Source organism: Amycolatopsis sp. NPDC031561, assembly GCF_055580625.1.
Genome location: NZ_JBVILA010000021.1, coordinates 37,498 through 95,168, shown reverse-complemented (window position 1 = coordinate 95,168; position 57,671 = coordinate 37,498). Strand labels below are relative to the sequence as shown.

The 57,671-nt window shown below is 68.6% G+C and carries 47 protein-coding genes (1 of these 47 running past the window's edge); 30 read left to right on the top strand and 17 right to left on the bottom strand.

From position 1 onward, the window contains the following. A protein-coding gene (locus ACZ5IK_RS32655; RefSeq protein ID WP_465491220.1) for an alkaline phosphatase D family protein crosses the window boundary here: on the top strand, positions 1 to 295 show its 3' portion. Its footprint begins 1,292 nt before the window's first position; 295 of the gene's 1,587 nt are visible here — the last part of the coding sequence; its start codon lies off the left edge, out of view; the stop codon is at positions 293 to 295. Positions 296 to 324: 29 nt separating this feature from the next. Further along, positions 325 to 2,187: a molecular chaperone HtpG gene (gene htpG / locus ACZ5IK_RS32650; RefSeq protein ID WP_465491219.1), complete on the top strand. Its 1,863-nt coding sequence runs from the start codon at positions 325 to 327 to the stop codon at positions 2,185 to 2,187. Between the two features lie 60 nt (positions 2,188 to 2,247). Here htpG and ACZ5IK_RS32645 read toward each other — a convergent pair whose 3' ends face one another. From ACZ5IK_RS32645 to ACZ5IK_RS32635, 3 genes are read right to left on the bottom strand one after another with little or no spacing between them, the layout of a single operon-like run. Next, positions 2,248 to 4,287: an iron ABC transporter permease gene (locus ACZ5IK_RS32645; RefSeq protein ID WP_465491218.1), complete on the bottom strand. Its 2,040-nt coding sequence runs from the start codon at positions 4,285 to 4,287 to the stop codon at positions 2,248 to 2,250. Next, complete coding sequence (locus ACZ5IK_RS32640; RefSeq protein WP_465491217.1) at positions 4,287 to 5,264, bottom strand: ABC transporter substrate-binding protein; 978 nt, start codon at positions 5,262 to 5,264, stop codon at positions 4,287 to 4,289. The genes ACZ5IK_RS32645 and ACZ5IK_RS32640 overlap by 1 nt, the downstream gene beginning before the upstream one ends. 17 nt (positions 5,265 to 5,281) lie before the next feature. Further along, positions 5,282 to 6,097, bottom strand: coding sequence for an ABC transporter ATP-binding protein (locus ACZ5IK_RS32635; protein ID WP_465491216.1), 816 nt, complete (start codon positions 6,095 to 6,097; stop codon positions 5,282 to 5,284). Between the two features lie 146 nt (positions 6,098 to 6,243). Between ACZ5IK_RS32635 and ACZ5IK_RS32630 the strand changes: the two genes are divergently transcribed. Further along, positions 6,244 to 7,410, top strand: coding sequence for a PucR family transcriptional regulator (locus tag ACZ5IK_RS32630; RefSeq protein WP_465491215.1), 1,167 nt, complete (start codon positions 6,244 to 6,246; stop codon positions 7,408 to 7,410). 4 nt (positions 7,411 to 7,414) lie between these two features. On the opposite strand, the gene ACZ5IK_RS32625 is transcribed toward ACZ5IK_RS32630, so the two are convergent. From ACZ5IK_RS32625 to ACZ5IK_RS32605, 5 genes are all read right to left on the bottom strand, one after another. Then, the gene (locus ACZ5IK_RS32625; RefSeq protein WP_465491214.1) at positions 7,415 to 8,284 is read right to left on the bottom strand and encodes a metal ABC transporter permease; all 870 of its coding nucleotides are present in this window, start codon (positions 8,282 to 8,284) and stop codon (positions 7,415 to 7,417) included. 73 nt (positions 8,285 to 8,357) lie between these two features. Then, a complete protein-coding gene (locus tag ACZ5IK_RS32620; RefSeq protein ID WP_410665896.1) occupies positions 8,358 to 9,101 on the bottom strand; it encodes a metal ABC transporter ATP-binding protein in 744 nt (247 codons plus the stop codon). Then, the gene (locus ACZ5IK_RS32615; RefSeq protein ID WP_465491213.1) at positions 9,098 to 10,012 is read right to left on the bottom strand and encodes a metal ABC transporter substrate-binding protein; all 915 of its coding nucleotides are present in this window, start codon (positions 10,010 to 10,012) and stop codon (positions 9,098 to 9,100) included. Before ACZ5IK_RS32615 ends, ACZ5IK_RS32620 begins: the two co-directional genes overlap by 4 nt. 48 nt (positions 10,013 to 10,060) lie before the next feature. After that, complete coding sequence (locus tag ACZ5IK_RS32610; RefSeq protein WP_465491212.1) at positions 10,061 to 12,160, bottom strand: (Fe-S)-binding protein; 2,100 nt, start codon at positions 12,158 to 12,160, stop codon at positions 10,061 to 10,063. 23 nt (positions 12,161 to 12,183) lie between these two features. Then, a complete protein-coding gene (locus ACZ5IK_RS32605; protein ID WP_101612738.1) occupies positions 12,184 to 12,621 on the bottom strand; it encodes a hypothetical protein in 438 nt (145 codons plus the stop codon). A 301-nt stretch (positions 12,622 to 12,922) separates the two neighbouring features. On the opposite strand from ACZ5IK_RS32605, the gene ACZ5IK_RS32600 reads away from it, so the two are divergent. The 4 genes from ACZ5IK_RS32600 to ACZ5IK_RS32585 all read left to right on the top strand — a co-directional run bounded on the left by ACZ5IK_RS32600 (position 12,923) and on the right by ACZ5IK_RS32585 (position 21,843). Further along, entirely contained in the window at positions 12,923 to 13,516 is a 594-nt protein-coding gene (locus ACZ5IK_RS32600) for a hypothetical protein (RefSeq protein WP_465491307.1), read from the top strand. An 80-nt stretch (positions 13,517 to 13,596) separates the two neighbouring features. Further along, positions 13,597 to 15,543 (top strand): flotillin family protein, encoded by a 1,947-nt coding sequence (locus ACZ5IK_RS32595; RefSeq protein ID WP_465491211.1) that lies wholly within the window; start codon positions 13,597 to 13,599, stop codon positions 15,541 to 15,543. Beyond that, complete coding sequence (locus ACZ5IK_RS32590; RefSeq protein ID WP_465491210.1) at positions 15,540 to 20,423, top strand: DNA repair ATPase; 4,884 nt, start codon at positions 15,540 to 15,542, stop codon at positions 20,421 to 20,423. Before ACZ5IK_RS32595 ends, ACZ5IK_RS32590 begins: the two co-directional genes overlap by 4 nt. Positions 20,424 to 20,619: 196 nt before the next feature. Continuing rightward, positions 20,620 to 21,843: an HNH endonuclease signature motif containing protein gene (locus ACZ5IK_RS32585; protein WP_465491306.1), complete on the top strand. Its 1,224-nt coding sequence runs from the start codon at positions 20,620 to 20,622 to the stop codon at positions 21,841 to 21,843. Positions 21,844 to 22,128: 285 nt separating this feature from the next. Here the strand turns inward: ACZ5IK_RS32585 and ACZ5IK_RS32580 are convergent, their stop codons facing one another. Beyond that, positions 22,129 to 23,049, bottom strand: coding sequence for a helix-turn-helix domain-containing protein (locus tag ACZ5IK_RS32580; protein ID WP_465491209.1), 921 nt, complete (start codon positions 23,047 to 23,049; stop codon positions 22,129 to 22,131). A gap of 184 nt (positions 23,050 to 23,233) precedes the next feature. On the opposite strand from ACZ5IK_RS32580, the gene ACZ5IK_RS32575 reads away from it, so the two are divergent. Then, positions 23,234 to 24,433, top strand: coding sequence for a cytochrome P450 (locus ACZ5IK_RS32575; RefSeq protein WP_465491208.1), 1,200 nt, complete (start codon positions 23,234 to 23,236; stop codon positions 24,431 to 24,433). Positions 24,434 to 24,438: 5 nt separating this feature from the next. After that, positions 24,439 to 24,618: a ferredoxin gene (locus tag ACZ5IK_RS32570; protein WP_465491305.1), complete on the top strand. Its 180-nt coding sequence runs from the start codon at positions 24,439 to 24,441 to the stop codon at positions 24,616 to 24,618. A 50-nt stretch (positions 24,619 to 24,668) separates the two neighbouring features. Here the strand turns inward: ACZ5IK_RS32570 and ACZ5IK_RS32565 are convergent, their stop codons facing one another. After that, on the bottom strand, positions 24,669 to 25,220 hold the full coding sequence (locus ACZ5IK_RS32565; RefSeq protein ID WP_465491207.1) for a snapalysin family zinc-dependent metalloprotease: 552 nt from the start codon (positions 25,218 to 25,220) through the stop codon (positions 24,669 to 24,671). 193 nt (positions 25,221 to 25,413) lie between these two features. Between ACZ5IK_RS32565 and ACZ5IK_RS32560 the strand changes: the two genes are divergently transcribed. From ACZ5IK_RS32560 to ACZ5IK_RS32535, 6 genes are all read left to right on the top strand, one after another. Beyond that, on the top strand, positions 25,414 to 28,059 hold the full coding sequence (locus ACZ5IK_RS32560; protein WP_465491206.1) for a P-loop NTPase fold protein: 2,646 nt from the start codon (positions 25,414 to 25,416) through the stop codon (positions 28,057 to 28,059). Between the two features lie 36 nt (positions 28,060 to 28,095). Then, positions 28,096 to 29,856, top strand: coding sequence for a substrate-binding and vWA domain-containing protein (locus ACZ5IK_RS32555; protein WP_465491205.1), 1,761 nt, complete (start codon positions 28,096 to 28,098; stop codon positions 29,854 to 29,856). Position 29,857: 1 nt separating this feature from the next. Continuing rightward, positions 29,858 to 30,370: a hypothetical protein gene (locus ACZ5IK_RS32550; protein ID WP_465491204.1), complete on the top strand. Its 513-nt coding sequence runs from the start codon at positions 29,858 to 29,860 to the stop codon at positions 30,368 to 30,370. 50 nt (positions 30,371 to 30,420) lie between these two features. Then, positions 30,421 to 30,786: a hypothetical protein gene (locus ACZ5IK_RS32545; RefSeq protein ID WP_101612748.1), complete on the top strand. Its 366-nt coding sequence runs from the start codon at positions 30,421 to 30,423 to the stop codon at positions 30,784 to 30,786. A 29-nt stretch (positions 30,787 to 30,815) separates the two neighbouring features. Further along, positions 30,816 to 31,517: a Crp/Fnr family transcriptional regulator gene (locus ACZ5IK_RS32540; RefSeq protein ID WP_037307965.1), complete on the top strand. Its 702-nt coding sequence runs from the start codon at positions 30,816 to 30,818 to the stop codon at positions 31,515 to 31,517. A gap of 121 nt (positions 31,518 to 31,638) precedes the next feature. Further along, positions 31,639 to 32,328, top strand: a complete 690-nt coding sequence (locus ACZ5IK_RS32535; RefSeq protein WP_101612749.1) for a hypothetical protein — start codon at positions 31,639 to 31,641, stop codon at positions 32,326 to 32,328. 202 nt (positions 32,329 to 32,530) lie between these two features. On the opposite strand, the gene ACZ5IK_RS32530 is transcribed toward ACZ5IK_RS32535, so the two are convergent. From ACZ5IK_RS32530 to ACZ5IK_RS32510, 5 genes are all read right to left on the bottom strand, one after another. Then, on the bottom strand, positions 32,531 to 33,967 hold the full coding sequence (locus tag ACZ5IK_RS32530; RefSeq protein ID WP_465491203.1) for a DUF1996 domain-containing protein: 1,437 nt from the start codon (positions 33,965 to 33,967) through the stop codon (positions 32,531 to 32,533). Between the two features lie 178 nt (positions 33,968 to 34,145). Beyond that, entirely contained in the window at positions 34,146 to 34,688 is a 543-nt protein-coding gene (locus ACZ5IK_RS32525) for a hypothetical protein (RefSeq protein ID WP_465491202.1), read from the bottom strand. A gap of 120 nt (positions 34,689 to 34,808) precedes the next feature. Next, a complete protein-coding gene (locus tag ACZ5IK_RS32520; protein ID WP_101612751.1) occupies positions 34,809 to 36,326 on the bottom strand; it encodes a tripartite tricarboxylate transporter permease in 1,518 nt (505 codons plus the stop codon). Further along, positions 36,326 to 36,823, bottom strand: a complete 498-nt coding sequence (locus ACZ5IK_RS32515; protein WP_465491201.1) for a tripartite tricarboxylate transporter TctB family protein — start codon at positions 36,821 to 36,823, stop codon at positions 36,326 to 36,328. The genes ACZ5IK_RS32520 and ACZ5IK_RS32515 overlap by 1 nt, the downstream gene beginning before the upstream one ends. Then, entirely contained in the window at positions 36,820 to 37,788 is a 969-nt protein-coding gene (locus tag ACZ5IK_RS32510) for a Bug family tripartite tricarboxylate transporter substrate binding protein (RefSeq protein WP_101612753.1), read from the bottom strand. The genes ACZ5IK_RS32515 and ACZ5IK_RS32510 overlap by 4 nt, the downstream gene beginning before the upstream one ends. Positions 37,789 to 37,920: 132 nt before the next feature. Between ACZ5IK_RS32510 and ACZ5IK_RS32505 the strand changes: the two genes are divergently transcribed. After that, positions 37,921 to 39,468 (top strand): sensor histidine kinase, encoded by a 1,548-nt coding sequence (locus tag ACZ5IK_RS32505; protein ID WP_465491200.1) that lies wholly within the window; start codon positions 37,921 to 37,923, stop codon positions 39,466 to 39,468. Further along, positions 39,465 to 40,127 (top strand): response regulator, encoded by a 663-nt coding sequence (locus tag ACZ5IK_RS32500; protein ID WP_465491199.1) that lies wholly within the window; start codon positions 39,465 to 39,467, stop codon positions 40,125 to 40,127. Before ACZ5IK_RS32505 ends, ACZ5IK_RS32500 begins: the two co-directional genes overlap by 4 nt. A gap of 13 nt (positions 40,128 to 40,140) precedes the next feature. Here ACZ5IK_RS32500 and ACZ5IK_RS32495 read toward each other — a convergent pair whose 3' ends face one another. Beyond that, positions 40,141 to 40,926: an isocitrate lyase/PEP mutase family protein gene (locus ACZ5IK_RS32495; protein WP_465491198.1), complete on the bottom strand. Its 786-nt coding sequence runs from the start codon at positions 40,924 to 40,926 to the stop codon at positions 40,141 to 40,143. Between the two features lie 16 nt (positions 40,927 to 40,942). After that, entirely contained in the window at positions 40,943 to 41,521 is a 579-nt protein-coding gene (locus ACZ5IK_RS32490; RefSeq protein WP_465491197.1) for a TetR/AcrR family transcriptional regulator C-terminal domain-containing protein, read from the bottom strand. A 140-nt stretch (positions 41,522 to 41,661) separates the two neighbouring features. On the opposite strand from ACZ5IK_RS32490, the gene ACZ5IK_RS32485 reads away from it, so the two are divergent. From ACZ5IK_RS32485 to ACZ5IK_RS32425, 13 genes are all read left to right on the top strand, one after another. Further along, entirely contained in the window at positions 41,662 to 42,981 is a 1,320-nt protein-coding gene (locus tag ACZ5IK_RS32485; RefSeq protein WP_465491196.1) for a DHA2 family efflux MFS transporter permease subunit, read from the top strand. 115 nt (positions 42,982 to 43,096) lie between these two features. Then, positions 43,097 to 44,299, top strand: coding sequence for an ROK family transcriptional regulator (locus ACZ5IK_RS32480; protein ID WP_465491195.1), 1,203 nt, complete (start codon positions 43,097 to 43,099; stop codon positions 44,297 to 44,299). Positions 44,300 to 44,555: 256 nt separating this feature from the next. Next, positions 44,556 to 45,755, top strand: coding sequence for an ROK family transcriptional regulator (locus ACZ5IK_RS32475; RefSeq protein ID WP_465491194.1), 1,200 nt, complete (start codon positions 44,556 to 44,558; stop codon positions 45,753 to 45,755). Beyond that, complete coding sequence (locus tag ACZ5IK_RS32470; RefSeq protein WP_465491193.1) at positions 45,752 to 47,254, top strand: sugar ABC transporter ATP-binding protein; 1,503 nt, start codon at positions 45,752 to 45,754, stop codon at positions 47,252 to 47,254. The genes ACZ5IK_RS32475 and ACZ5IK_RS32470 overlap by 4 nt, the downstream gene beginning before the upstream one ends. Continuing rightward, entirely contained in the window at positions 47,251 to 48,285 is a 1,035-nt protein-coding gene (locus tag ACZ5IK_RS32465; protein WP_465491192.1) for an ABC transporter permease, read from the top strand. Before ACZ5IK_RS32470 ends, ACZ5IK_RS32465 begins: the two co-directional genes overlap by 4 nt. Before the next feature lie 22 nt (positions 48,286 to 48,307). Further along, on the top strand, positions 48,308 to 49,360 hold the full coding sequence (locus tag ACZ5IK_RS32460; RefSeq protein WP_101612763.1) for a substrate-binding domain-containing protein: 1,053 nt from the start codon (positions 48,308 to 48,310) through the stop codon (positions 49,358 to 49,360). A 41-nt stretch (positions 49,361 to 49,401) separates the two neighbouring features. Beyond that, positions 49,402 to 50,571, top strand: a complete 1,170-nt coding sequence (locus ACZ5IK_RS32455; protein ID WP_465491191.1) for a Gfo/Idh/MocA family protein — start codon at positions 49,402 to 49,404, stop codon at positions 50,569 to 50,571. Positions 50,572 to 50,730: 159 nt separating this feature from the next. After that, positions 50,731 to 51,888, top strand: a complete 1,158-nt coding sequence (locus ACZ5IK_RS32450) for an inositol-3-phosphate synthase (RefSeq protein ID WP_465491190.1) — start codon at positions 50,731 to 50,733, stop codon at positions 51,886 to 51,888. After that, a complete protein-coding gene (locus ACZ5IK_RS32445) occupies positions 51,885 to 52,733 on the top strand; it encodes an SCO3242 family prenyltransferase (RefSeq protein WP_465491189.1) in 849 nt (282 codons plus the stop codon). Before ACZ5IK_RS32450 ends, ACZ5IK_RS32445 begins: the two co-directional genes overlap by 4 nt. Beyond that, complete coding sequence (locus tag ACZ5IK_RS32440) at positions 52,730 to 54,145, top strand: EboA domain-containing protein (protein ID WP_465491188.1); 1,416 nt, start codon at positions 52,730 to 52,732, stop codon at positions 54,143 to 54,145. The genes ACZ5IK_RS32445 and ACZ5IK_RS32440 overlap by 4 nt, the downstream gene beginning before the upstream one ends. A gap of 2 nt (positions 54,146 to 54,147) precedes the next feature. After that, positions 54,148 to 55,011, top strand: coding sequence for a TatD family hydrolase (locus ACZ5IK_RS32435; protein WP_101612768.1), 864 nt, complete (start codon positions 54,148 to 54,150; stop codon positions 55,009 to 55,011). Continuing rightward, a complete protein-coding gene (eboE, locus tag ACZ5IK_RS32430) occupies positions 55,008 to 56,090 on the top strand; it encodes a metabolite traffic protein EboE (protein ID WP_465491187.1) in 1,083 nt (360 codons plus the stop codon). The genes ACZ5IK_RS32435 and eboE overlap by 4 nt, the downstream gene beginning before the upstream one ends. Continuing rightward, entirely contained in the window at positions 56,087 to 57,460 is a 1,374-nt protein-coding gene (locus ACZ5IK_RS32425; RefSeq protein WP_465491186.1) for an alkaline phosphatase family protein, read from the top strand. Before eboE ends, ACZ5IK_RS32425 begins: the two co-directional genes overlap by 4 nt. The last annotated feature ends 211 nt before the right edge of the window (positions 57,461 to 57,671 follow it).

Here is a 57,671-nt window from a genome sequence, read left to right as displayed (position 1 = left end):
ACCGGTGACTTCGACCGTTTACCAGCTCACCTGCTCCCCGGTGCACAACGCGATGCCGCGGCCGCTCCGGCTGGCCTTCGCCGCCACCTGGTCGAGGCGGGTGGCGGCGATCGCGCGCGGCTGGGCACGCCGGGGCGGTGTCGGACCAGATCCGCTGACCTGGGACAAGGTGTCCGGTCCGCATTTCGGCAACGTGATCGCCACGGTCGACGCCGACGGCCGCTCCGCCGTCACGACGATCGAACAGGCCACCGGTGACGGTCTGGTGAAGGTGGGCGGGCAGAGGCTGGCTTGAGCCGATTCCGCGCTCGGTAATATCGCCCCGTGACCACCTCTGCCGAAACACTCGAGTTCCAGTCGGAGGCACGTCAGCTGCTTCAGCTGATGATCCACTCGATCTACTCGAACAAGGACACCTTCCTTCGCGAACTGGTGTCCAACGCCTCCGACGCACTGGACAAACTCCGTCTCGAAGCCTTCCGCGACAAGGAACTCCAAGCGGATACCGACGATCTCCACATCGAGATCGACACCGATTCCGAAAACCGCACCCTCACCGTGCGGGACAACGGAATCGGGATGAGCCGGGACGACGTCGTCGCGTTGATCGGCACGATCGCGAAATCCGGCACCGCCGAATTCCTGAAGAAGCTGAAGGAAACCAAGGATTCCGCGGCCTCGCAGGACCTGATCGGCCAATTCGGCATCGGGTTCTACGCCAGCTTCATGGTGGCCGACAAGGTCACGCTGCTGACGCGCCACGCGGGATCGGACGAGGGCGTCCGATGGGAGTCCGAGGGCGAAGGCACGTACACCATCGAGACGGTCCCGGACCTGCCGCAGGGCACGTCGGTCGTCCTGCACCTCAAGCCCGAGGACACCGAAGACCAGCTCTTCGACTACACCTCGGCCACGAAGATCAAGCAGATCGTCAAGAAGTACTCGGACTTCATCACCTGGCCCATCCGGATGACCGAGGGCGAAGAGGTCGTCACGGTCAACTCGATGAAGGCACTGTGGGCCCGCTCCTCCAGCGACGTCACCGAAGACGAGTACAACGAGTTCTACAAGCACGTCGCGCACGACTGGAACGACCCGCTGGAGACGATCCGGCTCCAGGCCGAGGGAACCTTCGAGTACCAGGCGCTGCTGTTCCTGCCGGGGCACGCGCCGCTCGATCTGTTCATGCGGGAGCGCAAACGCGGCGTCCAGCTGTACGTGAAGCGTGTCTTCATCATGGACGACTGCGAAGCGCTGATGCCGGAGTACCTGCGCTTCGTGAAGGGTGTCGTCGACGCGCAGGATCTCTCGCTCAACGTCTCGCGCGAGATCCTGCAACAGGACCGGCAGATCCAGCTGATCCGCCGTCGCCTGGTCAAGAAGGTCCTCTCGACGGTCAAGACCTTGATGGCCGACGAGAACCCGTACAAGTACGAGACGTTCTGGAAGGAGTTCGGCCGCGCCGTCAAGGAAGGCCTGCTGGACGACCACGAGAACCGCACCGCGATCCTCGACATCTGCTCGTTCGCGTCGACCAACGACCCGGAGAAGCTGACGTCGCTGCGTGAGTACGTCGAGCGGATGAAGGACGGCCAGGAGCACATCTACTACCTGACCGGCGAGTCGCGGCAGAGCATCGAGAACTCCCCGCATCTGGAAGCCTTCCAGGCCAAGGGGTACGAGGTGCTCGTGCTCACCGACCCGATCGACGAGATGTGGGTCGACGCGGTCTCCGGGTATGAGGAGAAGCAGTTCCAGTCGGTCGCCAAGGGCGAGGTCGAACTCGACGAGACCAGCGACGAGCAGAAGGAAGAGTTCTCCGGGCTGCTGACCTGGCTGACGACTTCGCTCGCGGAGCAGGTCAAGGAGGTCCGGCTCTCGACGCGGCTGACGACGTCGCCCGCCTGCATCGTCGGCGACACGAACGACGTCACCCCGACGCTGGAGAAGATGTACCGCGCGATGGGCCAGGAAATGCCGCAGATCAAGCGGATCCTGGAACTCAACCCGGGCCACCCGCTGGTCGCCGGGCTGCGGTCCTCGTTCGCCGAGAAGGGTGAGTCCGAAGGGCTCGCGGAGACCGCGGAACTGCTCTACGGCATGGCTTTGCTCGCCGAGGGCGGGGAACTGGGCGACCCGGCCCGCTTCACCAAACTCCTGGCCACGCACCTCCAGAAGACCCTGTAGTAAGCGCGTGAAGGCCCCCTTCCCTCGGCTCAGCCGAGGGAAGGGGGCCTTCACGCGGGTTCAGGGCCGGGTCCGCCAGAGCACCAGGATGAAGTACGGCGTCCCGACCATCGCGATGACCAGGCCGGCGGGGATCTGGGCGGGCGCGATGACCGTCCGCCCGAGGGTGTCCGCGACGCTCACCAGCAGTGCCCCGAGCGCCGCCGCCACCGGGACGATCCGGCCGTGCCGCCCGCCGACCAGCGACCGCGCCAGATGCGGCGCGACCAGCCCGACGAAGACGACCACGCCGATCGCGGACACCGCGGTGGCCGCCAGGATCCCGGAAGCCCCCAGGATCACCAGCCGCGACCGCTCGATGCGCATCCCGAGCACCTGCGGCGTGTCCTCGTCGAGGGCGTGCAGGTCCAGTTCGCGGTGCTTGAGCCACAGCAACGGAGTCAGCGCGATCAGGGCCAGCGCCACCGGCGCGACCTGCTCCAGCGTGCGGCCGTAGGTCGACCCGGAAAGCCAGGTCAGCGCCTTGGCCGAGTTCCACGGGTCGGAGACCACGATCAGCAGCGTGATCAGCGCCATCCCGGCCGACCAGACCGCGATGCCGATGATCACCAGCCGGTCCGAATCCAGCCCCGACCGCCAAGCCAGCCCGTAGACCAGCAGGAACACCACGGTGGCACCGGCGCCCGCGGCACCCGCGATCGCCCAGGCGCCCGCCACCGGGACGACGGTGATCAGCGTGATCGCGCCGAGCCCGGCGCCCGCGGTGATGCCGAGCAGTCCGGGTTCGGCGAGCGGGTTGCGGCTGACCGACTGGATCCCGCAGCCGGACACCGCCAGCGCGGCACCGGCGAGCAGCGCGGCGAGGACGCGCGGAAGCCGTTGGTCCAGCACGAAGGTGAGCGCCGTCCCGGTGTTGCCGGTGACCCAGTTCATCAGGTCGCCGAGCAGCACCATCCGGTCACCGAACATCATGCCCGCCACGGGGATCACGGCGAGCAGCGCGACCAGCACGACGGAGATCAGCACGAGCCGCCGGGTCGAGCCGGCCACCCCGACGCGTCCCGCCGGAGCCGGACGGCGCGAGCCACTGCCCCGGCCGCGCCGGGCCAGCCACACCATCACCACGGCGCCGATGATCGTGGTCACCACCCCGGTCGGCACCCGCACCGCGGCGGCCGAGCCCATGATCGCCCGCAGGACGACGTCGGCGCCGAGCACCGTCACCACACCGACCAGTCCGGACACCGGCAGCAGCACGCGATGTTTCGCGATCGGCAGCAGCAGCTTCGTGATCACCGGCGCGCTCAGCCCGACGAACCCGACCGGTCCGGCGACGGTCACCGCCGCCGCGGTCAGCGCGACGGTCAGCACGATCGCGCCGATCCGCGTCCGGCGGACCCGCAGGCCGAGCACGGTCGCGTTGTCGTCGCCGAGGGCGAGGACGTCGAGTTTGCGGCCCATCGCGATCAGCGCCACGACGGCGATCACCACGATCGGCGTCATCTGGCCGGTCGCCCGCAGATCGGACACCGTCAGGGAGCCGCTGCCCCAGGCGAACAGGCCGGACGTCTCCTGCTCGAACAGGAGCAGCAGCAGGATGGTCACCGACTGGAGCGCCAGCAGCACCGCCGAACCGACGAGCACCAGCCGCGGACTCGCCGAACCGCCGCCCGCCAGGCCGAGCACGACGACGGCCGCGGCGAGCCCGCCCGCGAACGCCGCCCCGCCGACCGGCACGAGCGGCAGCGAGAGACTGAACGCGGAAATGGCCACCACGGCGAAATGCGCGCCCGCGTTGACCGCGAGCGTGTCGGGCGAGGCGAGCGGGTTCCGCGCCACGGACTGCATTCCCGCGCCCGCGACACCCAGCGCGACGCCGAGCAGCAGCGCGGCGAGCAGCCGGGGAACACGCGAACCCTCGAGTACCGCGAGGGTTTGCGCGTCCCCCTGGCCGAAGATCGCCTTCACCACGTCCAGCGGGCCGGACGTCGAGGTGCCTTGGGTCAGGTGGATGCCGGCGAGGACGACGATCAGCGCGACCAGCCCGGCCGACACCACCGCGGTGCGCACTGCTTGCGGCGCCCGGACTTCTTTCGGCATCAGGCGGTGAGGGCCTTCACGATCTGGTCGGCGGTGAAGATGATCGACTTCGGGCCGCCGAAGGTCCACGTTCCGGACTCCAGTTTGTGGATCTTCTTCGACACCACGAAAGGCAGCCGCTGGTAGACGGCGTTCTGCGCGAGCCCGGTGGTGAAGACGTCCTCTTCGGACGCGCTGTAGAACAGGACGGTCTTCGGGTCGCTGATCGCGGTCAGGCCTTCGACGTCGGTCTGGCCGAGACCCCACTGCGGGTCGACCTGGCCGGTCCAGACGTTCTTCGCGCCGACGGCCTCGGCGGTGTCGGAGACCAGCGAACCCTTGCCGAACGGGCGGATGCTGACGGTGCTGCCTTCGAGGTAGGCGTCGGCCATCAGGAACGGGGTGCCCGTGGCGCCCTTGGCCTCGACGGCCTTCTTGCCTTCGGCGAGCTTGGCGTCCATTTCGGACAGTTGCTTGCCCGCCTCGGCCTCCTTGCCGACCGTCTTCGCGATCAGCTTGAAGTCCTCGCGCAGGCGGTCGAAGTTGCGGCTCGCGTCACTGGTCTTGGTGACCACGACTGGGACGTACTTCTCGATCTGCGGCACCAGGGGCGAGTCGCGCTCCTCGGCGATGATGACGACGTCGGGGTTCAGCCCGACGATCGCGTCGACGCTGGGCTCGTTGCGCTTGCCGACGTCCTTGACCTCGGCGGTCAGCGGAACGGCCTTGTCCCAGACGTTGTAGCCCGCGACGTCCGCCGCGCCGACCGGCATGACACCGAGCGAAGCGACCATCTCGGCCTCTCCCCACTCGAGCGCGACGACGCGCTTGGCGGGGGCCTTGAGCGTGACGGCCTTGCCGCGCGCGTCGGTCACCGTGACCGGTCCGGTCGCGGCGGCGGACTCGCTAGGCGCGGCCGAGGGGACCTCGGTGGTACCGCAGGCGGACAGCAGCAAAGCCGCCGTCGCGACGAGGACGGCGGGGGTCAGCAAACGCATGGTTCTTCCTGCTTTTCTCAGGCGGGCCTGGGCGAATGCCGCCCGAGTGGCCTGCAGTGGATCGCGCCCGTCACCGGGTCGTTCGCGACGTGGACGGTGACGCCGTAGGCCTGGGAAAGGTGCTCGGTGGAGAGCACCTGCCCGATGTCACCCGTGGCCACGATGGTTCCCTCGCTCAGCAGCACGACCTCGTCGGCGATGATCGCCGCGTGGTCGAGATCGTGCAGCACCACACCGACCGCGACGCCTTCGTTGGCGAGATCGCGGACGACGTCGAGGATCTCGACCTGGTAGCGCAGGTCGAGATGGTTGGTGGGCTCGTCGAGCAGCAGCACCGACGTCTGCTGCGCGAGGCAGGACGCGAGCCAGACACGCTGGAGCTCGCCGCCGGAGAGTTCGTCGACCCCGCGCTCGGCCATCGGCGTTACGCCGGTCAGTTCCATCGCGCGGCGGATCGCGGTGGCGCCGTCGGTGTCGACCCCGCGCCAGCCCGAGCGGTACGGGTAGCGGCCGTAGGAGACGACGTCGCGCACGGAGACCCCGCTGGGGGTGGGCCGGTGCTGGGTCAGCAACGTGACCTGGCGGGCGAATTCCTTGCCGGACAACGCGTTCCCGCCCCAGACGGTGCGGTCGCCCAGTTGGACGGTGCCCTCGCGGGGCTTGTGCAGCCGCGCCAGCGAACGCAGGAGCGTCGATTTTCCGGAGCCGTTCGGGCCGACCAGTGCGGTCACCGTCCCGGCGCGCAGCGACAGGGACACGCCGTCCACCACGGCCCGCTCTTGGTGCGCGAGCACCAGGTCATGGCCGGTGAGCAGCGCGTCTTCCGTAGACATGAGGGGAGCCTAACCTAATCGTGCGGTCAGGCCGATGTCGTGAGTGACACAGAGCGCGGGGTGATTGTCCGGTTACCGCAGGCGCCGGTCCAGAAAACGTCCAGTCGTCGTCCGTAGCCTTCCCGGCGAAGAAGGCGGGGGAGGACATGGAAGGTCTCTACAAACTGCTGTGGGACCGCGTGGAACACAACGCGCGGCAGGCGGTCGACGTCTATCTGAGCGAGGTGCCCGATTTCCGGGCGGCGGCCCGGATGGACGGGGCCCGCGCCTCGATGCTGGACTTCGCCGTCCTGCTCAGGCGCCGGGAGGTCGAACTCGCCGCCGACGGCGCGCCTTTCACGGGCGAGGATCTGGCGGTACTGGCCGCCTTCGGCGAGCAACGCGGCGCTCAGGGCGTTTCCACGGCCTCCGGGCGGCGTGTGCTCGATCTGCACGACGTGCTCACCCTGCGGGAGATCCACGAGGCGGCGGGCCTGCACGAGGTCGCTCACGTGACCGAGATGATCGGCTGGCTGCCCGGCAACGGTCTCGCCGGGCAGAACGCCTATCTCCGGGGCTTTCTGGCCGGGCAGCGACGCGGTACGCCGTTCGTCAAACGGGCGCGGGAACTCGCCGAGACACTGCTCGACGACAAGGCGGTGCTCCCCGGTCTCTCGGAAAGCCTCGGCCTGGGTTCCGCCGGCCGATACCTGATCACGGTCGTGCGGTTCTCCGGCGGTCCCTTGCCGTCGGAGGAACGGCGCGAGGAGATCATCGGCGCGTTGCTGAAACGCGTGCGGGTGCCGATGATCTGGCTCGAGCCAGGCGAACTGGTCGCCCTGTTCCCTTGTGAGGACCCCGAAACGGTGCGCGAACGCGCGCTGGGTCTCGTCCGGGAGTGCGCGGAGCTGACCGGGCGGTCCTGCGCGACAGGCTCGGCTTCCGGCCGGATCCGCGCGCTGCGGGACACCGCCGCGCTCGCCCGGCGGATCAGCCGGGTCGCGCCCGTCGAGGCCAGGCCGGGCAGGCTGCCCGTGATGACCGACGTCTTCGTCGAACTCGGTGTCTCCCGGTTGCCGCAGGTCGACGACTGGTTGCGCGGTATCGCGCGGCGGCTGGAAACCGGGCCCGATCTGGTGACCACGCTCGACGCCTACTACCGGCACGACATGAACCGGCTGAACACCGCCGGGGCGTTGCACATCCACCCGCGGACCCTCGACTACCGGCTCCGGCGGATCCGCGAACTCGCCGGGATGGACCCGGGCTCCTACCAGGGCGTCCGGGCGCTCGGCGCTGCCGTCGCCCGGACGCTCGCCGGCCGCTGGAACTGACGCGTCACGCCGCCCGCGCCGCTTCCCGCCTGCGCTTGGCCAGCCGCTTCCCGACGATCCCGTGCCGCGGCCCGAACAGGTACACCAGCGTGAACCCGGCGCCCTGCACCAGCACGATCATCCCGCCGGACGCGGTGTCGAGGTGGTAGCTCAGGTACAGCCCGGTCACTCCGGCGAGCACCGAGAACGACGGCGCGATCACGAGCATGCGGCCGAACCGGTCGGTCAGCAGGTACGCCGTCGCACCGGGGATGATCAGCATCGCCACCACCAGGATCACGCCGACCACCTGCAGCGCGACCACCGCGGTCAGCGCGAGCAGCCCCAGCAGCGCGGCACCGAGCAGCCGGGGGTTTAAGCCGATGGCGTGCGCGTGCGTGGGATCGAAGGCGTACAAGGTGAAATCGCGGCGTTTGAGCACCAGCAGGGCGAGCGTGATCACGCCGAGAACACCGATCTGGATCAGATCCGAGGTGTCGACGCCGAGCAGGTTGCCGAAGATGATGTGGTTCAGGTCGGTCTGGCTCGGCGTCACCGAAATCAGCACCAGTCCGAGCGCGAACAGCGTGGTGAACACGATGCCGATCGCGGCGTCCTCCTTGACGCGGCTGGTGTCGCGGACGACACCGATCAGCGCCACGGCGAGGAAACCGAAGACGATGGCACCCAGCGCGAACGGGGCACCGAGGATGTACGCGAGCACCACGCCGGGCAGCACCGCGTGCGAGACCGCGTCGCCCATCAGCGACCAGCCGATCAGCACGAGCCAGCAGGAAAGTACCGCGCAGACCGTCGAAGCGACCACCGTGGACGCGAGCGCCCGCACCATGAAGTCGTAGGAGAGCGGTTCGAGGAACAGGTCGTAGAGGCTCATGCCTACTCCTCGTAGTGGGTCGCTTTGCGCCGCATGAGCGGGCACTGTGTCGATGGTTCGCTCGCAAGCTCGCTCACGCGGGTTCTTCTTCCCGTTGCAGGACATCGAGTCCGAAGGCCAGCGCGAGGTTTTCCGGCCGGAGTACCTCGCCGGGGGAGCCGTGCGCGAGCACCTTGCGCATCAGCAGGATCGCTTCGTCGGCGAGGCCGGGAAGCGCGTGCAGGTCGTGGGTGGAGATGAGGACCGCGGCGCCGTCGGCCGCGAGTTCCTTGAGCAGCCGCGTGATCGTGGCTTCGGACCGCTTGTCCACCCCGGCGAACGGCTCGTCCAGCAGCAGGACGCGGGCGCCTTGGGCGATCCCGCGCGCGACGAACGCGCGTTTGCGCTGCCCGCCGGACAACTGCCCGATCTGACGTCCGGCGAGTTCGGTCAGTTCGACCCGCTCCAGCGCCAGTTCGACGGCCTCGTGGTCGGCGCGGCGCGGCCTCCTGGTGAAACCGAGATGTCCGTAGCGCCCCATCATCACGACGTCCCGCACCGACAGCGGGAACGACCAGTCGACGTCTTCGCTCTGCGGTACGTACCCGATCGCGCCGGTCTTGCGCGCGCGGACGGGCGGGCCGCCGTCGACCGACACCGTGCCGGAGTCCGGCCGGACCATGCCCATGATCGTCTTGAACAGGGTCGACTTCCCCGAGCCGTTCATCCCGATCAGCCCGCAGACGCGGCCGTGTTCGAGGGAGACGTCGACCCCGTCGAGGGCCAGGACCTCGCCGTAATGGACGGTGACGTCCTCGACGCGGATCGCGGCGCTCACGGCTTCGCTCCGGTGAGGGCGGCCACGATCGTCTTCGAGTCGTGGCGGATGAGGTCGAGGTAGGTCGGCACCGGGCCTTCGGGACCGGACAGGGAATCGACGTAGAGGACACCGCCGAACGCGGCACCGGTCGCGGAGACGACCTGGCGCATCGGGGCGTCGGAGACGGTCGACTCGCAGAACACCGCGGGGACCTTGTTCTCCTTGACGAACCCGATGGCGCGGGTGATCTGCTGGGGCGTGGCCTGCTGTTCGGCGTTGACCGCCCAGATGTACTGCTCGGTGAGACCGGTATCGCGCGCCAGATAGGAGAAAGCGCCCTCACAGGTGACCAGCGCGCGCTCGTTCCGCGGCAGCCCGCTCAGGGCGCCGGTCATCTCGTCCTGGACCGCCTGCAGTTTCGCCTTGTAGGCGTCACCGTTGGCCTTGAACACGGCGGCGTCTCCGGAGGAAACCTCGCTGAACGCCTTGACCATGTTGTCGACGTAGATCCCGACGTTCTTCGGCGACATCCACGCGTGCGGGTTCGGCTTGCCCTGGTAGGAGTCTTCGCCGATGGCGATGGGCTCGACGCCTTCGCTGACCACCTTGTGCGGCGCGTCGCTCTCCGAGACGAACCGCGCGAACCAGGCCTCCAGGTTCAGCCCGTTGTCGAGGATCAGATCGGCCTTCGCGGCCTTCTTGATGTCGTCCGGGGTGGGCTCGTAGCCGTGGATCTCGGCGCCGGGTTTGGTGATCGACTCGACCCTGAGCTTGTCGCCCGCGACGTTCGAGGCGATGTCCGCCAAGACCGTGAACGTGGTCAGCACCACGGGCCGCTTGTCGTCCTGTCCGCCTGCGGGTCCCCCGCAGGCGGACAGGACGAGCGCGGTCACCGCCAGCGCGCAGACGGTCTTGAACGGATTCGCCATCCCGTGAGTCTAGAGTTCGGTATGCCGAACTTCCAACTCTCGTGTGCCTTAAATCTCGGTCGCGGTGCGGTCGCGTTCGCGCACGGTCTCCAGGAGTAGCTGGGACACGTCGCGCACGGTGACGTTCTCGCCACGCTGCTCACTTTGCCGCTGCACGAGACCGTCGTTCAGCATCACGCGGCAGAACGGGCAGCCGGTGACGATGGTTTCGGCGTCCGTGCCGAGCGCTTCGTCGACGCGTTCGAGGTTGATGCGCTTGCCGATCTGCTCCTCCATCCACATCCGCGCGCCACCGGCGCCGCAGCAGAGCGAGCGGTCGGCGTGCCGGGGCATCTCGCTGAGCGTGGCGCCGGTCGCGCCGACGAGTTCGCGCGGCGGCTCGTAAACCTTGTTGTGGCGGCCGAGGTAGCACGGGTCGTGATAGGTCACCGGGCCGGCGTCGACCGGTTTGACCGGGGTCAGCTTCTTGGCGCGGACCAGGCGGTTCAGCAGTTGCGTGTGGTGCAGGACCTCGTAGTTCCCGTCGAGTTGCGGGTATTCGCGGCCGAGCGTGTTCAGGCAGTGCGGGCAGGTGGTGACGATCTTGCGCGTCCCCGGTTCCCGGCCCTCGAAAACCGCGTTCAGCGTCTCGACGGTCTGCTGGGCGAGCATCTGGAAGAGGAACTCGTTGCCGGATCGGCGGGCCGGATCACCGGTGCAGGACTCGTCGGTGCCGAGGATCGTGTACTTGACCCCGGCCAGATGCAGCAGCTCCGCGGTGGCGCGGACGGTCTTGCGGGCGTTGTCGTCGAACGCGCCCGCGCAGCCGACCCAGTAGACGTACTCGACGTCGTCGGCGAGTTCGCCGTCGAAGATCGGTACCTCGAAGCCGAGGTCCTTGGTCCAGGCGAGGCGGTCGGAGTTGTTCTGGCCCCAGGGATTCCCCTTGGTCTCGAGGTTCTTGAACAGGACGCCGAGCTCGCTCGGGAAGGCGGACTCGATCATCACCTGGTAGCGGCGCATGTCGACGATGTGGTCGACGTGCTCGATGTCCACCGGGCACTGCTCGACGCAGGCGCCGCAGGAGGTGCAGGACCAGAGGACCTCCGGGTCGATGATGCCGAAGTCCTCCTTCTTGCCGACGAGCGGACGCTCCTGGGGCGGCTCCTTGCCGTCCAGGATGTAGGGCGCGCTGTCGAAAAGGTGGTCACGCAGATCCATGATCAAAAGTTTGGGGGACAACGGTTTCCCGGTGTTCCACGCCGGGCACTGCGACTGGCAGCGGCCGCATTCGGTACAGGTGGCGAAGTCGAGCATGCCCTTCCAGGTGAAGTCCTCGATCTTGCCGCGGCCGAAGGTGTCGTCCTCGCCCGGATCCTCGAAGTCGATCGGCTTGCCGCCGGACTCCATCGGCAGCAGCGGGCCGAGCGCGTCCGGGAGTCGTTTGGCGGTGACGTTGATCGGTGCCAGGAAGATGTGCAGGTGCTTGGAGTAGAGCACGATCGACAGGAACGCCAGCATGACACCGATGTGCAGCAGCAGCCCGACCGTCTCCAGCGGCTCGGTGACCGAGAGGCCGAGTGGCTCCAGGAGTTCGCCGACGCCGAGGGAGACCCACGCGCCCGACTCGTACGGGAAGACGCCGACCGCCGCCGACGCGCCGCGGAAGAAGAACATCGTCCAGATGACGTTGAAGATCATGAACAGGATCAGCCAGGCGCCGCCGGTGTGCGAACCGAAGAACCGGGACGCGCGATCCTTGCGTTCCGGGGCCTGGCGGATCCGGATGACCGCGAAGACCACGAGCGAGGCGACGACCGCGACGGCGATGAAGTCCTGCAGGAAACCCAGCACCGCCCAGTGCCCGATGAGCGGGATGTGGAAGTCGTGGTCGAACAGGGCGCCGTACGCCTCGACGTAGACCGAGCCGAGGATCACGAAGCCCCAGAACGTGAACAGATGCGCGAGCCCGGGGACGGACCACTTCAGCAGCTTGCGCTGCCCGAAGACCTCGGCCAGATGCGTTTTCGCGCGCACGGCCATGACGTCCGACCGTTTTTCGTCCGGCTGGCCGGATCGGATGAGTTTGGCGAGCCAGACGGCGCGGCGGGCGGCGAAAGCGAGACCGGCGACGGTGATGAGCAGGCCGAGGATGAGACGAACGAGCACGAGTCCTCCGGGGGAGAATCGGCTCAGTGAGAGCCGGTGTAGTACCGGCACGCCTTGCAGGCGTACCGCATTTTGGCCACTCGCCACCGTTTTCGGTAGGCCTCGAGATGTCCCGGCCGTGGCGGATGCACGCCGAGCCTGCGGAGACGGCGGATCCGCCGCCCCGCTTCGAAGAGTTCGGTCGCCAGGCCGAGGTAAGCGCGCCTGAGCGCGATACCGGGTTCCGCGGCGAGGTTGTCCCGGCAGAACCGGTGCAGCAGGGCGAGGTCGGGCAGGCCGGGCGTTGTCGAGCCAGGGAGGTGCTCGACAACGCCGAGTCCGGGATGTCCCACGGGGAGGGCGAATCCGGCCGGAAGTCCACAATGGACGCAGGTGAGCGTGCAGCTCAGGCATCGGGTGACGTGGCGGATCCGCCGTTCGCGCTGATCCCCGTCGATCACCTCGCGAACGTGCCACCCCATGGAGCCTCCCAAGACCGTGGTGTGTCCTGTGTCACTCTCAATACTGGAGAGTAGGGGGCGCCCCGGTGGCGCGACAGGTCCAACCGGATGGCTTCCGGGCGGCCGGTCGGCGTAACGCTCCGCACCCGCCCGGGCCTCGTGAGTGGCCCTGTCCCGCAATTAGAGGACTACTTGCGGCAGGGCGACGACCCGTGCGCACGCTTCCGCACACCGTGACCCACTCGTAGCCGAAAACGGCCCGCCGGGTGTCACGCGCTGGTTATAGTCCTGACCCGGGGTAATGGGGGAGGGAACGACGGCGATGGGCGGGTTCGTCACCGCGGCTCTGGGGTTTCCGGCCGTGCTCTTCAGCTTCCTGCTGATCGTGGTGATCGGCTATTGGCTGCTGGCACTGCTCGGCGCCTTCGGCATCGACGACTCAGTCGAATTCGGCGGCGGCGAAGGGCTCCTGGCGGGCTTCGGCGGGGTCCCACTGTCCATTTCGCTCTCCTTGCTGATCGCATTCACCTGGTTCGCCAGCCTGGCAGGAACGGTTCTTCTCGATGACTTGGAGCTTTCGACCCCTTCGAGGATCGGGTTCGGCTTCGGCGTGCTCGCCATCGCGCTCGTCCTCGGCACACTCGGGACGAGGGTGATCGTGGTGCCACTGCGCCGGGTGTTCGGTCCCGCGAAGGAACCGAGCCGGAGGGACTTCGTCGGTCGTGCCGCGGTCATCCGCACTTCGTCCGTCACCCACGACTTCGGCCAGGCCGAAGCCACCGCCGCCGACGGATCGTCGGCCATTGTGGACGTTCGGCAGGCGGGTCAAGGCAACCTGACGGCGGGGAGCCGCGTAGTTCTCTATGACTACGACTCCGAAGGCGAGTTCTTCTGGGTCGAGTCCTTGGACATCTGAAGCAGAAAAGGAACACTATGGGTGCCATCAGCGTGGGGGCCGGCGTTCTGATCGCCGTGATAGTTGTCATCCTCCTGGTCTTGCTCTTCACGATCACCAGGTTGTTCAAGAAGGTGCCACAGGGGAAGGCACTGATCATCTCGAAGGTCCGCCGGGTGGACGTCACCTTCACCGGTGCGATCGTCCTTCCGGTGCTGCACAAGGCCGAAATCATGGACACTTCGGTCAAGGCGATGGAAATCACCCGAACCGGCCGTGAAGGCCTGATCTGCCGGGACAACATCCGCGCCGACATCCGGATCTCGTTCTTCGTCCGGGTCAACAAGACCGTCGAAGACGTGATCAAGGTCGCGCAGGCGATCGGCACCGAACGCGCGAGCGACGAGGCGACGCTGCAGGAACTGTTCAACGCCAAGTTCTCCGAGGCGTTGAAAACCGTCGGGAAGCAGCTCGACTTCGTGGATCTCTACACCAAGCGCCACGAATTCCGCGACCAGATCATCCGTGTCATCGGCACCGACCTCAACGGCTACAGCCTCGAGGACGCGGCGATCGACTACCTCGAGCAGACGCCGATGTCGCAGCTCGATTCCGCGAACATCCTCGACGCGCAGGGTATCCGCAAGATCACCGAGCTGACCGCGATCGAGCACGTGCGCACCAACGAGTTCCGCCGCGGCGAGGAAAAAGAGATCACCCGCCAGAACGTGGACGCCCGCGAAGCGATCCTCGAACTGGAGCGACGGCAGGCCGACGCCGAGATCAAGCAGCGCCGCGAGGTCGAGACCATGCGTGCGCGCGAAGAGGCCGAGATCGCCAAGGTGCAGGCGGAAGAGCGGCTCAAGTCGCAGGCCGCCGATCTGCGCACGGACGAGCAGCTGGGCATCCAGCACCAGAACCAGCAGCGTGAGATCGAGGTCGCGGGCAAGAACCGTGAGCGCGTGATCGCCATCGAGAGCGAGCGCATCGAGAAGGACAGGCTCCTCGAGGTCATCGGCCGCGAACGCGAGACCGAGCTGTCCCGGATCGCCAAGGACAAGGAAGTCGAGACCGAGAAGCGGTCCATCGCCGAGGTGATCCGTGAGCGGATCGCGGTCGAGAAGACCGTGGCGGAGCAGGAAGAGAACATCAAGAAGCTCCGCGTCGTCGAAGAGGCGGAGCGTCAGCGCTCGGCCATCATCATCCGGGCCGAGGCGGAGGCGCAGGAAAGCCTCGTCAAGGACATCAAGGCCGCGGAAGCCGCCGAGGCCGCGTCGAAGCACAAGGCCCGCGAAGAACTGACGCTGGCCGAGGCGCGCCAGCAGACCGCCGAACTGGACACCCGCGCGAAGATCCGCCTGGCGGAAGGGATCCAGGCCGAGGAGGCCGCCATCGGCCTGGCCGCGGCGCAGGTCAAGGAACGCGACGCCGACGCGCTGGAGAAGGTCGGCCGCGCCGAGGCGATCGTCGAGCGCGAGAAGGCGATCGTGCTCGCCGACGGGATGCGCGACAAGCTCAAGGGCGAGGCCGAAGGTCTCACCGAGAAAGCCGCCGCGATGGCCGCCCTCGACACCGCCAGCCGCCAGCACGAGGAGTACCGCCTGCGCCTGGAGGCCGAGAAGGAGATCCGGCTCGCCGCCCTCAACGTGCAGCGCGAGGTCGCCGAGGCACAGGCCACGGTGCTCGGCATCGGACTGGAGAAGGCCGACATCGACATCGTCGGCGGCGAGACGATGTTCTTCGAGAAGGTCATCGGCTCGATCGGGCTCGGCAAGAGCGTGGACGGGTTCGTCGAGCACTCGGACGTCGTCCAGACACTGGGGAAGTCGTGGCTCGACGGTTCAGGCAGCTTCACCGACGACCTGACCAAACTGGTCGGCTCGGTGAGCACCGAGGACGTGAAGAACCTGACGCTGTCGGCCTTCCTGGCCAAGCAGCTGCAGGCGGGCGGCCCGGACAGCGACAAGCTGCGTGAGCTGCTGTCGATGGCGCAGCGGCTCGGCCTCGCCGACCAGTCTGCCGCCGCCCTCGCCCCCGCGAAGCAGTGACGACGACCGAACCGGCGGCAGGAACGGAGCAGCTGGACGCGGGCACCTATGAGGTGCTCCGCGCCCGGCTCGCCGCACAGGCCGCCGAACTGGCGAAACGCGCGGACGAGCTCAACACCGCGCGGCTCGGGATCTTCGGCAGCGCGCAGCTCGCGCTGATCGGCACGGAACGGATCCGCACCGCGAACAACTGCGTGCCGCGGGACGTCGTTTCGGTCGGCGGGCGGATGTTGTTCGGCTACAACGTCTTCATCGGGCTCAAGCCCGAAACGACGGTCGACGACGTCTTCTCGCTGCACGGGTTCAGCCACGACGAAGAAGCCTTCCGCTTCGACGACGTGTCCGCCGAGGAGATCCCGGGGCTGCTGCGCGACGAGCAGTTCGTCCGCGACTTCGCCGAGCTGTACCGCTACTACCGGCAGGCGAAACTGCTGCAGCTGCGGCGGGTCGAGGGCAAGTTGCTCGCGGTGTTCCAGATCGGTCCGCGGACCGAGGACATCCGCGTGCTGCGCTGGGCGATCGCCGCCGACGGCTCGGTGTCCTATGTGGACAGCCGAGGCGAACGCGACCACGTCTTCCCGCCGTCGCACGACTTCGAATGGGTCGAGACCAGCCGCGAGCAGCACGTTCTCGGGCGGCACCCGCACATCTCGATCGAGGACGAGGTGTTCGTCGAGACCGTCGGTGGCAACCTGACGATCAAGGTCGAGAACAACACCGAGACCGGCGAGGGCGTCTACGCCGAACCGGTCGACGAACCGCTGCAGAGCCTCGCCGACGCCGAGGTCTCCTACGCCAGGATCGGCCCGCTGATCCTGCTGCGGATGCTGCCGTACAAGGAGACCGAGTACCGGTACCTGGTGTTCAACACGCGCACCCGGGACGTGGTGCGCCTCGACGGGATCGGGCAGGCGTGCCAGCGGCTGCCCGAGGACCACGGGATCATCTTCCCCGGCGGCTACTACCTCGACACGGGGATCAGCAAGACGTTCGACACCACCGTGGACGGTCTCGAATTCGAGCGCGTGATCCGCTCGCCCAACGGGGAGGACGTGCTCTACGTCTTCCACGCCAGGGCCGAGGGACGTTCGCTCCTCCTGCCGTACAACGTGATCCGCAAAGAGGTCTCGAACCCGATCCCGTGCCACGGGTACTCGCTGTTCGACGACGGCACGATGGTGCTGTTCCGGGCGATGTCCGACGAGCCGAGCCGGGTGCACCCGATGCAGGTGTGGCGGACGCCGTTCCAGTCGGATACTTACGCGGCGTCGCAGCCGGCCGGGACAGGGCCGCTGGAGCGGGTCGGCAACGCCGATCTGGTCCGCGGGATCTCGGACTGTCTTTCGATCGGCCGGATGGTCGGCGAGATGGCGCCGTCGGCCGCCGTGTTCGAGGCGCTGATCGCCGCGTGCGCGAGGGTCTTCGACCACTATCACTGGCTCGGCGAGACCGAACTCGGTGATCTGCGGTCGCCGCTTTCGGACGTCCGGGTCACCGCGGAGCAGGTGCTCGACGAGTTCGAGACGGTCACCTCGCTCACCGCGCAGGCGGCCGAAGCCGTCGAGGAGGCGGCCGCGGAAACCGCCTCTCTCGTGCGCAAGGTGCGCGGCGAGGCGCTGAACGCGGCCGACGCGTGGGTGCGCAGGCTCGCCGAGATGCACCGCGCGCGGGGACATCTCGTCACCGTGCGGGAACTGCGCTATGTCGACACCGACCGTGTCGACAAGTTGATCGCCGACCTCGACACGGAATTCGGCGAAGCCGCGCAGCGGGCCGTCCGGTTCCTGCAGGGCGAAGACGCGTTCACGAGCTACCACGCCGAGGTCGACAGGCTGATCGAGGCCGCGGGCGCGATCGCCACCGTCGCCGAGGCGGTCCCGGTCGCCGCGCAGCTGGACGAGCAGTCGGGCGGGCTCGAAGTCCTCACCGACGTCGTCGGCGGGCTGGAGATCGCGGACGCGGTGGTGCGGACGAAGATCCTCGAACGCGTCGGTGAGGTCATCGGCGGCGTCAACCGGGCTCGGGCCACGCTCGAGGCGCGGCGCAAGGAGCTGCTGGAGACCGAGGGCCGGGCGGAGTTCGCCGCCGAGTTCGCCCTGCTGGCGCAGGCCATCACCGGCGGGCTCGCGGTCGCCGACACTCCGGACCGGTGCGACGAACAGCTCGGCAGATTGCTGCTGCAGCTGGAAAACCTCGAATCGCGCTTCGGCGAGTTCGACGACTTCCTGGCTTCGCTAGGCGAGAAGCGCACGGACGTCTACGAGGCGTTCTCCTCGCGCAAGCAAGCGCTGCTCGACGAACGCGCACGCCGCGCGGACCGACTGGTCGATTCGGCGGGCCGGATCCTGTCGAGTGTGACCAGGCGGGTCGGCACGCTCGGTTCGGTCGACGAGATCAACACGTACTTCGCGTCCGATCCCATGGTCGCGAAGCTGCGCAGCGTCGTCGCCGAACTGCGTGACCTCGGCGACCAGGTGCGCGCCGAAGAGCTCGAAGGCCGGGTCAAGGCCGCCCGTCAGGAAGCGGGTCGAGCGCTACGCGACAGGCTCGACCTGTACGGCGAGGGCGGGGAGACGATCCGCCTGGGCCGCAACACCTTCGCGGTCAACACCCAGGACATCGACCTCACCCTGGTGCCGCACGACGGCGGGATGAAGTTCGCGATCACCGGGACCGACTACCGCTCGCCCGTGCGGGACGAATCGTTCGAGGCGACGCGGCCGTACTGGGATCAACTGCTGGTCTCGGAATCGCCCGACGTCTACCGCGCGGAGTACCTGGCCACGTCGATCCTGCTCGAAAAGCCCGACTTGCCGGACGCCGAGCTGCTGGAGGTCGTCCGGCGCGCCGCGGGGGACCGGTACGACGAGGGCTACGCGCGTGGCGTGCACGATCACGACGCCGCCGCGATCCTGTCCGCGTTGCTGCGCCTGCGGTCCGCCGCCGGACTGCTGCGCTACCCGCCCGCCGCGAGGGCGGCCGCTCAGCTGTTCTGGGCTTTCGGCGTCGAAGAGGCGGCGAAGTCCGCGTGGACGACGCGGGCCGCGTCGCTCGCGCGGGTGCGGGAGGCGTTCGGGCACACCACGGCGATCGACTCGCTGGCGCGGGAGTTCGCCGAGGCGATGACCGCTTTCGCCGCGTCGTCCGGACTGGCACTGGACCTCGAATTCGCCGGCGAGTACCTGTTCGAGGAACTGGCCGACGCGTCGCCGGGATTCGTCACCAGCGGCGGCGCGCGGACGCTGCTCGACAAGTTCCGGCTCGACCGCCGGAGCTTCGCCGAAGATCTCCGTGCCCTCGAGGACCTCGCCGACCGGCACCAGCTCGCCGAAGCCTGGCTGACGTCCTTTGTGGATTCAGCGGGCCTGCCGGGCGACGAACTGGCGGAGGCCGTCGCGATCGAACTGGCCGAACTGCCCCGGTACGATTCCTCGGCCGAGCTTTCGGCCACCGTGGACGGCCTGCTCGGCTCGCATCCGCGGATCGTCAACCGGTCCCTGACCCTGCGGCTCGACGAGACGCTGGCCAGGACGCAGCGATTCCGGCGTGACCGGGTGCCGGGTTTCCGGGCGTACCAGCGGCAGCGCAACGAACTCGTCGCGGCCGAGCGGGACAGGCTGCGGCTCGGCGAGTACAAACCGAAGGTGATGAGCGCCTTCGTGCGCAACAGGCTGCTCGACGAGGTCTACCTGCCGTTGATCGGCGACAACCTCGCCAAGCAACTCGGCGCGACCGGCGACGCCCGGCGCACCGACCAGTCCGGTCTGCTGCTGCTCATCTCGCCGCCCGGATACGGCAAGACGACACTCATGGAGTACGTCGCGAGCCGCCTCGGGCTGGTGTTCGTCAAGGTGAACGGGCCGGCGCTCGGGCACGACGTCACGTCGGTGGATCCGGCGGACGCGCCCAACGCGACCGCGCGGCAAGAGGTCGAAAAGATCTCGTTCGCGCTGGAGCAGGGCAACAACGTGCTGCTGTACCTGGACGACATCCAGCACACGTCGCCGGAACTGCTGCAGAAGTTCATCTCGCTGTGCGACGCGCAGCGGCGGATGGAAGGCGTCTGGGACGGCCGGACACGGACCTATGACCTGCGCGGCAAGCGGTTCGCCGTCTGCATGGCGGGCAACCCGTACACCGAGCAGGGCAAGCGCTTCCGGATCCCGGACATGCTCGCCAACCGTGCCGACGTGTGGAACCTCGGCGATGTACTGTCGGGCAAGGAAGAGCTGTTCGCGCTGAGCTACATCGAGAACTCGCTCACCGCGAACACCGTGCTGGCACCGCTGGTCTCACGCGAACGGTCCGATGTGGACGTTCTCGTGCGGCTGGCCCGCGGCGACGGCTCGGTGCGGGCGGATCAGCTGAAGCACGCGTACTCGGCGACCGAACTGGAGCAGATCCTCGCCGTGCTGCGGAAACTGATCCAGGTGCAGCGGATCATCCTGAAGAACAACCAGGCGTACATCGCTTCGGCGGCGCAGGCGGACGCGTCCCGGGTCGAGCCACCGTTCCAGCTACAGGGTTCGTACCGGAACATGAACAAGCTCGCCGGGCGGATCGTGCCCGCGATGAACGACGCCGAACTCGAAGCGCTGATCGACGACCACTACGCCGGCGAGGCGCAGACGCTGACCTCGGGCGCCGAGGCCAACCTGCTCAAACTGGCGGAATTGCGCGGACGGCTGAGCGCCTCGGAGGCGCAGCGGTGGGCGGACGTCAAGGCGGCTTATCTGCGATCGCAGGCACTCGGCGGGGACGACGAGGACCCGATGAGCCGGGCGGTCGGCGCGGTGGGCCTGCTGGCGGACCGGGTCGGTGCGGTGGAAGCGGCGATCGAGCGGGCTTCGGAACGGATGGTCGTGCGGGACGTGATGTAGGGGCTTGTGCGTTCTCGGTGGTCGGATTTCGGCTGCCGGGAACGCATTGCCGGAATTCGGCGACGCCTTGCGGTTGCGGTCGGTTCGCCGAGCCTTCATCGCCGGAAATCGACGACGCCTCACCGTGGCCGCATGATCGGAAACTGTCGGTGGCCGGTCGTATGTTGATCACGTGGACACACATAAAGCCACCCCTGTGGCACTTCTCGAAAGACTCACCGACCCGGGGCTGTTGGAGTCGGTGAACGCTGCTGTCGATTCCTTGGATGACAGCGATTCCGTTGCTGTCGCGCGGGCGGCGTCGGCGGGGATCGCGCGGTTGGAGGCGGTTCGGTTCCGGGCGCTGGCGCAGCTGAACCGGCATCGCGACGGTGCCCGTAGTGTTACCCAGGAGGTCGCGTTCGCGTTGTCTCTTGTGGACAATCATGCGGGTGCGATGGTCGCCGCGGCCGAGGCGTTGACCACCCGCCTGCCCCGGACGCTGGGGTTGATGGACCAAGGAAAGGTGGATGGTTTCGGGGCGATGAAAGTCGCCGCCGCCACCGCGTGGCTATCCGACGAGAACGCCCTCGCAGCCGACGCCCTGCTGGAGGATCGGTTACCGGACAAGAACTCCGAGCAGATCCGGAAAGCGGCGAGCCACGCGGCACTCACGGTGGACCGTGAAGGCGCCGGCAGGCGTGCCGAGCGGCATCGTGAGGGCCGCCGGTTGGCGGTGCGCCAGGGTGAGACGGGGGTGGCGTCGATCGAGGTCGAGGACGGCCCCGTCGAAAAGGTCACCGCCGCCTACACCCGGATCGACCGGGAAGCGAGGGCGTTGAAGACCGGCGACGAGACCCGCACCCTCGACCAGCTCCGTGCCGATGTCGCCCTCGATCTCCTGCTCGGCGGTCAGGGCGGCAAAAGTGAACGGGCGGAAGTGTTTCTCTACATGGATTTGTTCACCTATCTCGGGGCGAATGATGATCCGGCGGAGCTGGCCGGGCACGGACATCTCCCGGCCACGCTGGCGCGCGAGATCGCGACCGGGGCGGACACGGTGCTGCGGCGGATCATCACCGACCCACTCTCCGGGCAGGTCCTCGACCTCGGCCGCGACCGATACCGCCCCACCGCGGGCCAAGGCGAGTTCGTCCGGGTCCGGGACCGTGAATGCCGAAGACCGGGCTGCCACCGCCCCGCCCAAGCCTGCGATCTCGACCACTCGGTGCCGTGGGAGTTCGGCGGGCATACCGACGCCTCCGACCTCATCGACCTCTGCCGCCGTGATCACCGGCTGAAAGACGAACCCGGCTGGACCTACCACCTCACACCCAACGGCACCCTCACCATCACCACCCCCACCGGGCAAAGCCACGACAGCACCCCACCACCACTGCACCAACCCCGCCCGACAACCGAAGAACCACCACCGTTCTGAACCCATCGCCGAAAAACGGCCACGGTCGTTTGAGGCATCTCTGCGGCGACTGCTTTCGGGGCGTCGGGTGACTTCACGACTCACACCAGCCGCCCTGCTCCGGCCCTTTGTCGAGTAGGGGTAGCGGTCCCGTCGGCCAGCTGTCTCCGCGCGTCGCCGGAAACCGGCCATAGCCTTGTCGCGGTGGCGTTCTGCCGAGAAACGGCTACTGGTCCTTTGCCGAATAGTGGCGACAAGTCCTGTCTGCCAGCTGACCCCGCCGCGTTGCCGAAAACCGGCCACCACTCAAACCTCCAAAGCCACCAACTGCGCCCCAGTAAGCCGTTCCGTAAGCGGCACCGCGCGATAAGTCCCGTCCTCGACCACCACCGTCACCGGACCGGCGACGTGCGGATGCTCGACGGCGACCCGTACGGCGGCGGCCACCTGCTCGGGTGGCCAGCCCAAGGCGGCGGAAAGCGACTCCAGGGCGAGCGGTCTTCCCGCGTGCAGTAGGGCGGCGAGTACGGTCACCGCGTCGGCGGCGAAGACCGCCACTCGGTCGTCCAGCATGATTTCGTTGATGCGCGCGTGAAACCGCGACAGGTCGTCCATGCGGGCGCCCGCCGGCGTCGACGTGCCGAGGACTTCGGCGCCCTGCCGGGATATCTTCACCCATTCCTGGTTCGCGCGCACGCTCTCGGCCCACACTCGTTGCGGCATCTCGTCGTCGATGACGTACTGCTCCCGCCGCCCGTCCCGTTCCCGCTTGAGCATCGCCTGTCCTTCGAGGTAGGCCACGGCATTCGAGATCGACGCCGGACTCACCTGGAGCCGCTGGGCGAGGTCGGCCGCGCTGAGCACCCCGGCGTCGCTGACGGCCAGGCACGCGAGCACCCGTGCCGTCATCCGGGGGAGCCCGGTGGCCACCATCATCTCGGCGAACTCGGTTTCGAAGAGGCGCACGGCCGCCGGGTCCCGCCCGTAGTCGTTCTGGACGACGGGGACGGCCCGTGGCAGCGGTTTGCGGCGCCGCGCGCGTTCGCCGGTCACCCGGCTCGCTTCTTCGGCGCGGTAGCCGGAGTGCCCGCTGTTGCGTGAGACCTCGCGACTGATCGTCGACGTCGGGCGCCCGAGCCGCCGGGCGATCTCGGCGTATCCGAGACCGTCTTTGAGCCAGGACGCGATCAGTCGCCGGTCTTCCTGGGTCAGCCTGCCGCCCGGCATGGGCACCTCCGGTGCGTTCAGTCGCAGATCATTGCAACGTTTCGTTGCATTCATCGGCAAGATAGTTGCAACGATTTCAGGAAATCTACCAGCTATTACCGGGAAAAGGCCAGATCAGAACTTTGAGCGATCCATGAACGCAACGTAGCCTTTTGTCATGGCTGAAGATCTGGGAGGAACAGCTATGACGACCTCAGTTCCCCATCTCGCGGAATTGCCCCTCGACCGGCCGCGGGGCTGTCCATTCGACCCGCCCGCCGAACTCGGCGCGCTGCGTGACGAGCACCCGCTCGCCCGGCTGACGTTCCCCGACGGTCACGAAGGCTGGCTCGCGACGGGGCACGCGACCATCCGGGAAATCATCGCGGATCCGCGCTTCAGCGCACGACAGGAACTTCTGCACTCACCGCTGCCGGGACCGGCGGCGATGGTGGTGCCGCCTCCCGCGGCGCCGGGGATGTTCATCAAGATGGACGGCGCGGAGCACGCGCGGTACCGCGGCCTGCTCACCGGTAAGTTCACCGTCCGCCGGATGCGCCTGCTCACCGAACGGGTGGAGCAGGTGACCGCCGAGCATCTCGACGCCATGGAGCGGCAAGGGTCGCCCGCCGATCTGGTGACGGCCTTCGCGCAGCCCATTCCGGCGCTGATGATCTGCGAACTGCTCGGGGTCCCTTATGAAGACCACGAGTTCTTCCGCCGCAACGTCCTGCCGTTGAACCTGCCGGACGCCTCGCTCGCGGAACAGGAAGCCGCCATGAACGCGCTGGGGGAGTACCTCTACCGGCTCGTCGTGGCCAAGCGGGCCGAGCCGACCGACGACATCCTCGGCGAACTGGTCACCACGGAACTCACCGACGAGGAGCTCACCGGTATCGCGTTCCTCTTGCTGGGGGCCGGTTTGGACACCACGGCCAACATGCTGGGGCTGGGCACCTTCGCGTTGCTCCGGCATCCGGACCAGCTCGCCGTCCTGCGCGACAAGCCGGAGAACATGGAAGGCGCTGTCGAGGAACTCCTGCGGTACTTGACGATCGCGCACACCGGTGTGCGCACCGCGCTGGAAGACGTCGAAATCGGCGGGCAGCTCGTCAAGGCGGGGGAGGCTGTCGCGATTTCGGCGATGGCCGCCAACCGCGATCCGCTCAAGTTCCCGGAACCCGACCGGCTCGACCTCAAACGGAAGACGGCCGGGCACGCGGCCTTTGGGCACGGCGTCCACCAGTGCCTCGGCCAGCAGCTCGCGCGAGTCCAGATGAAGGTCGCCTTCACCGGGCTGCTCGCCAGGTTCCCGGAGCTGCGCCTGGCGGTTCCGGCCGACGAGATCCCGCTGCGGACGGACTCCGACATCTACGGGGTGTACGCGCTCCCGGTGGCCTGGTGACCGCGATGAAACTCGAGGTCGACCGCGAACGCTGTGTGGGCGCCGGAATGTGCGTGCTGGCCGCGCCGGAGGTGTTCGCACAGGACGAAGAAGACGGCAGGGTCCGGGTACTGGACCCGGAACCCGCCGGGATCGGCGACGCCGTGCAGTCGTGCCCGGCGTCGGCGATCACGGTGCACGACTAGGACGTCGCCCTGGCCAGGGGGTGCCGGGCGGGGCACCCCCTGGCGCGGGATCAGCCGACGTCCACGAGGACCTTGCCCGCGTCGGCGCTCTGCACGGCGGTGCCGGCGTAGAGCTGCTGAACCCGGGCCTTCTCCTGGGCGTTGGGGTTCACGCTGGCGCAGCTGACGCCACCGGTCGAGCCGGACATCAGCGACGAGCACGGCCCGGGCTTCACGTCGGGCAGGCCGAGGCTGTGGCCCAGCTCGTGCGAGGCGATCCGGGTCTTGTTGTAGCCCTGCTGGACGGCCTGCCTGCCGTACCAGACGGTGACCTGGCCGTTCGGGCGGACCGGCCCGAGGGTGGCGCGCGGCCAGCCGTTGTCGGCGACGATCCGGATGTTGACCCGCTGCCCCGGCGTCGCCTTCACGAGGCGGACGTTGGTGACGTTGGTGTTCCAGACGTTGACGCCCGCGGCCACCGCGTCCTTGAACTCCGCGGCCTGGCTGTCGTCGTAGGTCAGGGTGGTCGCCATGATCTCGGCGGCACCGGCGGAGGGTGCCGAGAGCACCGAGATGGAGAGCGCGGCGCCGGTGAGCACCGCGGCGAAGGTACGTCGAAGCACGTTGAACTCCTCGCGTTTAAGGCGTGCTGGAATTTCGGAGCAGTGTCGACACTTTTGTTCTGGCGGGAGGGATCTCTGAGTAGTCCTCCGTTGCCTCCGCGTGATGTTAGGACCTGTCGAGGTCGTCGGGGTACCCGCCGATAGTCGCCTGTCGTTAACCATGATCTTGACTCGACCGGAAGACTGTGCGGCTATGACGACGGCGCGATTCACCGGACACGAAGAACCCATCCTCGCTGTCGCCGTGCACGGAAACCGCCTGGTCACCGGCGGTACGGACAAGACGGTGCGGGTGTGGGACCTGGAGACCGGCGCGCAGCGGTTCGCCTTGAGCGGGCACGATCGGCCGGTGCTCGCGGTGGGTATCTCGGGTCGGTACGTGGTCGGTTGCGATGGGGCGACGGTGCGGCGCTGGCGGCTCACCGGCCGCGAGGCGCAACCCCCAGAGGTCCAGACCACCAAGCGGACACTCACGGTCGCGATGGCGAAGGATTTCGCCGTGTCCGGCGCGGGAAGCACCGTCGAGGTCCGGCGGCTGGACGGCGTGACGGTCCGCGGCCTCCGCACCGGCGGCCCGGAGATCGAATCGGTCGCGGTGACCCCGGACGGCCGGGTCGTGGTCGCCGGGGACGACACCGGTGGCGTGCGGCTGTGGGACGGGGAAGTCGTTTCCCACTACCGGTTCGGCGGCGCGGGCGCGGTCCACGTCGTCGCGGTCTCACCCGACGGCGCGCGGGTGCTGTCCGCCGAGGGGGAGACGGTCCGGTTGTGGGGGCGCAAGGGCGATCCCGCCCTCGTCTTCCCCGGGAACGCCGGCGTGGTGCGGGTGCTGGCCTTCAGCCCGGACGGCGAACTGGTGCTCTCCGGCGGTTCCGGCGGCGAGGTCTGCGTCCGCGAGATCGACAACCCCGCCGACTACACCCTCCTCAAGGGACACGAGGGGAACGTCCGCGCGATCGCCTGCACCGCGGGCAACGAGAAGATCGTCACGGTCGGGGACGACCGGACGATCCGCGTGTGGGACCGCTTCGGCAACCAGATCGACGGCACCGGCTTCGTCGAGCCCAAACCGGGACGGGCGCGCCCGCGGATCACCCCCGACGTCGAGAGCCCGGTCGACCTGATCGGCTTCCAGGACGACGTGCGCACCCTCGCCGCGGTCATCGCCGACCGCGAGACCAGCCCGCCGCTGTGCGTCGCGCTGCTGGGCCCGTGGGGATCCGGAAAGTCGAGTTTCGTGCGGCAGGTGGCGGACCGGGTGGCCGAACTGGCCCGTCGCTCCCGCGGCAACGCGGCGAACAGCGTTTTCGCCGGGGAGATCCGGCAGATCCGGTTCAACGCCTGGCAGTACCACGACGACCACCTGTGGGTCGGCCTGGTAGACCACCTGTTCCGGAACCTCGGCGCGCCCGAGACGCACGCGGACGCAGACGAGGTCCGCGCCGAACGAGAGGAACTGCGGACCAGGCTCGCGAGCCTCCGCGCGATCAAAGCGGATTCACCGCTCACCTGGCGCTGGCGGCTCCTGGTTTCCGGAGTTGACCGCGCCGAGCGACGACGGCGGCGGCTCGCCGTCGCGGGCTACGCGGTCTTGGGGGCGCTGGGCCTCGCCGCGGCGATCACCGGCTGGGCCTTGTGGCACAACGCGATCCTCGCCGCGGCGGGAGCCATCGTCGCGCTCGGTGCGGTGCTGACGCCGGCGCTCACCACCGCCAAGTCGGCCCTCGCGCCGGTGAAGTCCACATTGGACAAACTGCGGTACGACGTCGACAAACGGGCGGAACGGTTCGAGACCGAGCTCCGGGAGACCGAGGAGCGGCTTCGCCGGTTGGACGCGGCAACCCGGCTCGGCGAGCTGATCGAAGAGGCGAAGACCGGCAGATACGGTGACTACCAAGGGGTCTTCGCCCGGGTCCGGGAAGATCTCGCGGACCTGAGCGCCGACTTGGCCGACGCGCGGACGGAGTGGCTGCTGGCGGGCGGCAAGGGCGAGCCGCCGCTGGAACGGATCGTGCTCTACATCGACGACCTCGACCGCTGCCCGCCGTCGAAGGTGATCGAGGTACTGGCCGCGGTGCACCTGCTGCTGGCCCTGCCCGCGTTCGTCGTGGTGGTGGCCGTCGATCCGCGGTGGTTGCGGCGCTGCCTCGACCAGCATCACGAAGAACTGTTCGGCGCAGGGGAAGCGCGGCGGGCCGAGTATCTCGACAAGATCTTCCAGATCGTCTTCGCGTTGCGCCCCATGGGAGCCGCGGCGGACGAGCTGATCGACGCCCTGATGCCGATCGAAGGACGGGCGCCGACGTCGCGCGGGCACGAAGAATGGCCGGAGGACGGGGACACCCGCGAAAGCGGTGAAAGCGGCGAACAGGCGGAGGTCATCGTCAAGGACACGGCCCCGCCGACGTTCTACAACATGCGGCCGGACCGGCTGCGGCTCACCGAGGTCGAACGCGATTTCGTCCACGTGCTGCGGAAAAGGCTCAACACACCGCGCGAGATCCGGAAACTGGTCAACCTCTACCGGCTCGTGCGCATCGGCATTCCCGACGCGGAACTGACGCGGTTCGTCGGCGGCCCCTACCGGGCGGTCCTCGTCCTGCTGACCCTGCTGGTCGCCGATCCGGACGCCGCGCGCTCGACCTTCGTCGCGCTGTCCGGAGGCGCGCTTTCCGACGGTGCAGCGCTGTCCGATGCCTTTCCACCTGAATGGCGGCTAGACGTCGAATCCTTCGATGATCTACAGGTCTATCGGAATTGGGTGGGCACCCTCGCCCGCTTCAGTTTCGAAACCTACGATCTGGTGACCGAGGAGACAGAACCGGGAACCGCGTTGTAGCTACACTTGCCCGCTACAACGGCTAGGGGGCGGCACATGCGGAGATCAGGCTGGCTTTCGCTCGTCTTCGGCGCGCTCGTCGGGGCGGTCGTGATCGTTCTCCTCTCGGCCACGGTCACCGCGCCCTCGAACGCTGCCAGGACCGACTGCGTGCGGCTGATCACGAGTTCTTCCACGGAGAAGGGCGACCTGATCGGGGAACTGGCCGAGCGGTACAACAACACCGACCGGACGTTCGACGGCGGCCGGTGCGCGAAGATCGAGGCGTTCAAGAAGACCTCGGGTGCCACGCTCGACCTCATCGCCGACGGCTGGAACGACCTCGACGAACGGCAGCCCGAACCCCAGGTCTGGATGCCGAGTTCGTCGCTCTGGCTCGATCTGCTGCGTCAGCGAGGCAAGGGGGACCTGCTCCAGGGCGGCCCGAAGACCTCGCTCGCGACGAGCCCGATGGTGATCGCGATGCCGGAGCCGATGGCGAAGGAACTGGGCTGGCCCGAGAAGGGCATCGGCTGGCGGGACGTGCTCGAGGTGAACCGGAACGGCGGCTGGGCCTCCACCCGGTCGAAGAACGCGCAGTGGGGGAACTTCACGCTGGGCAAGGACAATCCGCGCCGCTCGACCTCGGGGCTCGCCGCGACCATCTCGACCTACTTCGCGGCGACGGGCGGCGACTACGGCAAGATCGATTCGGCGGACGCCGTGCAGTTCGTCCGCGGTATCGAGGCGTCGGTCGCCTACTACAGCGACGATTCGGTGGCCTTCCTGAAGACGCTGTACGAAGAGGACCGGAAGAAGCCCACGCCCTACATCAGCGCGATGGCGATGCAGGAACAGATGGTCTACCTCTACAACCACGGCGCCCCGACCGGTGACCCGAAGCAGTTGCAGGACAAGCCGGCCCCGCTGAACCGGCCGCTCGTCGCCGTGCATCCGGACGAGGGCACGATGCTGATCGATCATCCCTTCCTGACCACGGCGAAGGCGTCGCCGGAACAGCGCGAGGCGGCCAAGGACTTCTACGCCTTCCTGCGGGAACAGGCGCAACAGGACCGTTTCCGCGATCTGGGCTTCCGCGATCCCGAGGGCCGCGGAAACGACAAGCTGGCCAAGGGCGTGCACACCAGCGGGATCGCCGAACCCCGGACGATCGGGATCCCCACCGGTGAACAGATCCAGAAGATGCTCGACGGCTGGGAGTACACGCAGCGGCGCGGCCGGATCCTCCTGGTGCTGGACCTGTCCGGGTCGATGAACGAACCGTTCGACAAGAACCGCAAGGACAAGCCGTACTCCGAGCCCCGGATCGACCTGTTGAAACCCGCGATCAAGAAACAGCTCGAATATCTGCATCCCGAGGACGAAGTCGGGCTGTGGACGTTCTCGACGAACGGGCCCGAGGAAAAGATGCCGATCGGCAAGGTGAAAGACGTCCGGGGGCCGATGCTGAACCTGGTCGACAACCTGACCCCGAAAGGGGAAACGGCACTGTACAAGTCCGTGGTGGACGCCAACGACAAGATGCGGCGGGAGTTCGACCCGAACCTCATCAACGCCGTCGTCTTCCTGACCGACGGGGAGAACACCGCGCCCGGGACGACCAAGGAACAGATGCTCCAGGCCGTCGACGCGGAACGGCTGGACAACTCCGTCCGGATCTTCACCATGGCCTACGGCGCGCAGGCGGACAGCCGCGTGCTGGACGAAATCGCGCTGAAGTCCAAGGCGCGCAGCTACAAGGCCGTGGACCCGCAGGGCATCGACAAGATGTTCGTCAACGTCTTCAGTAACTTCTGACATGGCCGATCACGACAACCGGCCGTTCCACGTCGTCGCCGGGGTACTGACGCTGATCGCCTGCCTGCTCGGTCACGCGGTGACCGTGCCGCATCCGCAGGCATGGCTCTTCGGCGGCGTGGCCGCCTTCGCCGTGCTGTTCCCCGCCGAGGTCGCGTTCTTCGTGTTGAACGGCAAGCGATCGAAGAAGGTGCGCGAGGTCCGCGCGCCGGAGCCCGCCGCCGTCTACGACCACTACAGCCTGCTCGGACGGGCGCTGACGGCCATCGAAATCGTGCAGCCAGGCGAAACGGAGCTTTCGACGGTCTTCCGGCGAGCGGTGGCGAGACTCGAAAAGCTGAAGGGCGAGAACTCGTCCGCGGTCGTCGAACTGCGCGTCACGGTGAAGCAGACCACCGAGAAGCTGGAGCGACACGCGCGGGACGAGAACCCGGATCCGGTGATGCTCGTCGAGCGGATGAGGCTGTACCGGGAAGGGCTCGAAGACGCCATCGCAGTGGTCGAACCACGCTGAGTGTTCGGTGCCGAACAGACTACGGCCGTGCGTCATGCTGATCTGACAGCATGCCGTTGATCGGGCGCCGGGTTGTCGAGGGCGTGGAACATGTGGTCGTACCGGTGGAGCACCGGTTCAGCCTGGAGGAAGCCGTGCTGGCGGTGATGGCCGCCAAGAGCACCGTGCGGCCCGCTCCAGGAATCAAGGTCGCTCCGTTGAAGGTGTCGGAGGTACGGTCAGCGCTGCTATACGCGGCGAAGCACGCCGACAGGCGACACCAGATCGTGGACAGCTATTTCGTCGAGGCCGAAGACGGACCGTTGCACCGGCTGGCCGAGTGGATCACGTCGGAGTTGGTCCGGCTGGGCATTTTCACCACCCACGATGGTTCCGCCGCCGGATCGGGTGGCCGATTCGGTTACTCTCCGCGATAGGTGTTCACGACTGCCTGGGAGGGTGTTTCGTGGGTTTGGGCCCAGAGGCCGCCGAAGAGAGAGAACGTCCGTTCCTGGAGCGGCTGGACGAACCCGTCCGTGCGCGGTTGCTGGAGATGGGCACCCCGCAGACCTACGAGAGCAGACAGGCGCTGATGCGGGCCGGTGAGCCCGGCGACTTCGTCATGCTGCTGCGGCACGGCTACGTGAAGGTGACCAGCGCCGACCGGATGGGGGCGACGGTCATCCTCGACGTCGGGGTGCCCGGCGATCTGCACGGCGAGATCGCGGTGATCGCGGGCGGGATCCGGATGGCCGACGTCGTCGCCATCGAAGAGGTCCACGTCCGCCGGATCGCGGCGAGCGAGTTCAACCGTTTCCTGCTGGACCATCCGTCGGCGATGCGGGAGGTGCTCGTCAGTGTCGCCCGCCGGTTCGTGCTCGCCCAGCGGCAGCGGACGCAGTCCTGGAAACCGCAAGCGGTGGCCAGGGTCGCGACGCGACTGGACTACCTCGTCGACGTCTGCGGGATCAGGACGCCCGCCGGCTGGCGGATCGGGATCCCGCTGAGTCAGGACGAACTCGCGCAGTTCATCCCGATGGGACGGACCATGGTCGCGCAGGCACTGGACAAGCTCCGGAAGGCGGGAGTTGTGGCCAGTTCGCGCCGTGCGATCACCGTCGTCGACCGCGAAGCGTTGCGGGTGATCACGGAAAAAGGTGTGACTTAGCTCACTGGCGTTGACCAGGGCGGGGTCAGGTTCTGTTCGGTTCCGAACAGAACTTCCGGTGACGAGTGGGAACACTGCTTTCTGCCGCCAGTTTTCACCGATCAGGGGAGGGGTCGCAGAGATGCAGGTGCTGACCTCAGGCCACTACAACGCGCACACCCACGCCGTACTGTCCGTCGACATCGTCGGTTCGTCCAAGGCCAGTGATGACCTGCTGGACCCGATGAAGACCGAGATGGAGACGCTGGTCTCCCGCTCGTTCACCGCGGTCGGGCTCGCGCCGGGGGAAGCGCGTCACTTCCGGGAGACCGGGGACGGGCTGATGGTCGCGTATCCGGACCGGGCCGTCGGGCAGCTCTGCGAGGTCGTGTTCCACCTGGACCATCTGCTTCGGACCCGTAACCGCTACGCCCGTGTCCCGATGCGGGCCCGGGTGGCCGTCCATATGGGACCGATGGCGGACAACCACCGCTACCACCGCACGTACATCACGCTGACCCGGTTGCTGTGTGCCTCGACCTTCAACGACGCCGTCGGTTACTGGTGCCGGTTGGACCCGACGGGCGACAAGTTCGGCGCCGGGATGATCGTCTCGCAATCGGTGTTCCGCAACGTGGTCGAACCGTTCGGGGTCGCGCTGGTCCCGCCCGCCCGTTGCGCCAGGATCAGCGTCACGACCCCGGATTTCGCGGACAGCGCGTGGATCCACTTGCCGGGCTTGGACGCGGACGCGGTCCTCGCCGAGCTGAACCCCGCCGTCGCGGTGCCGCTCGTGTTCGACCGGGTGAGCCGGTTGTCCACGACGGCCTGACCCCGAGACCGGGCGGTCCGGCTTCCAGGGAGGGAAGGCCGTATCGCTCGCCGGTTTCTGGCCCGGTACCCCTACGCCGGGCCAGAAACCGGACCCCCGGCGCGGGGGGTGGGGGCGCGGGTCATCCCCGCCGCGCCCTCGCTACGAGCCTCGTGAGTGGTAAGGACGGTTAGAACCGTCCTTACCACTCACGAGTTTGTCGTTATTGCCTGCAGCGCTTTCCGCTGTTGACGCATTTCACCAGCTGGTTCATCAACCGCTGCGACATGACGTTCGCGAAGTCGTCGTGGTCGGAGCGCGGGTTGTGTTTCTCCTGCGCGAACGCGTCGACCGCGTACTGCCCGGCGGCCTGGATATTCGGCGGGATGTTGTACACCAGCGTGATCCGCAGCTGCGGCACGTTCTTGAAGCCGCGCTGGCATTTCCCGTTGCGGTCGGAGAACACGATGTGCGTGCGGTGGTTGGCGCTGTCGGTGTTCTTCCCGTCCCAGCAGTTCGGGAACGCGTGGACGCGCGCGACCTTGCTGCCCCGCGGGCAGATCGGGTACAGCTCGGTGAGCCGGTCCTCGAAGCCGGTGCAGGTCCAGCTGGGCCGGGCGTTGGCCGGGCCGTTGGTGCTCTGCTTGGCGTCGCCGTAGAGCACGCGCAGGAACTTCGGCATCGCCACGACGCGGCGGGCGCCACCGCTGGTGAAGGTCAGGTCGACCTTCTCGGGACGCTGGATCTCGCCCTCGTTGTCGCCGATCTCGTTGTTGTCGTTGACGCCGGGCAGGTCGGCGGCGTTCCCGTCGGACTTCTTCTTCTCGGTGTCGCCGGCTTTGCTGACGTCGCTGTTCTGGCCACCGTTGTCGAGGCCGCCTTCGCCGTTCTGTTTCACCGCGCAGCCGGCGAGCTGGTCTTCGTTCTTCGCGACCGGTTTGCCCGCCTGCTTCATGGTGTCGCTGATCTGCTTGATCGACGGCTTCCGCTTGTTCTTCAGCTCTTCGAGCACCTGGGCGGCCTGTTTCCCTTGCGCCAGCTGGCCGTCCGCGTTGTCGGACTCCTTGTCGAGCTTGTCGAGGTTCTCGTCGACCGCGGGCATGGCCTGGTCGGGGACCTCGTCGAGTTCACTCGCGACGTCGGGACAGTCGACCTGGGGCGCGGCCTCGTCCTTGGCCGCGTTCGCGCGGTCGGCGGCGAGCTTCTCGTCGGCCGCCTGCTCGTTTTCTTCCTCTTCCTCGGTGTTGATCCGGATGACCGGCCAGAAGTAGGCGGACTTGTCGCCGTTCTTGCAGGTGGTGCCCGCGCGCAGCAGGCTCTTGTTGTTCGAGTCCGCGTTGGTCGAAAGATTCCCGACGTAGTCGTGGAGATGCTCGGCTCCGTTGCGGACACCGGGCTGCGCGATGAAGTTGTCGCCGTTGAAGTGGCCGTTCTCGTTGCGGCCACAGTCGACGGTGAACGTCCCCCGGGCGCCTCGTTTCGCGAGGTCGAGGTTGACGTTGTTGCCGCGGGGGACCTTCGCGATGTCGATGAAGAACGATTTGTCCGCGCCGTCGGCCCTGGCCGCGTCGGGGGTTCCGGTCGTGTTGATCACGACGATCCCGCCGACTGCGAGGGAGAGCGCGATGGCGCCGGTGGCGACCTTCGTACGGCGTGCCATGCGGTGGCGGCCGGCGGATCTTTGGTTACGGGGCATGAACTTGTTCACCTCGTTCGGTGTCGTTGCGCGAAGCCCGGGGGATGCGGCGCCGGCAGCACCGGCGTCACTGACTCCGCGTTGGCTGAAACGGCCCCAGTGGACAGCCGGTTCAAAACGCGATCTATCCGTTACCTTTTCGTTACCTTCGGCGGCGGTAGTAGGCGATGCCCAGAGCGATGGTGATCGGCCCCCAGAGCGCGAGCGGGGTGATGCACACCAGCGCCAGTGTTTCCCAGCCTTCGCTGACGTATCCGACGCCTTCGGCCACGCCGAACACGGTGAGCCGTCGGCTGTCGCCGAGTGGGATCGTGGTGAACAACGCGGTGAGGATCAGGCCGCCGAGGACGGCGGGAACGACGGCCGCGAGCGGCCGGACGGGCTTGCCGCCGACGAACGGGATCCATCGGGGCGCCACTTCGCCCCAGCCGCGGACCAGCCCGATCGCGAGGATCGCGGTCACTTCGGTGAGGACGCTGAGTGCGAGGACGTACGGGATGCTGAGCCAGTGGTCCGGCATCCCGCCGTCGTGGATCTGCCCCATTTCGAAGTGCACGGCGAAGGGCAGCCGCCACAGGCACGAGGGCAGCAGGAGCAGCGGGAGCAGGTAGGCCAGGCACATCGCCCAGCGGGGGACGGGGCGTTCGGTGTCACCGGCGGGCGGGGGCAGGTGGAGGAGCTTCATGAGGCTGATCCTGCTGCCGGGAGGCACCGGAAAGATCACTCGCGCGGACAGGGTTCCTCCTCCCCGGGAGGGAGAAAGGCCCGGCCTCGGGGCAGTCGAGGCCGGGCCCGTTCCCGTCGGTCAGGCGTCCACCTTGTCCTTGGGCTCCGCCTCGTCGGCGGTGGGACGGGCAGGCAGGAAGCGCTTGATCAACGGGAAGAACAGGATCAGCAGGATGATCACGTAGACCACGATCGCGAACGGCGTGTTGAACAACCCGGTCAGGCTGCCGTCGCTCAGCTGCAGCGCGCGCCGCATCTGCTGCTCGGCGGCCGGGCCGAGGATGACGCCGATGATCGCCGGCAGCACCGGCAGGCCGTAGCGGCGCATCGCGAAGCCGATCAGGCCGATCACGAACATCACCAGCAGGTCGAAGATGTCCGCGTTGACCGCGTACGCGCCGACACTGGCGAAGAACAGGATGCCCGCGTAGAGGTACGGCCGCGGGATCCGCAGCAGCTTCGCCCACAGCGGCGCCAGCGGCAGGTTCAGCACCAGCAGCAGCGTCAGCCCGACGAACAGCGAGGCGATCAGGCCCCACACCAGCGACGACTCCCGCTCGAACAGCAGCGGTCCCGGCTGGATGCCGTACTGCTGGAACGCCGCCAGCATCACGGCCGCGACCGCGGTGGTCGGCAGGCCGAGCGTCAGCATCGAGACCAGCGTTCCGGCGGCCGACGCCGAAGCCGTCGCTTCCGGACCCGCGACGCCCTCGATGGCGCCCTTGCCGAACTCGTCCTTGTGCTTCGAGAGCCGCTTTTCCGTGACGTACGAGAGGAACGTCGGGATCTCGGCGCCACCGGCGGGCACCGCGCCGAACGGGAACCCGATGAGCGGCCCGCGCAGCCACGGCTTCCACGTCCGCTTCAGGTCGGCGCGCGACAGCCACGGCCTGCCGACCGGGATGGGCTTGAACGCGTTGCGCCGCAGGTGCGCGGCGACCCACAGCGACTCGCCGACCGCGAACAGTGCGACCGCCACGATCACCACGTCGATGCCGTCGGCCAGGTGCAGCGAGCCGAAGGTCAGCCGCTGCTGGCCGGTCATCTCGTCCAGGCCGACCAGGCCGATGGTGAGGCCGATCAGCAGCGACGCCACGCCGCGGATCCGGGAGCTGCCGAGTACCGAGGTGACCGCGATGAACGCCAGCACCATGATCGCGAACAGGTCCGGCGCGCCGATGTCGACGGCGTGCTTCGCGATCACCGGGGCCAGCACGACCAGCGCGATAGTGCCGAGGATGCCGCCGACGAAGTGCCCGATCGCGGCCGCCGCCAGCGCTTGCGCACCGCGGCCCTTGCGGGCCATGGGATTGCCGTCGATCGCCGCCACGACCGCCGCGCTCTCCCCCGGGGTGTTCAGCAGGATCGACGTCGTCGAACCGCCGAACATCCCTCCGTAGTAGATGCCGGCGAACATGATGAACGCGCCCGTGGGCTCCAGCCCGTAGGTCACCGGGAGCAGGAGCGCCACCGCCATGGCCGGGCCGATGCCCGGCAGCACGCCGATCGCGGTGCCCAGCAGGACCCCGATCGCCGCCATCGCGATATGGGTCGGGGTCAGCGCGGTACCGAAGCCGTCGATGAGTTGCTGGAACATCAGAACACCTCCATCAACGGGCCACCGGGGAGCGGGACACCGAGCAGGTTGTTGAAGACCAGGAAGGTCGCGACGGACATGCCCGCCGCGATCAGCGGGTCACGCACCAGGTTCCGGCTGCCGAGCGCGTACGCCGCGCCCCAGAACAGGATCGCGCCCGAGATCGGGAAACCGACCAGGCCGATCAGCGCCGCGTTGGCGAGGAAAGCGGCGCACAGCAACAGAACCGTGCGCAGGTCGGCGGGTTCGGTGAGGTCGATGTCCTCGCCGCCTTCGGCTTCGCCCTTGCCGCCGCGCAGCACGTCGCGCGCCAGCAGCACGGCGACGATCAGCAGCAGCGAACCGACCAGGATCGGCACCGCCTTCGGCCCCACCGGCCCGCGCTGGGCGAAATCGGTGGGAATGCTCAGCGCGTCGGTGAGCACCAGCACGCCGAGCACCAGGAGTACCACGCTCACCCCGAGTTCGGAGCGCTCCTTCAGCCACGTGGTCGTCATGCCAGACCCAGCTCTTTCAGCACCGTTGCCACTCGAGTGTTCTCCTCTTCGAGAAACGAACCGAACTGCTCCCCGGGCGCGAACGCTCCGGTCCATCCGTTGCGCTGCAAGGCTTCCTGCCACTGTGGCGTCTTCTGCAGCCGGTCGAACAGGCTCACCAGCTTCGCGCGGTCCGCGTCCGTGATGCCCGGCGGAGCGACGATGCCGCGCCAGTTGGTGAACTTCACGTCCACGCCGGACTCCGAGAGCGTCGGCGCGTCGACGCCGGGGATCCGCTTCTCGCTGGTCACCGCCAGCACCCGGAGCGTGCCCGCCGCGATCTGGTCGCGGTACTCGCCGATGCCCGAGACACCGAACGCGACCTTGCCGCCGAGGACCGACGCGAGCAGCTCCCCGCCGCCGTCGAACTGGACGTAGTTGACCGCCTTGGGCGCGAGCCCGACGGCCTTCGCCATCAGCATCGGCGCCAGGTGGTCCGGCCCGCCGGGTGACGAACCGCCGCCGACCTGGACCGCGCCGGGATCCTTCTTCCACGCCTCGATCAGCTGACCGATGTTCTGGTACGGCGAATCCTTGCCGACCACGACGATGTCCGACTCTTCGATCAGTTTCGCCACCGGTGTGGTGTCGAGCAGCGACGACGGCGACTTGTTCGTGAACACGCTGCCGACGACGCCGAGCCCCATGGACATGACGAGCTTGCCGTTGCCGCGTTCGGCCACCGTCCGGCCGAGGCCGACCGTGCCGCCGGCGCCGGGGAGGTTGAAGACCTCCGCGTTGCCGAGCAGGTCGGCGTCTTCCATCGCCTTGGTCGCCGTGCGGGCCGTGATGTCGTAACCACCGCCGGGTGCGTTGGGCACGAGTACCCGCAACGACCGGATCTGCGAGCCCTCGTCGGCCTCGCCGCCCGGGGTGAGCAACGGTGGCACCAGCAAAACGGCGACGAGCGCCGCTGCGATGGCCAACCAGTTACTGGGCTTCACTGTGATCCCCGCCTCTCTGCCGCGTGGTTGGACATGTTGCACTCGTGTAAACAGAGATGTCCCGCTTGCGGGCCCAATGGTTGTTGTGGTCGTTTTGGTCACGCGGAGGTGGCGATGGGTGCTCGGGGTTCCTTGGCCCGCCAGCTCCTCGTGTGGCAACTGGTGGTCGTCACCTGCCTACTGTGCGCGGTGGGCGTGCTGGCCGTCACCCAGGCGGGGAACAACTTCCGCACGACGGAGGGGCGCCGGGTGCTTTCGGTCGCGGAGAGTGTCGCCGCGCAGGGGGTCGTGGGCGACCTCGAGAACGGCCCGTTCGAACTCAACGCCCCCGCCGAAACCGCGCGGAGCTTCTCGGGCGTGGACTCCGTCGTGATTGCCGGCGCGGACCGCTATGTGCTGGCGTCACCGGATCCGGGCCAGTTGAGGACGACGCTCGACATCGGCGAGAGCACCGTCCTTTCCGGACGGTCGTGGGTCGGCGAACTGGACGGCTCGATCGTGGCGCACGTCCCGGTGCTCGACGGAAAGGGCGGCACGGTGGTCCGCATGGTCGCGGCGGGCTCGAAGTCGCCCGGGTTCTTCGCGGGCGTGCTCGACTCGCCGGACAACGCCCTGCGGGTGCTGGGGGTCGCGCTGGTGATCGGCGTGAGCGGTTCACTGCTGCTGGCGCGGCGGGTGAAGAACCAGACGCTCGGCCTGGAGCCGCACGAGATCACCGCGCTGGTGGAGAACCGGGAGGCGCTCCTGCACGGGATTAAGGAGGGCGTCGTCGGGCTGGATCCGCAGCACCGGATCACCCTGGTGAACGATCAGGCCCGCGCGCTGCTGGCGCTGCCGGAGGACGCCGTCGGCCGGTCGGTCGAGGACCTCGAGCTCAACGATCGGATCCGCGATCTGCTCACCGGCCGCGCGACCGGCGCCGACCAGATCGTGCTGCGGCAAGGGAAGGTACTGACGCTGAACCGGATGCCGATCGACGAACGAGGGGCCGTGGTCACCCTTCGGGACCGCACCGATCTGATGACCCTGCGGGACGAACTCGACGCCAGCAAACACGCCACCGACACGCTGCGGGCGCAGGCGCACGAGTTCAGCAACCGGCTGCACACCATCTCCGGGCTGCTGGAACTCGAGGAATACGAGGAGGTACGCGGTTACGTCAGCCGGATCAGCTCGGCGCAAGGGGAGTGGCGCGCGGAGGTCGGTTCGCGCGTCGGCGATCCGGCGGTGGCGGCACTGCTGATCGCGAAGGCGTCGCTGGCCGCGGAACGCGGTGTCGGGCTGAGAATGGCGCCGGACAGCGAACTGGACCGCGTCGAGGACGCGCTTTCCACGGATTTGGTGACGGTGCTGGGAAATCTCGTCGACAACGCGTTGGACGCGCTGAGTTCGGCCATGCGGGGCGGCGAACGGGGCTGGATCGAGGTCGGGGTCTGGCAAGAGGAGGACGAGGTGCGGGTGGAGGTCCGTGATTCCGGTCCGGGAGTCGCCCCGGAGATCGCGGAAGAAGTGTTCGAGCACGGCTTCACCACGAAGGCCGCCGCACACGGCCAGCGTGGTCTCGGGCTCGCGCTGATCCGGCAGGCGTGTGTCCGGCGGGGCGGTTCCGTCGAGGTGCACAACGACGACGGTGCCGTGTTCACCGCGAGGTTGCCGCGATGATCCGGGTCCTCGTCGTCGACGACGATTTCATGGTCGCGAAGGTCCACAGTGGATACGTCGCGCGCACGGACGGGTTCGCCGTGGTCGGGGTGGCGCACACCGGCGCCGACGCGATCCGGCTGGCGCGGGAACTGAAGCCGGATCTGGTCCTGCTCGACGTCTATCTTCCCGATCTGGACGGGCTTTCGGTGCTGCGGGAGCTGCGGGCCACCGAGGACGTCGACGTCATCGTGATCACCGCGGCGACCGACGTGGAAACCGTGCGGCAGGCGATGCGGGGCGGCGTTCTGCACTACCTGATCAAGCCGTTCGAGTACGCGTCCCTGCGGGATCAGTTGACCCACTTCGCCACGCTGCACCAGCGACTGGACCGGCTCGCCGAGGCCGGGCAGGCCGACGTCGACCAGGTCTTCGGCGCACGGCCGAGCGCGAAACCGGTGCTGCCCAAGGGGCTCACCGCGGAGACCGCGCGGCTGGTGGAGACCGCGCTGCGCGGCGCGTCCGGCGGGATCTCCGCGAGCGAATGCGCCGAGGCGACCGGCGTCGCGCGGGTGAGCGCGCGCCGGTACCTCGAGCATTTCGTGGCGACGGGGAAGGCCGAGGTGACCCTCAAGTACGGCGGGACGGGACGCCCCGAGCGCCGCTACCTCTGGTCCTGACGCAACTAGAGGACTACTTGCGGGGGGCCAGGAGGCCGTTGAGGACGCCGTAGTCCACGGACTCTTCGAGGTGCGAGTAGGTGCCGGTCGAGAAGAGTTCCCGGGCGCTTTCCCGCGCGACGGCGTACGCGGCCTGGCTGATCCCGGAGCCGACGCTCACCCGCGCGACCCCGAGCGCGGCCAGTTCCTTGACGCTCGGCGCGCCGGGGTGGGCCATCACGTTCACCGGCGCGTCGATGCCCTTGACGAGCGCGGCGATCACGGAGGGGTCGGTGGCGCCCGGAACGAAGATCCCGTCCGCGCCCGCCGCCAGGTACGCGGCCGCGCGCTCCAGCGTTTCCGGCACCCCGCCGAGCCCCCTGAGGAAGGTGTCGATCCGGGCGTTGAGGAACACGTCGCCGTCCGCCGCGCGGGCCGCCTCGATCCGCGGGACCACCTCTTCGGGCGGACGCGGGCCGTCCTCGATGTTGATCCCTGCCGCACCCGCGGCGACCACGGCCGCGACGGTCTCGCCGACGTCGCCGGGAGTGTCCCCGTAGCCGCCTTCGATGTCCGCGGTCACCGGAACCGTTGCGAGGCGGGCGATCCGGGCGATCAGGTCCACCGCGAGGTCGCGGCCGAGCAGGTCGCCGTCGGGCGCGCCGAGGCTCCACGCCACCCCGGCGCTGGTGGTGGCGATCGCGGCGGCGCCCGCGTCCTCGATGAGCCGGGCGCTCGCGACGTCCCACGCGTTGGCCAGCACCAGCGGGCTCGACGGGACGTGCAGGGAACGGAACAGCCGGGCGTTGTCGGTCGTCATGCCGCCATTCCAGCAGTCATGCGACATCCTGGTCTGGCGGTTTTGCGACATCGACGTCGGCCCGGAGTCCGGCGATCAAGCGGGCGAGACCGTACTCGAAGGAGGCGGCCGGATCCTCGGCATGGTCGACAGCCGAGTCTCCCTCGACGTGCTGCTGTTCGTCGATCGCGCAGCCGAGGGTGTACCGGCTGATGGCGAGGATCGCGTGCGTCGCGTCCACTTCGGTGAAGCCCGCTTCCCGTAACGGTTTGATCAGCGGCGTCATCGCCGACCGCTCGGTCGGGCGGGAACCAGCGTGCAGGCGGGCGCCGTCCCGGTAGGACAGCAGCGTGCGGCGGATGGTGCGGGCGCGCCGGGTCAGCCACCCGGCCCAGTCGTCCATCGCCGCGAGATCGTCCAGCGGGGCGAGGTTGTCGTCCAGCATGGTTTCGGCCATCTGGTCGAGCAACGCCTGCTTGCTCTTGAAGTGCGTGTAGAGCGCGGGACCCCGCACGCCGAGTTTCTCCCCGAGCTTGCGCAGGCTCAAGCCGTCCAGCCCGACCTCGTCGAGGAGTTCGAGCGCGGCTCGAACGTAGCCATCCCGTCTCACGACCATGGGCACACTTTCGCTGGTCCGTATCGGACTTGACAACTCCAGTCGATCTTATCACTGTTAAGATCTTAACAGTGATAAGAAAGGCAGGTAGGATGATCGGGCGTGCCGCTGACGAGCGCATTACCCCCGCTTTGTGGGGGATGGCCTCGATCTTGACCCTCGGCGGGTTCCTGTCGATGTTCACCTCGACCGTGGTGAACATCGCGCTCGGCACGATCGCGGCCGGATTCCGTGCCTCGCTCGGTACCGCTCAGTGGGTCGCCACCGGCTACCTGCTCGCGCTCGCCGCGATGGTGCCGGTGAGTGGCTGGGCGGGCCGCCGCTTCGGGACGACCCGGCTCTGGTTGCTGTGCGTCGGCCTGTTCGCGGTGTTCTCCGCGCTCTGCGCGACGGCGACGTCGATCGAGGCGTTGATCGTTTTCCGCGTCCTGCAAGGCGCGGCTGGCGGACTGCTGGTCCCGGCCGGGCAGATCCTGTTCGCGGTGACGGCGGGGCCGAAGCGGCTCGGCCGGATGATGGCCGTGCTGAGCATCCCGATCTACCTCGCGCCGGTGCTCGGCACCCTGTTCGGCAGCGTGCTCGCCGAAGGGCTGGGCGTGCCATGGCTGTTCCTGGTGAACGTGCCGCTCGCGGTGCTCAGCCTCCTGCTGGGCCGGAAATGGCTGCCGAGAGAGACTCCCGCCGGCGCCGAACCGCTGGACTCGCGCGGGTTGCTCCTCACCGTGACCGGGCTGCCGTTGCTCGTCTACGGCGTGGTGGAAACCACCCCGTTCCCGGCGATCGCCGGGGCGATCCTGCTCGCCGTCTTCGTGGTCACCGCGTCACGGTCGCGGGCGCCGTTGCTCGATCTGCGGCTGTTCCGCGACCGCGCGTTCTCCTCGGCCGCCGCCGTGATCTTCGGGATGGGGGTCGCGCTGTTCGGCGCGATGATCGTCCTGCCGCTGTACTACCTCGACGTCCGCCACGAGAGTCTCGTCGCCACCGGGTTCCTGACCGCCCCGCTGGCGCTCGGCACGGTCGCGGCACTTCCGCTGGCCGGCAGGCTGACCGACCGGATCGGCGGTGCCCGGGTGATCTTCGCCGGGCTGATCGTCACGATCCTCGGGACGGTGCCGCTGGCGCTGCTCACCGGATCCGACGACTACTGGTGGCTCTCGGCCGTGCAGGTCGTCCGCGGCTGCGGCATCGGCCTGACCACCACCCCGGCGCTCGCCGCCGGGCTGATGCTGGTGCCCCGGGAGCGGATTTCCCACGCGATGCCGATCTTCGCCATGCTGCAACGGATCGGCGGATCCTTCGGGACGTCGATCCTGACCGCGGTCGTCTCCGCGGGGCTCGCCGCCGCTCCGGGGGCCGCGTCGGCCATCGCGGACACGCATTGGTGGATCGCCGGGATCACCGCGATCGTGCTGATCCCGGCGTGGCTCCTGGTGCGGGCGGAGCGGTCCACAGTGGACTAGAAGGCTTCCGTGGGTTTCTTCCCGCCAGGGCGTCACCAAAGGTTCCGAATGTCGTGAGCGAGTCTTCGCCGTGGCATTCGGGACACCCCGGGGAGAACGCCGTAGGCTCGGCTGAATGAGCACGGCATCCACCACGGAGCATCCGATGGTCGAAACCCGGCACCAGACCCAGTTGCTCACCCTGCTGCGGGACGAGGGCCCGATGTCCCGCGTCGAACTGGGGGAGCGGCTGGAGCTGCCGCGTGCCCGGGTGGGTGCCGAAGTCGCGCGCCTCGCCGAGGTCGGCCTCGTCGAAACCGCGGGTCCGTCGGCGAGCCGGGGCGGAAGGCGGTCGACGCTGGTGCGCCTGGCGGGAGACCTGCGCGTGCTCTCCGTCGACATCGGCGCGACCTCGGTCGGGGTCGCCCTCACCGACGCTTCGTGCGAGGTGCTGGTGCACACCGTCGAGGACTGCGACGTCCGGCAGGGACCGCACGCCGTGCTCAAACGCGTGAGCGCCCTCGCGGAGAAGATCCGCGAAGAGGCGCCGGGCAAGCTGATCGCCGCCGGGATCGGCCTGCCGGGGCCGGTGAGCTTCGCCGAGGGCATGGCGGTCGCACCGCCGATAATGCCCGGCTGGGACCGGTTTTCCGTCCGTGACCATCTCGGCGGACTGCTGGGCTGCCCGGTCACCGTCGACAACGACGTGAACTCGATGGCGCTCGGGGAACGGCACGCCGGGGTCGCCCGCTCCACCGACGACCTGGTGTTCGTCAAGATCGGTACCGGCATCGGCTGCGGGATCGTGCTGGGCGGCAAGGTGTATCGCGGCGTCGCGGGGACCGCGGGCGACATCGGGCACATCCGCCTCGACGACTACGGACCGACTTGCGTCTGTGGTGAGACCGGTTGCCTGGAGGCGTACTTCGGCGGCGCCGCGCTGGCCCGCGACGGACTGACGCTCGCGCGCAGCGGCCGGTCGGCGTACCTCGCCGACGTCGTCGCGGACCGGGGCGCGATCACCGCCCAGGACGTCGGCCGCGCGGCCGCGTCCGGCGACTTCGGCGCGGTCAACCTGATCCGCGACGGCGGGCGGCGGCTCGGTCAGGTGGTGGCCTCGCTGGTGAGTTTCGTTAACCCCGGCATGGTCGTGATCGGCGGCGGCGTGGCGCAGCTCGGCCATCAGCTGCTCGCCGAGATCCGCAGCTCGGTCTACCGGCGGTCGCTGCCGCTCGCGACCGGGAACCTGCCGATCGTGCTGTCCGAGCTGGGGGACGCCGCCGGGGTCATCGGGGCCGCCTGGTCCGCCACGGACCGAGCCTTCACGCTGAGTAGCTGACCGCGCGGAGCGGGAACCGGAAGCGCTGAGTGACCTCCCAGCCGCACGGTGAGCACCCACTCGATTCCGATTAGTAACGTCAAGATCGTACAGACTTTTGCTCGCCAAGTACAAAAGTCCGTACCGATCTGGACGGCTATTCGGGTGACGGCGGGCATTTCTGTCCTGTTGTCACCTTGACGAGTGACACGCACCACCCTACTTTCGCTGGCTAAGTAACAAAGTTTGTTACGGCCGATTCGTAAGTGAGGGCAGTGTGGCCGCGACCGATCCACGCACGGCGAACCTCGCCGCGCTCCTGCGCGCGTTGCGTGGGGGGCCGCTTTCGCGCACCCAGCTCGCGGCGCGCTGCGGGATCACCAAAGCGGCCGTCTCCGGGTTGATCACCGAGCTGTCCGAACGCGGCCTCGTCCGCTCCGCGGGACTGCAGGCCGGCGGCAACGGCAGGCCCAGTCAGCTGGTCGAGCTGAACGGGGCCAGCGCCTACGGGCTCGCGCTCAGCGTCGAGGCCGATCGCTTCGCCGCCGTCGTCACGAGCCTCGACGGCAGCGTCGTCGCCGAGCGCACGGAGACCGCCGACGTCGCCGCGCTCGGTCTCCACCGGAGCATGGACGAGCTCGCCTTCCTCGCCGGGCAGGTGCTGCGCGACGATCTGCCGGTCGGCGTCACGGTGTCCGTCCCCGGCCTGGTCGACTCGGCCGCCGCCGTGCTGCGGTTCGCGCCGACCCTGCGCTGGCGCGACGCCGAGATCGCCGATCTGCTCGCCGCCCGGCTCGGGCTGCCCGCCGACGCCATCGCGGTCGACAACGAGGCCAACCTCGGCGCGGTCGGTGAGGCCGTCGCCGGTGTCGGGTGCGGCGTGCGGGAGCTCTTCTACCTCAGCGGCGGGATGGGCGTCGGCGGCGGACTCGTGTCCGGCGGCGCGATCCTGCGCGGTGCCAGGGGTTTCGCGGGCGAGGTCGGGCACATCACCGTCGACCCGTCCGGCGAACAGTGCCAGTGCGGCCGGGTGGGCTGCCTGGAGACCAAGGCGGGGCTCAACGCCGTCCTGCGCGGCGCCGCCTCACCCGGTGACCCGCTGCACGACCCCGCGCTCGGTGTCGACGGCCGGGTCGGGCTGCTCAAGCACCGTGTCCAGCGCGGCGATCAGCGCGCGGTCGCGGCGGTCTCGGAACTCGGGGTCGCGCTCGGCGTCGCGGTGTCCACCGTGGTCGACGTGCTCGACCCGGACGTCGTGGTGCTCGGCGGCTACTTCGCCGAACTGGGCGAGTGGCTGGTCGAGCCGGTGCGCCGCGAACTGTCCGCGCGTCCGCTCGGGCACGAGCCAGCCTGCCGCGTCGAGCCGTCCCCGCTGGGCACCACCGCCCCGCTGCGCGGCGCCGCACATCTTGCCACCGAACGGCTTTTCGCCGATCCGACGCTCGTTCCGTTCGTCACCCAGGAGGCACCGGCATGACCCTGCTTTCGGTCCGGGGGATCGTGAAGACCTTTCCGGGGGTGCGCGCGCTCGACGGGGTCGACTTCGACGTCGAACCCGGCGAGGTGCACTGTCTCCTCGGCCAGAACGGCGCGGGCAAGTCCACGCTGATCAAGACCCTCGCCGGGGCGCACCGTCCCGACGGCGGCGAGATCTTCTGGCAGGGCGAGCAGGTCACGCTGCCCTCGCCGGTCGCCGCCCTGAAGATCGGGATCGCGACCATGTACCAGGAACTCGACCTGGTACCGGGACTTTCCGTCGCCGACAACATCTTCCTCGGTCGCGAGCGCGCGTCGTTCGGCTTCACGCGGATCAGCGAATCCCGGAAGAAGGCCGCTCAGCTGATGGCCAGGCTCGGGCATCCGGAGATCACGCCGTCGACCGAGGTCGGCAAGCTCTCCGCCGCCGGACAACAGCTGGTCTCGATGGCGCGGGCACTCGCGTACGACGCGAAGCTGCTGGTGATGGACGAACCCACCGCGGCGCTGGCGGGGGAAGAGGTCGACAACCTGTTCCGCATCGTCGGCGAACTGACCGCCGAGGGCGTCGCGATCATCTACATCTCCCACCGCCTCGAAGAACTGCGCCGGATCGGCCACCGCGTCACCGTGCTCAAGGACGGCAAGACCGTTTCCACCGGCCTCGACGCCAAGGAGACGCCGACCTCGGACCTCGTCGCGCTGATGGCGGGCCGCAAGGTCGAGACCGTGTTCGGCCCGCGTCACCAGGAACACGTGGACCCGGACACCGAGGTCCTCAAGGTGGAGAACCTGACCACCGTCGGCGAGTTCGAGAACGTGAGTTTCACCGTGCACGCGGGCGAAGTCGTCGGTATCGCGGGTCTCGTCGGCTCCGGCCGCAGCGAGCTGCTGGAGACGATCTTCGGCGCCCGCAAGCAGGACACCGGTTCGGTGTCGGTCGACGGAGAGCCGGTCCGGCCGGGCAGTGTGTCGGCGGCGGTCAAGGCCGGGATCGGCCTGGCGCCCGAGGAACGCAAGAGCCAAGGGCTGTTGCTGGACCTGCCCGTCGTGCACAACGTGACCCTGGCGAGCCTCGGCAAGTACGCGACGTTCGGCTTCACCGAGCGGTCGCGGGAACTGGAAGACGCCGGGGAAAGCCTGCGGCGGCTCGATCTCCGGCCCGCCGACCCGCACCGGATCATCCGCACGCTGTCGGGCGGCAACCAGCAGAAGGCGGTGCTCGCGCGCTGGCTGGTCCGCGGCTGCCGGGTGCTGCTGCTGGACGAGCCGACGCGCGGGGTCGACGTCGGCGCGCGGGCCGAGCTGTACCGGCTGATCGAGGAACTGGCCGCGACCGGGGTCGCGATCGTGCTCGTCAGCAGCGAGATCCCCGAAGTACTCGGACTGTCCGACCGGGTGCTGGTGCTGCGTGAAGGACGTGTCCTGGCTGAAAAGCCGTCTGCGGAGCTGACAGAGGCGGATGTGCTCGACGTGATTCTCGAGGGGAGTGCGGCGTGACTGACCAAGCCGAGTCGGTGCGAACGGGAACCGCCGGGAAGGAACCCGTACCACCCAAGCTCGTGTCCAATAAAAGCAAGGGGCTCGCCTTCTCACTCGATTCCCGGCTGCTCGCGCTGACCGGGGTGCTGGTGATCCTGTGCGTCGTCGGGAGCGTGACCCGGCCCGACCAGTTCTTCACCGAAGGCAACATCTCGACGATCCTGCGGCTCGCCGCGGCCATCGGCGTGGTCAGCGTCGGGATGACGTTCGTGATCATCGCCGGCGGCATCGACCTCTCGGTCGGGTCGATCGTGGCGCTTTCGAGCGTTTGGCTGACCACACTGGCCACCCAGTCCTACGGCCCGTGGGTGATGATCCTTTGTGGACTCCTCGTCGGCCTCGGCTGCGGTCTGGTCAACGGGATCCTGGTGTCCTACGGGAAGATCGTGCCGTTCATCGCCACCTTGGCGATGTACGTCTCGGCCCGCGGGCTCGCGGAACGCATCAGCGGCCGCCGCACGCAGGTGGTCTCCGAGGCGGGTTTCCTCGAGTTCTTCCGCGGTGACCTGCTCGGCATCCCGGTGCTGATCTGGATGTTCGCGCTGGTGTTCGCGGTCGGCTGGGTGGTGCTGAACCGCACCACGTTCGGCCGCCGCACCTTCGCCGTCGGCGGCAACGCCGAGGCGTCGCGCCTGGCGGGCATCAACGTCAAGCGGCACACCGCACTCGTCTACGGCGTCGCCGGCCTGTGCTGCGGCATCGCCGCGCTGATGGTCGTCGCCCGCACCACCGCGGGCGCCTCGACCAACGGCATGCTCTACGAGCTCGACGCCATCGCGGCGGTCGTCATCGGCGGCACGCTGCTCACCGGCGGCCGCGGCTCGCTCATCGGCACCCTGATCGGCGTGCTGATCTTCACCGTGCTGTCCAACATCTTCACGCTCAACAACCTGGACACCGACATCCAGAACATCGCCAAGGGCGTGATCATCGTGCTGGCCGCGCTACTGCAGTTCCGCTCCGTGAAGAAAACCAAGACGAGTACTTGATCACCGTGGATGGAGAGTCGTCATGACCGAACAATCCCTGCATCGCCGCCGTTTCCTGCTGGGAGGCGCGGCCGTCGGAGCGGGTGCGCTGCTGACCGCGTGCACCTCGAACGAGGCACCGGCGCAGAACAACGCCGCCAACGTGGCCAACGCCGGGGCCAACTCGCAGCCGGGAACCCCGGTCACCATCGGGTTCTCGGCCCCGGCCGCGGACCACGGCTGGATGGCCGCCATCACGAAGAACGCCCGCGCGCAGGCACAGAAGTTCAGTGAGGTCACGCTCAACGCGACCGAGGGCACCAACGACGTCAACCAGCAGATCTCCCAGGTGGAGACGCTGATCAACGCCAAGGTCAACGTCCTGGTGATCCTGCCGTTCGACGGCAAGGCGCTCACCGCGGTCGGCCAGCAGGCGATGGACGCCGGTATCCAGGTGATCAACCTCGACCGCGTCTTCGACACCCCGCTCGCGTACCGCACCTGGATCGGTGGCGACAACTACCGGATGGGCGTCAACGCCGGGAACTACATCGCCCAGCAGATGAAGGCGAAGAACATCGCGAGCCCCGTGATCGGCGAGGTCGCCGGGATCGACTCACTGCCGCTGACCCAGGAACGCAGCAAGGGCTTCAAGGACGCCTTGGCCCGTCAGGGTTTCGCGGTCGGCCCGCGGGTCTCCGCGGAGTTCACGCCGGAGTCGGGCGAGAAGCAGACGTCGAACCTGCTGCAGTCCGCGCCCAAACTGGACGCGCTGTGGAACCACGACGACGACCAGGGGGTCGGGGTCATCGCGGCGATCAACAACGCCAACCGCAAGAACTTCCTGATGGTCGGCGGCGCCGGGTCGAAGAACGCGATGAACCTGATCAAGTCCGACGCCGAGCCGCTGAAGGCGACGGTGCTCTACAGCCCGTCGATGGCGTCTTCGGCGATCTCGCTCGCGCGGCTGCTCGGCCAGGGCAAGGGCGCCGGTGACTTCGCCGAGCACGAGATCCCGGCCGAGATCACCACGTACTCCGCGGTGGTCACCAAGGAGAACGTCGACAAGTACATGGACGTCGGCTTCGACTCGTAAGACCCGCGTACCCGACACACGCAAGCGGACCTAGGAGGGGCATGAGCACGGCAAAGGAAACGATCGGGATCGGCATGGTGGGCCACGCGTTCATGGGTGCGGTGCATTCGCACGCGTGGCGCAGCGTGCACCGGTTCTTCACACCGCCGCTGATCCCGAGACTCGCCGTGCTCGGCGGCCGTGACGAGGTGCGGGCGAAGGCCGCGGCGGAACGGTTCGGCTGGGAAGACGTCGAGACGGACTGGCGCGCGTTGATCGCCCGTGACGACGTCGACCTGGTCGACATCTGCACGCCGGGCGACAGCCACGCCGAGATCGCGATCGCCGCGCTCGAGGCCGGGAAGCACGTGCTGTGCGAGAAACCGCTGGCCAACACCCTCGCCGAAGCCGAAGCGATGGCCGAGGCGGCGGCGAAGGCCCGCGCGAACGGCGTCCGGTCGATGGTGGCCTTCAACTACCGCCGGGTGCCCGCGCTCGCGCACGCCAGGAAGCTGGTCGCGAGCGGGGCGCTCGGCGAGATCCGCCACGTGCGGTCGGTCTACCTGCAGGACTGGCTGTCCGATCCGGCGTCGCCGATGACCTGGCGGCTGCACAAGGACAAGGCGGGCTCGGGCGCGCTGGGCGATCTCGGCGCGCACATCGTCGACGCGGCGCAGTTCGTCACCGGTGACACGATCACCGGGGTTTCCGCGCTCACCAACACCTTCGTCAAGGAGCGGCCGGACGGGAACGGCGGCACCGGGCAGGTCACGGTCGACGACACCGCCCTGTTCCTCGGCCGGTTCACCAATGGCGCGGTGGCGAGTTTCGAGGCCACCCGGTTCGCGCTGGGCCGCAAGAACGCGATGCGGCTGGAGGTCAACGGGTCGAAGGCGAGCCTCGCGTTCGACTTCGAATCGATGAACGAACTGTCCTGGTTCGACGGTGGCCAGCCCGCCACCGAAGCCGGGTTCCGCCGGATCCTGGTCACCGAACCCGAGCACCCGTATGTCGGGGTGTGGTGGCCGCCGGGGCATCTCCTCGGCTACGAGCACACCTTCACCAACGAGGTCGCCGACCTGCTCTCCGCGATCGGCGACGGCACTGATCCCGAACCGTCCTTCGAGGACGGGCTGAGGGTCCAGCAGGTCTTGGACGCGGTCGAACGCAGCGCGTCCGAAGAGTCCCGGTGGACCGGTGTGCCCGGCGTCACTGTGAAGGGAAGTAGCTGAGGACATGGAAGAAAACTGGGGAGGCGGAGTGGTAACAGCAGCGTAGATCCAGCCGAAAGTCGCATGGACGTACATCAGTGCGACTTGGTTCGATCCGAAACGTCCGACCATCCGATGGTGAACACAGTTGGCGTTTTCGGGTTCTGGAAAGGTGGAGAAATGCCTGCTCACGAGCGTACGGGCATCTGGTTGATCGGGGCGAGGGGGTCTGTCGCCACGACCGCGGCGGTGGGGCTGCTCGCCCTCCGCGCGGGGGTGACGGGCGGTGGCGGTTGCGTCACCGAACTGCCCGATTTCGCCGGGGTTCCGTTGCCGGGCTGGGACGATCTGGTCCTCGGCGGGCACGACATCGTGCACACCCCGCTGGAGAAGCGGGCCGAACAGCTGGCGCACGCCGGCGTATTCGGGCACTCGGTGTTCTCGGCGGTCCGGTCCGGGCTGGCCGAAGTGGACGCCGAGATCCGCGACGGCTACCACCCGGCGACGCATACGGGTGCCCAGTCCGACGCGGCCGCCCGGCTCACCGCGGACATCCGAGCTTTCGCCGACCGGCACGACCTCGCACGGGTCGTCGTGGTCAACGTTTCCTCCACCGAGGCTCCGTGTCCCCACCTGCCCGAGCACGACGACCTCGACGCGCTCGAAACGGCCATGGCCGATCCGGCACGGGCGGTACTGCCGTCCAGCTCGCTTTCGGCCTACGCGGCACTGAAAGCGGGGGCTCCGTACGTCGAGTTCACGCCGTCGGCCGGGATCACCCTGCCCGCGCTGCGGGAGCTCGCCGAACGGGAAGGCCTGCCGTACGCGGGTTCCGACGGCAAGACCGGCGAGACCCTGCTCCGCACCGTCCTCGCGCCGATGTTCAGCGCGCGGGCGCTGAAGGTCCGTTCCTGGGCGGGCACGAACCTGCTGGGTGGCGGTGACGGCGAGACTCTGGCCGACCCGGTGACCGCGAACAGCAAGCTGGAATCGAAGGCACGCGGGCTCGCCGCGCTGCTCGGCGAGGACGTCACCGCGCCACTGCACATCGACAACGTGCCCGACCTCGGCGAGGTCAAGACCGCGTGGGATCACGTGTCGTTCGAGGGTTTCCTCGGCGCGCGCATGAGCCTGCAGTTCACCTGGACCGGCTACGACTCCGCGCTCGCGGCGCCGCTGATCCTCGACCTCGCCCGCCTGGTCACCACCGCGCACGCCGCGGGCCGGAGCGGCGCGCTGACCGAACTCGGCTTCTTCTTCAAGGACCCGCTGGGCAGCGACGAGCACCGCTTCGCCGAGCAGTCCGCCCGCCTGATCACCTGGGCGGCCGCCCTGTGAAGGCTTACGTAGAACTCGTGCGGGCGCCCGCCGCGCTCACGGTGCTCGGTGACACGGTCGCCGGGTCCGCTGCGGCGGGGCTCAAGATGACCGGGCGACGGTTGCTGCTGCCGTTGTCCTCGGTCGCCTTCTACTGGGCCGGGATGGCCCTCAACGACTGGGCGGACCGGGAGCTCGACGCCGTGGAGCGTCCCGAGCGGCCGATCCCGTCCGGGCGGGTGAGCGCGGGCGCGGCGCTCACCACCGGCGCCGCGCTGACCGCGGCCGGGCTCGGCCTGGCCGCGCTCGGCGGCGGCCGCCGCGCGATGAAGGTCGCGGTCCCGCTCGCGGCCGCGGTGTGGGCCTACGACACCGTGCTCAAGCCGACCCCGGCCGGACCGGTGGCGATGGCGGCCTGCCGCACGCTCGACGTCCTGCTGGGCGCGGGGGACGAACCTCGCCGTGCTCTTACCGCCGCGGCTGCCGTGGGGGTCCACACGCTCGGCGTCACCGCGTTGTCCACCGGTGAGGTCCACGGTGGAAGCCCGGCGACGGCCCGTGCCGCGCTCGCCACGAGCTGTGCGGCGACAACGTTGGCATTGAGCGGTCCCGCCCGCGGCGGCTGGCACCGCGCGGCGTCTCTGGCGGCCGGTTCGGGCTACGCGGGCCTGGTCGGCCGTGCGCAGGCGGACGCCGTTCGCGATCCGTCGGCGAAGTCCGTGCGCTCGGCGACCAAGTCCGGCATCCACGGCATGGTCCCGTTGCAGGCGGCGGTCACGGCCAAGGGTTCGGTGCTGGGGGCCGCGCTGGTCGCGGCCGCGCTGCCGCTCGCCCGCAAGCTGTCGCGGAAGGTGAGCCCCACATGAGTTTCTCCCTGGGATACGGCACCAACGGGTTCTCCAACCACCGGCTCGACGACGCGCTCGCCGTCATCGCGGACCTCGGGTACACCGGGGTCGCGCTGACGCTGGACCACGACCATCTCGACCCGTTCGCCGACGATCTGGCGCGACAGGTCGACCACGTGGCGTCCCGGCTTTCGGCGCTCGGCCTGAACCGGGTCGTCATCGAGACGGGCGCGCGGTACCTGCTCGACCCGTGGCGCAAGCACTCTCCGACGCTGCTGTCGGACGACCCCGCGCTCCGGATCGACTTCCTGGCGAAGGCTTTGCAGATCGCGGGAGACCTCGGCGCGGACTGCGTCTCGTTCTGGTCCGGTGTGTCCACTGTGGACAACGACGTGGCCTGGTCCCGGTTGCGTGAGGGTGTCGCGGCGGTCCTGGAGCACGCCGCGCGGCTGAACGTCCGGCTGGCCATGGAACCCGAGCCCGGTCACCTCGTGCAGCATCTCGGCCAGGTCTTGGACCTGCGCAAGGAGCTCGGCGAACCGGAACTGTTCGGTGTCACGCTCGACGTCGGGCACTGCGTCGCCGTCGAGCCGGTGGACGCGGCCGAATGCGTCCGCCTCGCCGGTCCGCTGCTGTGGAACGTGCAGCTGGACGACATGCTGCCGAAGGTCCACGAGCATCTGGAGTTCGGCGACGGGCAGCTGGATCTGCCCGCGACGTTGGGGGCACTGGCGGAGATCGGCTACACCGGACTGGCCGGGGTCGAACTGCCCCGGCACAGCCACGCCGCGCCGGACACCGCACGACGCGCCTTCGAGGCGTTGACCGCGGCCATGCCGGAATCGTGGCTGGACAAGGCGGAAAGCCGGATCCGGGAAAAGCCGTCGGTGATCGGCGGGCTCTTCCCGGCGGTCGGCCGCAAGGTCGGGCGGGCGGCACTGCGACCCGCCGCGGATCCGCAGGGGCTCGTCCACGGCACGGTCGACGACCGGGCCCGCGTCCGGCTCATCGCCGTGCTGGCCGACGCCCTCGACAGTTCGGCGCTGGCCGCCGAACTGCGGGACCTCTACCGCTACGGCGACGACGCCGAGCGGCGCGGCGTACTGCGGGCGCTCGGTTCGCTGGAGTCCCCGGCCGCCGAAGTCGTCGACGCCGGTGTCCACCTGGTCCAAGACGCCTTGCGGGCCAACGACATCCGGCTGGTCGCCGCGGCCATGGGGGCTTTCGCCCGGTTCCTGGACGACCACACCTGGCGCCACGGCGTCCTCAAATGCGTTTTCGTCGGTGTTCCCCTCGCCGCCGTCGCGGAGCTCGAAACCCGCGCGGACGACGAGCTGAGGCGCATGCTCGCCGATTTCGCCGACGAACGCAGGGCGGCCGGACGTGACGTTCCCGCCGACGCCCTCTCATTGCTCAAGGAAGGCCACTGACCGTGCGCATCTTCGATCCCCACATCCACATGTCCTCCCGGACCACCGACGACTACGAAGCCATGTACGCGGCCGGTGTCCGCGCGCTGGTCGAACCCGCGTTCTGGCTGGGGCAGCCGCGCACCAGCGTCGGCTCGTACACCGACTACTTCGACGCGCTCATCGGCTGGGAACGGTTCCGCGCCGCCCAGTTCGGCATCCGGCACCACTGCACGATCGCGTTGAACCCCAAGGAGGCCAACGACCCTCGCTGCCGTGAGGTGCTCGACGTGCTCCCGAGGTACCTGGCCAAGGACGGCGTCGTCGCGGTCGGCGAGGTCGGCTACGACTCGATGACCAAGGAAGAGGACGAGGTCTTCGCGCGGCAGCTGGCGATGGCCCTCGAACACGATCTGCCGGTGATGGTGCACACCCCGCACCGCGACAAGCTCGAAGGCACCAAGCGCACCCTCGACGTCGTCCGGGAGGCGGGTATCGCGCCGGAACGCGTCATCGTCGACCACCTCAACGAGGTCACCGTCAAGCTGGTCAAGGATTCCGGTGCCTGGATGGGCTTCTCCATCTACCCGGACACCAAGATGGACGAGCACCGCATGGTCGAGATCCTGCGCCAGTACGGCCTCGACAAGATGATCGTCAACTCGGCCGCCGACTGGGGCCGCTCGGATCCGTTGAAGACCGCCAAAACCGGGCAGGCGATGCTCGACGGCGGGTTCACCGACGCCGACGTCGACAAGGTGCTGTGGCAGAACCCGGTCGCCTTCTACGACCAGAGCGGGCGGCTCACCCTCGACCCGCTGCCCGGTTTCACCGGTGAGGCGGAGACGTTCGAGGGCAACTCGGTCCTGCGAGGTGCCCGCAAATGATCTCCTACTGCACGAACGTCCACCCCGCCGAAGACGTCGACGGCATCGTCGCGCAGCTGGAGCGGTACGCGCTCCCGGTGCGTGAGCGGCTGGGCGCCGACAAGCTCGGCGTCGGACTGTGGCTCTCCGCGCCGGTCGCGCGCGGACTCGCCGACGACGCCGGAGCGCGCAAGGCCTTCCGCGCGGAACTGGACGCCCGCGGGTTGTCCGTCTACACGCTGAACGCCTTCCCGTACGGCGGTTTCCACGACAACGTCGTCAAGCACGCGGTCTACCGTCCCGAATGGACGAACAGCGACCGGGTCGCCTACACGATCGACTGCGTGACCGTCCTCGCGGATCTGCTCGCCGAGGACGCCGCTTACGGCAGCATCTCCACGCTGCCGCTGGCTTGGCGCGAGCCGTGGACCGAGCACGACGACCACCGGGCGGCCGAGGCATTCGGACAGGTCGTCCAGGCGATCCGGGCCACCGGTGACCGGCCGATCCGGCTGGCGGTCGAACCCGAACCCGGCTGTGTGCTCGACACCGTGGCCGACGCGCTGGGCTGGCTCTCGGGCCGCGTCGACCCGGAGTACGTCGGGCTGTGCCTGGACACCTGTCACCTCGCGGTGTCGTTCGCCGATCCGGCGGAAACCCTCAAGGCGATCGCAGAGTCCGATGTGGACATCGTCAAGGTCCAGGCCTCCGCGGCGCTGCACGTCGAAAAGCCCGCCGAGGCGGCGGAAGCCCTGGCCACCTTCGCCGAGCCGCGCTATCTGCACCAGGTTCGGGAGCTCGGCGCGGACGGTGTCGTGCACAAGGCCGACGACCTGCCCGAAGCCTGGACGGAGTTGCCGGGGGAAGGCCCGTGGCGCGTGCACTTCCACATGCCGCTGCACCAGGCCCCGGCCGCGCCGCTCGCCACCACCACCGACGTCCTGCGCACGGTCGCCGCCGGGCTGCCCGGCGAACCGCACATCGAGGTCGAGACCTACACCTGGAGCGTGCTCCCGGACGCGGGCGACCTCGTCGGCGGGATCGCCGCCGAACTCGAATGGGCCAAGGCGAACCTTGTCCGGGAAGGGGTTTCCGCGTGAAGCCGCTGGTCGTCATCGACGTCGTCGGGCTCACCCCGAAGGCGTTGCGGGACATGCCGAACCTGTCAGCCGTCGCCCGCGACGGCTGGCAGGCCGAACTGGGCACGGTGCTGCCCGCCGTCACCTGCAGCGCGCAGTCGACGTTCCTCACCGGGCTCATGCCCGCGCAGCACGGGATCGTCGGCAACGGCTGGTACTTCCGGGAACTCGGCGAGATCTTCCTGTGGCGCCAGCACAACCGGCTCGTCGGCGGCGAGAAGCTCTGGGAGACCGCGCGGGCGGCGCACCCCGGCTACACGTCGGCGAACGTGTGCTGGTGGTACGCGATGGGGATGAGCACCGACGTCACGGTGACGCCGAGGCCGATCTACCACGCCGACGGCCGCAAGTCGCCGGACGCCTACGTGCGCCCGCCGGAACTGCACGATCAGCTGACCGGAGCGCTGGGGGAGTTCCCGCTCTTCCAGTACTGGGGCCCGACGGCGTCGATCAAGTCGAGCAAGTGGGTGATCGGCGCGTCCCGGCAGATCCTGCGCGAGAAACGGCCTGACCTGCTGCTGACCTACGTCCCGCATCTGGACTACGACCTGCAGCGCTTCGGCCCGGACGCTCCTCAGGCGGCGCTGGCCGCGCGGGAGCTGGACACCGCGCTCGCGCCGCTGCTCGACGACGCCCGCAACGCCGGGGCGACCGTGGTCGTGCTCAGCGAGTACGGCATCACCAACGTGGACCGCCCGGTCGACATCAACCGGGCGCTGCGCCGCGAGGGCCTGCTGGAGGTCTACACCCAGGCGGGGATGGAGTACCTCGACCCGTGGGCGTCGCGCGCGTTCGCCGTCGCCGACCACCAGGTCGCGCACGTCTACGTCCGCGACTCCTCCGACGTGGAGCGAGTGCGGTCGATCGTCGGGGAACTGACCGGTGTCGACGAGGTCCTCGACCGTGAGGCACAGGCGAAGTACGGGATCGACCACGAACGCGCCGGCGACCTGGTCGCGGTCGCGGAGCCGGACTCGTGGTTCACCTACTACTACTGGCTCGACGACGAGCGGAAGCCCGACTTCGCGCGTGGCGTCGAGATCCACCGCAAACCGGGTTACGACCCCGCTGAACTGTTCTTCGATCCGGAGGACAAGTTCGCCAAGGCGCGGGCCGGACTCAACCTGGCGAAGAAGTTCGCCGGGCTCCGGTACGCGATGGACGTCGTCCCGACCGACCCGCGCTGGGTGCGCGGGTCACACGGGCGGCTGCCGGATTCCACAGAGGACGGTCCGGTGCTGCTCTGCAGCGATCCGGCCTTCCAGCCGTCCGGACGTGTGGGAGCGACCGACGTGCATCCGCTGCTGTTGTCCCTGCAAGGCCTGAAATAGGAGGTGGCGTAGTGGTGTGGTCGGCCTGTGTCGCGAAAGCCACTTTCGCAGCACCTCACGTCAGCTCCGTGACGGGAGCGCTTCGGTCCAGCGGGTCGGGGGGGGGGGGGGGGGGGGGGGGGGGGGGGGGGAACCCCCCCCCCCCCCCCCCCCCCCCCCCCCCCCCCCCCCCCCCCCCCCCCCCCCCCCCCCCCCACCAACCAACCCCCCC

Bases quoted from the DNA above. Each gene is read 5' to 3' on its own strand.
- ACZ5IK_RS32645 (WP_465491218.1), bottom strand. From the start codon at position 4,287: ATGCCGAAAGAAGTCCGGGCGCCGCAAGCAGTGCGCACCGCGGTGGTG.
- ACZ5IK_RS32640 (WP_465491217.1), bottom strand. From the start codon at position 5,264: ATGCGTTTGCTGACCCCCGCCGTCCTCGTCGCGACGGCGGCTTTGCTG.
- ACZ5IK_RS32635 (WP_465491216.1), bottom strand. From the start codon at position 6,097: ATGTCTACGGAAGACGCGCTGCTCACCGGCCATGACCTGGTGCTCGCG.
- ACZ5IK_RS32630 (WP_465491215.1), top strand. From the start codon at position 6,244: ATGGAAGGTCTCTACAAACTGCTGTGGGACCGCGTGGAACACAACGCG.
- ACZ5IK_RS32625 (WP_465491214.1), bottom strand. From the start codon at position 8,284: ATGAGCCTCTACGACCTGTTCCTCGAACCGCTCTCCTACGACTTCATG.
- ACZ5IK_RS32615 (WP_465491213.1), bottom strand. From the start codon at position 10,012: ATGGCGAATCCGTTCAAGACCGTCTGCGCGCTGGCGGTGACCGCGCTC.
- ACZ5IK_RS32605 (WP_101612738.1), bottom strand. From the start codon at position 12,621: ATGGGGTGGCACGTTCGCGAGGTGATCGACGGGGATCAGCGCGAACGG.
- ACZ5IK_RS32600 (WP_465491307.1), top strand. From the start codon at position 12,923: ATGGGCGGGTTCGTCACCGCGGCTCTGGGGTTTCCGGCCGTGCTCTTC.
- ACZ5IK_RS32580 (WP_465491209.1), bottom strand. From the start codon at position 23,049: ATGCCGGGCGGCAGGCTGACCCAGGAAGACCGGCGACTGATCGCGTCC.
- ACZ5IK_RS32575 (WP_465491208.1), top strand. From the start codon at position 23,234: ATGACGACCTCAGTTCCCCATCTCGCGGAATTGCCCCTCGACCGGCCG.
- ACZ5IK_RS32570 (WP_465491305.1), top strand. From the start codon at position 24,439: ATGAAACTCGAGGTCGACCGCGAACGCTGTGTGGGCGCCGGAATGTGC.
- ACZ5IK_RS32560 (WP_465491206.1), top strand. From the start codon at position 25,414: ATGACGACGGCGCGATTCACCGGACACGAAGAACCCATCCTCGCTGTC.
- ACZ5IK_RS32555 (WP_465491205.1), top strand. From the start codon at position 28,096: ATGCGGAGATCAGGCTGGCTTTCGCTCGTCTTCGGCGCGCTCGTCGGG.
- ACZ5IK_RS32550 (WP_465491204.1), top strand. From the start codon at position 29,858: ATGGCCGATCACGACAACCGGCCGTTCCACGTCGTCGCCGGGGTACTG.
- ACZ5IK_RS32545 (WP_101612748.1), top strand. From the start codon at position 30,421: ATGCCGTTGATCGGGCGCCGGGTTGTCGAGGGCGTGGAACATGTGGTC.
- ACZ5IK_RS32535 (WP_101612749.1), top strand. From the start codon at position 31,639: ATGCAGGTGCTGACCTCAGGCCACTACAACGCGCACACCCACGCCGTA.
- ACZ5IK_RS32530 (WP_465491203.1), bottom strand. From the start codon at position 33,967: ATGGCACGCCGTACGAAGGTCGCCACCGGCGCCATCGCGCTCTCCCTC.
- ACZ5IK_RS32525 (WP_465491202.1), bottom strand. From the start codon at position 34,688: ATGAAGCTCCTCCACCTGCCCCCGCCCGCCGGTGACACCGAACGCCCC.
- ACZ5IK_RS32520 (WP_101612751.1), bottom strand. From the start codon at position 36,326: ATGTTCCAGCAACTCATCGACGGCTTCGGTACCGCGCTGACCCCGACC.
- ACZ5IK_RS32515 (WP_465491201.1), bottom strand. From the start codon at position 36,823: ATGACGACCACGTGGCTGAAGGAGCGCTCCGAACTCGGGGTGAGCGTG.
- ACZ5IK_RS32505 (WP_465491200.1), top strand. From the start codon at position 37,921: ATGGGTGCTCGGGGTTCCTTGGCCCGCCAGCTCCTCGTGTGGCAACTG.
- ACZ5IK_RS32500 (WP_465491199.1), top strand. From the start codon at position 39,465: ATGATCCGGGTCCTCGTCGTCGACGACGATTTCATGGTCGCGAAGGTC.
- ACZ5IK_RS32495 (WP_465491198.1), bottom strand. From the start codon at position 40,926: ATGACGACCGACAACGCCCGGCTGTTCCGTTCCCTGCACGTCCCGTCG.
- ACZ5IK_RS32490 (WP_465491197.1), bottom strand. From the start codon at position 41,521: ATGGTCGTGAGACGGGATGGCTACGTTCGAGCCGCGCTCGAACTCCTC.
- ACZ5IK_RS32485 (WP_465491196.1), top strand. From the start codon at position 41,662: ATGGCCTCGATCTTGACCCTCGGCGGGTTCCTGTCGATGTTCACCTCG.
- ACZ5IK_RS32480 (WP_465491195.1), top strand. From the start codon at position 43,097: ATGAGCACGGCATCCACCACGGAGCATCCGATGGTCGAAACCCGGCAC.
- ACZ5IK_RS32470 (WP_465491193.1), top strand. From the start codon at position 45,752: ATGACCCTGCTTTCGGTCCGGGGGATCGTGAAGACCTTTCCGGGGGTG.
- ACZ5IK_RS32460 (WP_101612763.1), top strand. From the start codon at position 48,308: ATGACCGAACAATCCCTGCATCGCCGCCGTTTCCTGCTGGGAGGCGCG.
- ACZ5IK_RS32455 (WP_465491191.1), top strand. From the start codon at position 49,402: ATGAGCACGGCAAAGGAAACGATCGGGATCGGCATGGTGGGCCACGCG.
- ACZ5IK_RS32450 (WP_465491190.1), top strand. From the start codon at position 50,731: ATGCCTGCTCACGAGCGTACGGGCATCTGGTTGATCGGGGCGAGGGGG.
- ACZ5IK_RS32440 (WP_465491188.1), top strand. From the start codon at position 52,730: ATGAGTTTCTCCCTGGGATACGGCACCAACGGGTTCTCCAACCACCGG.
- eboE (WP_465491187.1), top strand. From the start codon at position 55,008: ATGATCTCCTACTGCACGAACGTCCACCCCGCCGAAGACGTCGACGGC.